48 protein-coding genes and 2 pseudogenes are annotated in these 56078 nt (G+C 70.1%); 26 read left to right on the plus strand and 24 right to left on the minus strand.

Going from position 1 to position 56078, the window contains the following annotated elements; genetic code table 11:
- Window positions 1–680 (plus strand): ThuA domain-containing protein (locus E1166_RS06640; protein ID WP_132336673.1); only part of this gene is annotated, 680 nt, incomplete at its 5' end.
- A complete protein-coding gene (locus E1166_RS06645) occupies window positions 650–1768 on the plus strand; it encodes a Gfo/Idh/MocA family oxidoreductase (RefSeq protein WP_132336675.1) in 1119 nt (372 codons plus the stop codon). The genes E1166_RS06640 and E1166_RS06645, both read left to right, overlap by 31 nt.
- A 240-nt stretch (window positions 1769–2008) precedes the next feature.
- Here E1166_RS06645 and E1166_RS06650 read toward each other — a convergent pair whose 3' ends face one another.
- Entirely contained in the window at window positions 2009–3331 is a 1323-nt protein-coding gene (locus E1166_RS06650) for an MFS transporter (RefSeq protein WP_243710220.1), read from the minus strand.
- A gap of 131 nt (window positions 3332–3462) precedes the next feature.
- Here E1166_RS06650 and E1166_RS06655 point away from each other — a divergent pair, with 131 nt between their 5' ends.
- From E1166_RS06655 to E1166_RS06680, 5 genes are all read left to right on the plus strand, one after another.
- Window positions 3463–3813: a MerR family DNA-binding protein gene (locus E1166_RS06655; protein ID WP_207914042.1), complete on the plus strand. Its 351-nt coding sequence runs from the start codon at window positions 3463–3465 to the stop codon at window positions 3811–3813.
- Window positions 3814–4130: 317 nt separating this feature from the next.
- Complete coding sequence (locus tag E1166_RS06660; RefSeq protein WP_132336751.1) at window positions 4131–4547, plus strand: NUDIX hydrolase; 417 nt, start codon at window positions 4131–4133, stop codon at window positions 4545–4547.
- Window positions 4548–4688: 141 nt separating this feature from the next.
- Window positions 4689–5141, plus strand: coding sequence for a nuclear transport factor 2 family protein (locus tag E1166_RS06665; protein ID WP_132260894.1), 453 nt, complete (start codon window positions 4689–4691; stop codon window positions 5139–5141).
- 394 nt (window positions 5142–5535) lie between these two features.
- Window positions 5536–6642 carry an MFS transporter gene (locus E1166_RS06675; RefSeq protein ID WP_243710222.1) on the plus strand — a complete coding sequence of 369 codons (1107 nt, stop codon included), beginning with the start codon at window positions 5536–5538 and terminating at the stop codon, window positions 6640–6642.
- A gap of 55 nt (window positions 6643–6697) precedes the next feature.
- Window positions 6698–6907 carry an NAD(P)H-binding protein gene (locus E1166_RS06680; RefSeq protein ID WP_243710224.1) on the plus strand — a complete coding sequence of 70 codons (210 nt, stop codon included), beginning with the start codon at window positions 6698–6700 and terminating at the stop codon, window positions 6905–6907.
- A gap of 93 nt (window positions 6908–7000) precedes the next feature.
- On the opposite strand, the gene E1166_RS06685 is transcribed toward E1166_RS06680, so the two are convergent.
- The 13 genes from E1166_RS06685 to E1166_RS06745 all read right to left on the minus strand — a co-directional run bounded on the left by E1166_RS06685 (window position 7001) and on the right by E1166_RS06745 (window position 20677).
- On the minus strand, window positions 7001–7435 hold the full coding sequence (locus tag E1166_RS06685) for a VOC family protein (protein WP_132336683.1): 435 nt from the start codon (window positions 7433–7435) through the stop codon (window positions 7001–7003).
- 716 nt (window positions 7436–8151) lie between these two features.
- A complete protein-coding gene (locus E1166_RS06690) occupies window positions 8152–8508 on the minus strand; it encodes a DoxX family protein (protein ID WP_132336685.1) in 357 nt (118 codons plus the stop codon).
- 93 nt (window positions 8509–8601) lie between these two features.
- Window positions 8602–9498: an RNA polymerase sigma factor SigJ gene (gene sigJ / locus E1166_RS06695; protein WP_132336687.1), complete on the minus strand. Its 897-nt coding sequence runs from the start codon at window positions 9496–9498 to the stop codon at window positions 8602–8604.
- 123 nt (window positions 9499–9621) lie between these two features.
- Entirely contained in the window at window positions 9622–10887 is a 1266-nt protein-coding gene (locus E1166_RS06700) for a saccharopine dehydrogenase family protein (RefSeq protein ID WP_132336689.1), read from the minus strand.
- Entirely contained in the window at window positions 10884–11942 is a 1059-nt protein-coding gene (locus tag E1166_RS06705; protein WP_132336691.1) for a saccharopine dehydrogenase, read from the minus strand. Before E1166_RS06705 ends, E1166_RS06700 begins: the two co-directional genes overlap by 4 nt.
- Window positions 11943–11968: 26 nt before the next feature.
- Entirely contained in the window at window positions 11969–13249 is a 1281-nt protein-coding gene (locus E1166_RS06710) for an MFS transporter (RefSeq protein WP_132336693.1), read from the minus strand.
- On the minus strand, window positions 13246–14502 hold the full coding sequence (locus tag E1166_RS06715) for an ATP-grasp domain-containing protein (RefSeq protein WP_165944260.1): 1257 nt from the start codon (window positions 14500–14502) through the stop codon (window positions 13246–13248). Before E1166_RS06715 ends, E1166_RS06710 begins: the two co-directional genes overlap by 4 nt.
- A complete protein-coding gene (locus tag E1166_RS06720) occupies window positions 14499–15926 on the minus strand; it encodes a 50S ribosomal protein L11 methyltransferase (protein WP_132336697.1) in 1428 nt (475 codons plus the stop codon). The genes E1166_RS06715 and E1166_RS06720 overlap by 4 nt, the downstream gene beginning before the upstream one ends.
- On the minus strand, window positions 15923–16552 hold the full coding sequence (locus E1166_RS06725) for an HAD-IA family hydrolase (protein WP_132260905.1): 630 nt from the start codon (window positions 16550–16552) through the stop codon (window positions 15923–15925). The genes E1166_RS06720 and E1166_RS06725 overlap by 4 nt, the downstream gene beginning before the upstream one ends.
- A gap of 46 nt (window positions 16553–16598) precedes the next feature.
- On the minus strand, window positions 16599–17294 hold the full coding sequence (locus tag E1166_RS06730; RefSeq protein WP_165944261.1) for an HAD family hydrolase: 696 nt from the start codon (window positions 17292–17294) through the stop codon (window positions 16599–16601).
- A gap of 4 nt (window positions 17295–17298) precedes the next feature.
- Window positions 17299–18195, minus strand: coding sequence for a dihydrodipicolinate synthase family protein (locus tag E1166_RS06735; RefSeq protein WP_132336701.1), 897 nt, complete (start codon window positions 18193–18195; stop codon window positions 17299–17301).
- The gene (locus tag E1166_RS06740; RefSeq protein ID WP_165944262.1) at window positions 18195–19550 is read right to left on the minus strand and encodes an aspartate aminotransferase family protein; all 1356 of its coding nucleotides are present in this window, start codon (window positions 19548–19550) and stop codon (window positions 18195–18197) included. Before E1166_RS06740 ends, E1166_RS06735 begins: the two co-directional genes overlap by 1 nt.
- Window positions 19551–19633: 83 nt before the next feature.
- Window positions 19634–20677: an alcohol dehydrogenase catalytic domain-containing protein gene (locus tag E1166_RS06745; protein WP_132336705.1), complete on the minus strand. Its 1044-nt coding sequence runs from the start codon at window positions 20675–20677 to the stop codon at window positions 19634–19636.
- Between the two features lie 250 nt (window positions 20678–20927).
- Between E1166_RS06745 and E1166_RS06750 the strand changes: the two genes are divergently transcribed.
- Entirely contained in the window at window positions 20928–22091 is a 1164-nt protein-coding gene (locus tag E1166_RS06750; RefSeq protein WP_165944263.1) for an aminotransferase class I/II-fold pyridoxal phosphate-dependent enzyme, read from the plus strand.
- Between the two features lie 597 nt (window positions 22092–22688).
- Here the strand turns inward: E1166_RS06750 and E1166_RS06755 are convergent.
- Window positions 22689–23300, minus strand: a complete 612-nt coding sequence (locus E1166_RS06755) for an HAD family phosphatase (protein WP_132336753.1) — start codon at window positions 23298–23300, stop codon at window positions 22689–22691.
- A gap of 82 nt (window positions 23301–23382) precedes the next feature.
- On the opposite strand from E1166_RS06755, the pseudogene E1166_RS32655 reads away from it, so the two are divergent.
- From E1166_RS32655 to E1166_RS06785, 6 genes and pseudogenes are all read left to right on the plus strand, one after another.
- Window positions 23383–23634, plus strand: a pseudogene (locus E1166_RS32655) (hypothetical protein); the annotation flags it as partial.
- A gap of 2201 nt (window positions 23635–25835) precedes the next feature.
- Window positions 25836–26420 (plus strand): RNA polymerase sigma factor, encoded by a 585-nt coding sequence (locus tag E1166_RS06765; RefSeq protein WP_132336711.1) that lies wholly within the window; start codon window positions 25836–25838, stop codon window positions 26418–26420.
- Window positions 26420–27427 (plus strand): CU044_5270 family protein, encoded by a 1008-nt coding sequence (locus E1166_RS06770; RefSeq protein WP_132336713.1) that lies wholly within the window; start codon window positions 26420–26422, stop codon window positions 27425–27427. The genes E1166_RS06765 and E1166_RS06770 overlap by 1 nt, the downstream gene beginning before the upstream one ends.
- A 551-nt stretch (window positions 27428–27978) precedes the next feature.
- Window positions 27979–28386 carry a DoxX family protein gene (locus E1166_RS06775; RefSeq protein ID WP_132336715.1) on the plus strand — a complete coding sequence of 136 codons (408 nt, stop codon included), beginning with the start codon at window positions 27979–27981 and terminating at the stop codon, window positions 28384–28386.
- Window positions 28387–28591: 205 nt separating this feature from the next.
- Entirely contained in the window at window positions 28592–29644 is a 1053-nt protein-coding gene (locus E1166_RS06780) for a DUF3500 domain-containing protein (protein WP_279433214.1), read from the plus strand.
- On the plus strand, window positions 29644–31038 hold the full coding sequence (locus E1166_RS06785; RefSeq protein ID WP_132336719.1) for a hypothetical protein: 1395 nt from the start codon (window positions 29644–29646) through the stop codon (window positions 31036–31038). The genes E1166_RS06780 and E1166_RS06785 overlap by 1 nt, the downstream gene beginning before the upstream one ends.
- Before the next feature lie 49 nt (window positions 31039–31087).
- On the opposite strand, the gene E1166_RS06790 is transcribed toward E1166_RS06785, so the two are convergent.
- The 3 genes from E1166_RS06790 to E1166_RS06805 all read right to left on the minus strand — a co-directional run bounded on the left by E1166_RS06790 (window position 31088) and on the right by E1166_RS06805 (window position 35268).
- Window positions 31088–31999 carry a LysR family transcriptional regulator gene (locus E1166_RS06790; RefSeq protein WP_165944265.1) on the minus strand — a complete coding sequence of 304 codons (912 nt, stop codon included), beginning with the start codon at window positions 31997–31999 and terminating at the stop codon, window positions 31088–31090.
- Window positions 32000–32752: 753 nt separating this feature from the next.
- Window positions 32753–34363, minus strand: coding sequence for a DUF885 domain-containing protein (locus E1166_RS06795; protein WP_132336723.1), 1611 nt, complete (start codon window positions 34361–34363; stop codon window positions 32753–32755).
- 467 nt (window positions 34364–34830) lie between these two features.
- Window positions 34831–35268 carry a helix-turn-helix domain-containing protein gene (locus E1166_RS06805; RefSeq protein WP_243710225.1) on the minus strand — a complete coding sequence of 146 codons (438 nt, stop codon included), beginning with the start codon at window positions 35266–35268 and terminating at the stop codon, window positions 34831–34833.
- On the opposite strand from E1166_RS06805, the gene E1166_RS06810 reads away from it, so the two are divergent.
- Window positions 35263–36000 carry an NAD(P)-binding domain-containing protein gene (locus E1166_RS06810; protein ID WP_279433213.1) on the plus strand — a complete coding sequence of 246 codons (738 nt, stop codon included), beginning with the start codon at window positions 35263–35265 and terminating at the stop codon, window positions 35998–36000. The genes E1166_RS06805 and E1166_RS06810 overlap by 6 nt on opposite strands.
- A gap of 614 nt (window positions 36001–36614) precedes the next feature.
- On the opposite strand, the gene E1166_RS06815 is transcribed toward E1166_RS06810, so the two are convergent.
- A complete protein-coding gene (locus tag E1166_RS06815; RefSeq protein ID WP_132336725.1) occupies window positions 36615–37304 on the minus strand; it encodes a DUF4386 domain-containing protein in 690 nt (229 codons plus the stop codon).
- 194 nt (window positions 37305–37498) lie between these two features.
- Here E1166_RS06815 and E1166_RS06820 point away from each other — a divergent pair, with 194 nt between their 5' ends.
- The 3 genes from E1166_RS06820 to E1166_RS06830 all read left to right on the plus strand — a co-directional run bounded on the left by E1166_RS06820 (window position 37499) and on the right by E1166_RS06830 (window position 40817).
- Window positions 37499–38623, plus strand: coding sequence for a sensor histidine kinase (locus E1166_RS06820; protein ID WP_132336727.1), 1125 nt, complete (start codon window positions 37499–37501; stop codon window positions 38621–38623).
- Window positions 38620–39285, plus strand: a complete 666-nt coding sequence (locus E1166_RS06825; protein ID WP_132336729.1) for a response regulator transcription factor — start codon at window positions 38620–38622, stop codon at window positions 39283–39285. The genes E1166_RS06820 and E1166_RS06825 overlap by 4 nt, the downstream gene beginning before the upstream one ends.
- Window positions 39286–39788: 503 nt before the next feature.
- Window positions 39789–40817 (plus strand): Gfo/Idh/MocA family oxidoreductase, encoded by a 1029-nt coding sequence (locus E1166_RS06830; RefSeq protein ID WP_132336759.1) that lies wholly within the window; start codon window positions 39789–39791, stop codon window positions 40815–40817.
- On the opposite strand, the pseudogene E1166_RS06835 reads toward E1166_RS06830, so the two are convergent.
- The 3 genes and pseudogenes from E1166_RS06835 to xylA all read right to left on the minus strand — a co-directional run.
- Window positions 40787–41065 (minus strand): annotated as a pseudogene (locus E1166_RS06835) (inorganic phosphate transporter); the annotation flags it as partial. The gene E1166_RS06830 and the pseudogene E1166_RS06835 sit on opposite strands and share 31 nt — an antisense overlap.
- A 291-nt stretch (window positions 41066–41356) precedes the next feature.
- Window positions 41357–42757, minus strand: coding sequence for a xylulokinase (gene xylB, locus E1166_RS06840; protein ID WP_132336731.1), 1401 nt, complete (start codon window positions 42755–42757; stop codon window positions 41357–41359).
- A gap of 2 nt (window positions 42758–42759) precedes the next feature.
- Window positions 42760–43944: a xylose isomerase gene (gene xylA, locus E1166_RS06845; RefSeq protein ID WP_132336733.1), complete on the minus strand. Its 1185-nt coding sequence runs from the start codon at window positions 43942–43944 to the stop codon at window positions 42760–42762.
- Between the two features lie 101 nt (window positions 43945–44045).
- Here xylA and E1166_RS06850 point away from each other — a divergent pair, with 101 nt between their 5' ends.
- Entirely contained in the window at window positions 44046–44321 is a 276-nt protein-coding gene (locus E1166_RS06850) for a hypothetical protein (RefSeq protein WP_207914047.1), read from the plus strand.
- A 330-nt stretch (window positions 44322–44651) separates the two neighbouring features.
- Here the strand turns inward: E1166_RS06850 and E1166_RS06855 are convergent, their stop codons facing one another.
- Window positions 44652–45401, minus strand: a complete 750-nt coding sequence (locus tag E1166_RS06855; RefSeq protein WP_132336735.1) for a sugar phosphate isomerase/epimerase — start codon at window positions 45399–45401, stop codon at window positions 44652–44654.
- Entirely contained in the window at window positions 45401–46795 is a 1395-nt protein-coding gene (locus tag E1166_RS06860) for an MFS transporter (protein ID WP_132336737.1), read from the minus strand. The genes E1166_RS06855 and E1166_RS06860 overlap by 1 nt, the downstream gene beginning before the upstream one ends.
- A gap of 290 nt (window positions 46796–47085) precedes the next feature.
- Between E1166_RS06860 and E1166_RS06865 the strand changes: the two genes are divergently transcribed.
- From E1166_RS06865 to E1166_RS06895, 7 genes are all read left to right on the plus strand, one after another.
- Window positions 47086–48291: an ROK family transcriptional regulator gene (locus E1166_RS06865; protein WP_207914048.1), complete on the plus strand. Its 1206-nt coding sequence runs from the start codon at window positions 47086–47088 to the stop codon at window positions 48289–48291.
- A gap of 41 nt (window positions 48292–48332) precedes the next feature.
- Window positions 48333–50204 carry an FAD/NAD(P)-binding protein gene (locus E1166_RS06870; protein ID WP_132336739.1) on the plus strand — a complete coding sequence of 624 codons (1872 nt, stop codon included), beginning with the start codon at window positions 48333–48335 and terminating at the stop codon, window positions 50202–50204.
- A 128-nt stretch (window positions 50205–50332) separates the two neighbouring features.
- On the plus strand, window positions 50333–51625 hold the full coding sequence (locus E1166_RS06875) for a glycosyltransferase (RefSeq protein WP_165944266.1): 1293 nt from the start codon (window positions 50333–50335) through the stop codon (window positions 51623–51625).
- An 87-nt stretch (window positions 51626–51712) separates the two neighbouring features.
- Window positions 51713–52984 carry a serine hydroxymethyltransferase gene (locus tag E1166_RS06880; protein ID WP_132336743.1) on the plus strand — a complete coding sequence of 424 codons (1272 nt, stop codon included), beginning with the start codon at window positions 51713–51715 and terminating at the stop codon, window positions 52982–52984.
- Window positions 52974–54428: a glycosyltransferase gene (locus E1166_RS06885; RefSeq protein ID WP_132336745.1), complete on the plus strand. Its 1455-nt coding sequence runs from the start codon at window positions 52974–52976 to the stop codon at window positions 54426–54428. The genes E1166_RS06880 and E1166_RS06885 overlap by 11 nt, the downstream gene beginning before the upstream one ends.
- Window positions 54422–55084 carry a hypothetical protein gene (locus tag E1166_RS06890; RefSeq protein WP_132336747.1) on the plus strand — a complete coding sequence of 221 codons (663 nt, stop codon included), beginning with the start codon at window positions 54422–54424 and terminating at the stop codon, window positions 55082–55084. The genes E1166_RS06885 and E1166_RS06890 overlap by 7 nt, the downstream gene beginning before the upstream one ends.
- On the plus strand, window positions 55081–56078 hold a 998-nt coding region (locus E1166_RS06895; protein WP_243710226.1), incomplete at its 3' end, for an FAD-dependent oxidoreductase. The genes E1166_RS06890 and E1166_RS06895, both read left to right, overlap by 4 nt.

A 56078-nucleotide genomic window follows, 5' to 3' on the forward strand; every position in this document is an offset into this window, starting at 1 on the left:
GCGGGTGGGAGGGACACCGGCCGGTCGAGGCGACGGAGTTGTTCATCCCGTTCCTCGAACGCAGCGGATACGTGGTACGGGTGGAGGGGTCGACGGAGATCTACGCCGATGCCGCCGAACTGGCCGACACCGACCTCATCGTGCAGTGCGTGACGATGTCGCAGATCACCGGGGAGCAGGTGGCGGGTCTGGCTGCGGCGGTCGTCGCCGGGACGGGTTTCACCGGCTGGCACGGCGGCATCGTCGACTCGTTCCGCGCCTCCTCGGACTACCTGCACCTGGTGGGCGGCCAGTTCGCCACCCATCCGGGCATCCAACCGTGCGAACGTAGCGGCGGAGAGGAGGACAACTTCCTGCCGCACTCGGTCAAGATCACCGACCTCGGCCGGGAGCATCCGATCACCGCCGGGATCGAGGACTTCGACCTGGTCACCGAGCAGTACTGGGTGCTGCACGACGACCTGATCGAGGTACTGGCCACCACCACCCACCCGACGCGGGCGTGGCACCCGTGGCACCGGCCGGTCACCTCGCCGGCGATCTGGACCCGAAACTGGGGCGCCGGGCGGATCGTCGTGACGACTCCGGGACACAGTCTCGACGTTCTGGAGCACGCCTGCGTCCGTACCGTCATCGAGAGGGGGATGGTGTGGGCGACCCGCACGGCGTCGGCATCGTAGGTCTCGGGGTCATCTCCCGCGCGTACCTGAACACGCTCGCCAACCATCCCACGGTGCGCGTCGTCGCGGTGGCCGACAGGGACGCGGCCCGGGCCGTCGCTGCCGCCGCCACGATTCCCGGCGCCGAGGCGGTGAGCGTCGAGCGACTGCTCCACCACCCGGACGTGGCGACGGTGCTCAACCTCACGATCCCGGCGGCGCACGCCGAGATCTCGGGCGCGGCGATCGACGCCGGCAGGAACGTCTACGTCGAGAAGCCGCTCACCGTCACGTTCCCGGAGGGCCGGTCGATCATCGACCGGGCGGCGTCGGCCGGCGTCCGCGTCGGCTGCGCGCCGGACACCGTCCTGGGCACCGGTACGCAGACCGCCCGAGCGGCGATCGACGGTGGACTGATCGGGCGCCCGCTCTCCGCGTCGGCCGTCATGGTCACCCCGGGACACGAGCGCTGGCACCCTGACCCCGACTTCTACTACGCCCCGGGCGGCGGCCCGCTGCTGGACATGGGGCCGTACTACATTTCGGCGCTGGTTCACCTGCTCGGGCCGGTCCGTGCGGTGATCGGGGCGGCCAGCCAGCTGCGTGATGCCCGGGTCATCGGCTCGGGCCCCCGCCTCGGGCAGCGGATCCCGGTCGAGGTGCCGACCCACGTGACCGGTGTGCTGGAGCATGTGGGCGGCGCCCTGACCACCCTCACGACCAGCTTCGACGGTGTCGCGACGACGGCCGCGCCGATCGAGGTGCAGGGGGAGAACGGCACCCTCGCCGTACCCGATCCCAACAACTTCGACGGCGAGGTCCGTCATCTCGCGCTCGACGGCCCCGGGTGGCGCGCCCTCGAACCGCGGGCCGGCTACGTCGCCGCCTCCCGGGGGGTCGGCCTGATCGACCTGGTCCGGGCCGACGAGATGCGTCCGCCGCGGGCCAGCGGTGAGGTGGCGCTGCACGTACTCGACGTCATGACCGCCCTGCTCGGTTCGGCCGCCGAGGGCCGACGGGTCGAGCTGACGACGGCGGTCGAACGTCCCGCACCCGTCCCGTTCACCCCGGCCGAGGACTGGCTGTCAGCCCTCGCGCCCGGGCGCTGAGGACGCCGGCACGTGGTGGTGCCCCGGCGCGGCCTGCCCGGCGGCTTCCCGCCGCTTCACCGCAGTCTGACCGCAGGCTACGGGCTGGCCGCGACCGCCTCGGCCGCGCCGGCCGACCCGCGGGGGAGGACGCTGCGCGCGATGCCGTTGGCCGATGGAACGTTCCGCAACAGCATCGGTTGTTGCCGATGTCAACTGCTTGGACAAGCACGATGTCTGAAGTGACGAGAAGGAAACTTCTCACCGCCGGCGCGGCTGGGGCTGGTGCCGTGCTGCTGCCGGCCGGTTGGACTGCGGACGCGGACGCGGACGCGGCCTACCGCTCGGTCGGCCGGGACGCGGGGGCTGATGCCAGCGTCGGTGATTTCCGTAAAGCTTCAGTGCAACGGTGCTGGTGGGAACGATGAGGATCATCAATGCACCGCATCCGACGAGAATAGCGGGGGCACTGGTCCGGTCAAGGAGGAAGCCTCCGAGCGCCGCTCCAAGGGGGGAGGCTGTCAGGAGTACGGCGTTGCGTGCAGCCAGAACCGTGGTGAGCGAGTCGGCGGGCGCGCGGTCCTGAATCAGGGTGAAGGAGAGCGCGGAGTAGGGGCCGTAGACGAGTCCGGCGAAAACGAAGCCGATCAGGGAAGGGACGGCGGTGTGCGTGATGGCGAAGGGGAGCATTCCGACGCCGTGACCCGCGATGATGCCGAGCATGGCTGGCCACAGGGGAAGCTGTCTAGCCGTGCCTAGCGCCAGAGCGCCGACGACGGCTCCGATCCCGAAGGCGGCCCAATAGGCACCGAGCAGCCCCGCGCCGGCATCGAGGTTGTCGGAGACGAACAAGGGAAGGGCGACTTTGACGGGGCCGAAAGCGAGGTTGAACACCCAGGTGACGACGAGCAGGCCGAGAAGTTCCGGCTGACGCCGCAGAATACTCAGCCCTTGCCGTGTGTCGCTGGCCACCGGCCCTGATGTTGGTGAACAGGGCAGGTTGATGCGGCCGGTCTGGAAGGCGAGCACGGCGAACGTGGCAGCGTCCAAGCCGATGATCCATACCGGGGACACCACTCCCACGAGCAGGCCCGCGAGAGCTGGACCAGCGATCATCGCGCTCCACAGACTGGTGCTGAGCACGCTGTTGGCTGTCAGACGCTGGTTGTCGGAAAGCAGGGGAGCGAACAGGGCATGCTTGCCGGCCTTGCCCCAGGCGTGTAGCAGCGAGGAGGCACCCAGGAGCCCGACGTACACGGCCGGGGTGAGCACTCCCGCCGCGTGCGCGACCGGGACCGCCCCCAGCAGCACGGCCCGTAGCGCGGAGTCAGTGACCAGGAGCGACTGCGCCGGAAGCCGCCGCATCCATCGGCCCAGGACCAGTGCGCCGAGGGCACCGGGCAGGACGTAGGCGGCGACAGCGACGCCCGCCAGCGCGCCTTGGCCGCCGTCGGGCCCCAGCGCGAACGCGAGCCACGCGATGGCGACGACGGTCATGCCGTCGCCCAGGTCAGACAACGCGAAGACCGGCATCAGCCGCCGAAAGGTGCGGTCGGCGAACAGGGAGCGGTAGGGGCCGGGCATCAGGCGTCCCGGTGCTGCTGAGAACATGCAGCTCACAGTCGTCCTTCAAGCATGCTTGAAGTCAAGGCAGGATCGGGAAAGGGACGGGCATGCGATATCTACCCATCAGTGAGATCGCGAACAAAGCCCGCGTGCGCGCTTCAGCACTGCGCTACTGGGAGGAGCGCGGTCTGCTGCCCCGTGCACACCGCGAAGGCGGACGCCGAGTGTGGCCCGCGAGCACCGTCCGCCGGGTCGCCCTGATCAAGATGGCACAGCGGGTCGGGTTCACCCTCGCCGAGATCACACAACTGCTAGCCGCCGACACCACACCATCCGCTACCCGCCAGTGGCGGGACATGGCCACGCGTAAGCTGCCCGAACTCGACCAACACATCGCACAGACCCAGGCCCTGCGGCAGGCAGTAGCGGACTGCCTGGAGTGCGGCTGCATGAAATTCGATCAGTGCGTACTACTCGACACCACGGACGCGGCACCCTGACCGACAGGCGCTCACGACAGACCGTCCGGGAACCGCGCCTGCGGCGTGGCGGGCGCGATGCGCTCCAGGCGGCGGCGATCGCGGCAAGCCACCGGTCCAGCCCTTCGATGACCGCTGTGGTCGATGCCCGACGGCGCAAGACAGGAGTCCGGCCCGGCGTCGTCCACTGCCAACAGTGCCATCGCAGCGGCGAACCCCGCAACGTCGAGCCCGACAAGTCGAAGCAGGAGAGGCAGTCATATATCACCGTGCGTCGCCACCGGCGATGAACACCGGTCCACCCGGAGCGGCAGATCCGCATGGGTCAGAATGTGCCGATGACGATCTCCGCTGACGACTCCGGTCGGGCCCGGATTGTGACGGCCGTTCTTCGCGACGGCGATCGGGTGTTGCTGTGTCATCGAAGCGCCGGACGCCGTTGGTATCCGGATGTGTGGGACCTGCCGGGCGGTCATGTTGACGAGGGGGAGGATCCGAAGGAGAGCCTTGTCCGCGAGCTTCGGGAGGAGTTGGGGATCACGGCATCGGAGCCGTCCAGCCCGCCGATGCATGAGATCCGGACCGCGACGTTCGACATGCAGATCTGGTTGATCGACAGGTGGACCGGAACACCTGTCAACGCCGCGCCGGACGAACACGACGCTGTGGCGTGGTTCGAGACGTCCGACCTTGACAGGTTGCGTCTCGCCCACGAGTCGTACCCCTCGATGCTCACCGCCGTGCTCGCCACGTGACGTCGCTCTGGGAGCCAGGGGTGCGCGCTCATCGGTACGACCGCGCGTTCAGCCGCAGCACCATCAAAGAGCGGGCTGCCACTTGTCTTGCGGCCGCCCCGTCGCCTGCCAGGAACAATCGTCTCGTCCGGAAGGGTCAGGATGTCGCACCCGGGTAACTCGTCTGATGATGCCACCGAGACGCCGACCAGCGATGCTGATCCTGCGGGTGTCGAGGCACTTCGCGACGCCGAACGCCGTCTTCAGCGAGCGCAGTTGACATCTGACGTCCAGACATTGGATCGCCTGCTCGATGACCGACTGGTCTTCACTGGCCCGGATGGCAGGCTCTACTCCAAGCAGGACGACCTACATGTGCACCGATCCGGTGAGCAGACGATAACCAGGGTTGACGAGGAGGACTTGGGGGTGCTGGTGGCTGGCGGCACCGGCTTGACCTTCTTTCTCGGCACGCTGGAGGGGGCGATGGCCGGGCAACCGTTCCTCGCCCGAGTTCGCTACACCCGCACCTGGGTCCACGAGGCCGACCGGGGATGGCGCCTCATCGCGGCACACGTCAGCGCCGCGAGTGAGGATGTCGTCGCGCCCACGTGATCGAAGAGCGGGGGGATGCGTCGACCGGAGCGGACCCTGGCCTGCGCCCTGACCTCGAACACCGTGGCGTCGGCTACCTCCTGGCGGCCGGCTGCGACCGACGAGTGGCGGTCAACGACGCCGCACCCTCATCCGCGTCGGCCACCTCGCCCAGTGGATCCCCAGCGGCGAACTCGCCTGCTACCTGTGCTGGTCACCCTGCCCGGCCCTGCTGCACACCGACCGGTTCTGCAGGTCGTCTGTTGATGGTCGCGGCTGATAGCCGCCAGCGATAACCCGTCGGTCACTGTTGGCTTGGCGGATGCCACGCTTGGTTTCACCTTCGACCGCAACCGCTCGTCGTGCCGTCAGCCGGTCCCCGCTGCTCGGTTGGTTGGCCGTTGTCTGGATCGGGATGGGCATCTTCGTCATCGTCACCGCCGAGATCCTGCCGATCGGCTTGTTGACCTGCATCGGTTCCACATTCGGTGTCTCCGACGGCACGGCTGGTCTGACGATGACCATGCCGGGCCTGCTTGCGGCCGTGTCGGCACCCATCGTCGCCGTCGCCGCCGGTCGGCTCGACCGGCGGACGCTGCTGTGCGGCCTGATGCTGCTCCTGGCCGTGGCGAACGTGCTGGCCGCCACCGCGGCATCCTATGCCGTCGTGGTGGCGTCCCGAGCACTCGTCGGCATCGTGATCGGCGGCTTCTGGTCGATCGGTGCGGGGCTTGCGGCACGGCTGGTGCGACCCGAACAGGTCGGCGTGGCAACCGCGGTAGTTTTTTCCGCCGTACCGTTGGGATCGGTCTTCGGTGTTCCAGCCGGGACCTTCATCGCCCAGTACGGTGGCTGGCGTAGCGCATTCGTCGTGCTCGGTGCGCTGAGCGTGATCGTGCTGGTGGCACTGGTCGTGGTGCTGCCGCCGCTGCCGGCCGAGCGACCGGTCAGGTTCGCCGCGTTGACGAGTCTGGCGGGTGGTTCCACCGGCCGCACCGCCCTGATCCTCACGGCCCTCGTGGTGACCGCGCACTTCGGCACCTACACCTACGTGACCCCCTTTCTGCAGCAGGTCACCGGCGTCGGCTCGGTCACCCCGTTCCTGTTGGTCTACGGTGTCGCCGGCGTCGTGGGCAACTTCGTCGCTGGCGCGGCCGTACGACTGCGACTTCGGGCCACCATGACGGCCAGCGCTGTCGCTCTCGCCTCGGCCACCGCGATGCTGCCCACGTTCGGCACCGCAACCATCGGCGCGATGGTGCTGTTGGCCGTGTGGGGCTTCGCCTACGGGGCCGTGCCCATCTGTTCGCAGTCCTGGTTCGCGGCCGCTGGCGCAACCGAGGCCGCGTCCGTGCTGTTCACATCGTCGTTCCAGGCCACCATCGCATTAGGCGCGGTCCTCGGCGGCGTGGTGGTCGACGCGACGTCGCCGTCGATTCTGATGGTCCTCGGCTCGGGCGCCGCCCTGCTCGCCGCGTTCGTTTCGGCCAGGTCGACAAACCCGCGAGGGCACCTCCTCTGAGGCGTTTCCGGATCCGACCTGGCGACCGACGGGCGAGTTCTTCTTCAACACCGTCATGGACCCGCTGTTGAACCGCAGGCTGGGCCACACCGCGCACGAGGACATGCGCCGCATGGAAACCCCCGTCCGCGAAAGCGACCTGGACTGGACGATCGCCCGCCCATCCGGGCTGTTCGACCATCCGAGCGTCACCCGGTACCGGGTTGTTCAGAACGTCGCCGGCGGGCTTCGGGGCAGGTGGCAGCGAACAGCCGTGAGGTGCTGAAAGTGGTCTGTTCGGTGCCGGGCGGGATGAGCGTGTCGACCCGGGTCCGCCAGGCGTGCCGGGCGTCCAGGTCCGTGATGGGGTCGGGTTGCCTCAGGCCGAGGCTGCGGCGACGCAGAACTCGTTGCCCTCCGGGTCGGCCATCACAACGTGATGCCCGTCGAACTCCTGCCGGACGGCCCCGCCCGCCTTCACCAGCCGCTCAGACTCCGCCTTGATTCGCGCCCACCGCTCACCCGCACTGCCGTGTCCCGGCACCCGAACATCGATATGAAGCCGGTTCTTCGCCGCCTTCGGTTCGGGAACCTTGAGGATGGAGAGGCGAGGGCCGACGCCGTCGGGGTCGCAGAGCCACGCTCCGTCGTCCTCGGAGTCGTCCTCCGGCAGGTCAAACTGCGCGAGCCACTCCTCGCGGGTCTTGAAGGGAGCAGGGGGCGGCTCGTCGATATAGCCCAGTGCCGTCTTCCAGAAATCGGCGAGGAGTTGTGCGTTCGCGCAATCGAGGGTCAGATCAATTTTGGCTGCCACGACAGGACCGTACTGCACACCTCTGACAGCTGCCGCCGTGACCAGTGTTCGTGATCCCCGGAGAACTCTGACCGACCGTCGCGGACATGTAGTCTATGAATCGTCGCAGTTCAGAGCCGGTTCACGAGCTCCTGCGGTCCATAAGACCACCATCACCTACGTCTACCGGTGTCTGCCGTCCTGCGGCCGGTCAACTCTCCCTGAGGTCGTGCTGTGCCTACTCGGTGACCTGGGGTCAGGGAAGCCGCAGCGCTCCCTGGTGCCCGAGGATGAAGGCCCATAAGGGGCTGCCCTTCGGTTGCCGCCAGGCGTTAGTCAGGGATACCAGCCAGGGTGCCCTGGTCGAGGTCGGCGCGGTCGCCTCGGGTTCGGCGAGCATTGTCGCCGAACCCGACGCGCCACGGCGACGAAGTTTGCGGACGGCCATGACCCCGGCCGTCCGGCCCGGGGGCCAACGCGCCAATCACTCTGGCGGCGACTCGACTCTCCGGGCCGGACCCAATGCCGCCGACCGCGTGACGCTGCGTCACCCTTTTCGATCAAGGCAATGTCCGGCCGTGCCGATGAACGGCAGCCATTCGCTCATCGGTGTGGCACACCGGCCGTCCGTCGGCGACGTGCCGGTGCGGACGCGAGTGCGGCGGTTCACGCTGCCAGACACGTTGGTAGGCCGACGCCGACGTGACCTCCAGCGCTGACCCCACCCACCAGTCCCATCAGGCGTCCCGGTGATAGGCGAGGTTGACGGTGAGTGCGGCCAGAGCGAGTCCGAAGAACAGTGCCCAGGCGCCGAGTCGGAAATTGCCCGCCCGCACATGTGCTACCAGCGCGCCGAGGAAGTACAAGACCAGGCCGGCCGCCGCGAGCGTACCCACGACCGGCACGACGAGCCCGGCCAGCAAGCCGAGCGCGCCTGCGCCCAGGATCATTCCCAATGGCCGTACCCAGGATCGGGGTACCCGATTGCGGTCCGCCTCCGTCTTCGGGTATTCGTGGCCGATCACGTTTGCGATGGCAGCCGAACCGTTGAGGGCTGAGGCGAGCAGGGTCACCGTGAGATAGATGGCGGACATCGGCGTCTCCGTATCCATGAGAGCGGCGGTTTACCAGTCGCTCACGGACGAGGCGGTGACCCCGACATGTGACACAGTGCTGAGTGTTCTAGGTCACAGTGCTATCGCTGTCAGCTTGTGTGGGTTGCTGACCACGTGGATGGTCTGAACCAAGCCGTCCACCATGTGCAGGGTCATCGCGAGCACCGGCGTTCCGTCACAGCGGACGACGACGCCGGGGCCGCCGTTGAGGTGGAGCACCCGGGCCGTCGAGCCCACCGGCTGTTGCCGGGAGAGCACGACGATGGCCCGGGCCACGAGGTCCGAACCGTGGATCGGCCTGCGTGGCGCGCCGGTGAGGCCGCCGCCGTCGCTGACCATCGTCACGTTCGGTGCCAGAACCTCGACCAGTGCGGTGATGTCACCACCGGCACAGGCGGCCAGGAATCGCTCGGTCACCTGCTGCCGGGTCACGGGGTCACTGTCATATCGGCGACGGCGGCTCACGACCGCCTTTCGCGCCCGGTGCGCGAGCTGCCGTACCGCCGGCTCCCCACGCCCCAGGAAGCGCGCGATCTCGGCATACGGGTACCCGAACGCCTCGCTCAGCACGAACACCGCGCGTTCCAACGGAGACAACGTCTCCAGGACCAGCAGCAGGGCAGTGGAAACAGAATCGGCAAGGACCACATCGTCGGCGATGTCCGGACGGGTGAGGATGGGCTCAGGCAGCCACGGTCCGATGTAGGACTCACGCCGCACACGCGCGCTGCGTAGCTGATCAATCGCCAGCCGGATGGTCACCCGAACCAGAAAGGCTTCGGCGTCCACCACCGTGGCCGGTTCGACGCGACTCCATCGCAACCAGGCCTCCTGCACCACGTCCTCGGCTTCCTTGACGCTGCCGAGCACCCGGTACGCGACCGCGTACAACAACCCACGGTGCTTCACGAAGGGCAGCTCATGCTGGTCACCCGACACGCTTCCGGCCACCCGACCATGATCTGCCATCGGCGCACTCCGCACCGCCGGCATCACCAACATCGCCGCCGCGAACCGGCATCACGCCTCCGACAGCCCGCCCGCTGGCACTACTCGGCATCGCCTGACGACTGTGCCGGGACCCGTCCCGGATCAGCCGGTCGTGGTACGGCCGGGCAGGGCCACACCTTCCTCCAGGCGCCAGTCGATCCCCCGCTCGCGGATGAACTCCAGCCAGCGCCGGGCGTCTGCGGCGTTCTCGGCGGCACGGTGCAGGCCGGCGGACAACCTGCCGGCCAGGATCTCGCCGACACCATAGGCCAGAGGGACGGAGACACACCGGGCCATCGCGCTCTGTGTCCGATCGCCGACGCTGTCGAGGTGGTACGCGCCCGACCACTGTGGGCCGTCGTCACCGATCACCTCCAGCGCCACCGACAGCACGACCCGGTCGACGTCGGTCGTGGTCATCGGATAGGAGGCGGCCAGCCGGCCGGCCAACTCGGCGATGCGTGCCTCGTCTCCGGCGGTCAGCTCGGCGAAGACCGGCTGCCACGCCGCTCGCCACCCGGCCAGGCGCAGCGTGCCCCGGACGAACGTGTCCGTCCGCCAGCCCGCCGGCAGGCCGTACTGGGCTTGGAAGGGCAGGCTGTCCCGGTTCGGGTAGACCTCGAAGGTCTCCTGACCGATGACGTACGGCCGGGTGTGTTCCCAGGGCGTGGCGGTGGACCGCGCCTCGCCGTCCCACACGTAGCGCGCGGGTTGCTGGAGCGCCGACAACACGGCCCGTGGGGCCCAACTGAACCGGTACCGGAAGTCGTTCGGTACCGCGGGCAGGCCGCCGCAGTACGAGGTGAAGCGGACCGTGCCGGGTCTGGTCCCGACCGCCGCGACCGCTCGCTCCACCAGGTCGTGCGCCATCAGGTGGTCGATACCCGGATCCAGGCCCGCCTCGGCCAGCAGCACCAGACCGGCGCGTTCGGCAGCTGGCAGCTCGGCCGGTAGAGCCGGAAACACATAGCTGGAGCAGGCGAAATGCGCGCCGGCTTCGAGGCAGGTACGGAGTACGGCCGGGTGTTCGGTGGCCGGCAGCATCGACACGACCACGTCCCCGGCCCCCAGCTCCACCGGCTCGGCGGACGGGGGGAGGGCCCGCGGCTCCACCCTGCCGGTGAGGCCGAGACGGTCCAGGCATGCCTGCGCCTTGCCGACCGTTCGCGCCCACAGCACCGTGCGGTCGGACCACTCGGAGAGCAACCCCAGACCGCTCCCGGTGGACAGTCCGGTACCCAGCCAGTGCACGGTGCCGCTTGCCGGGGCGGCCGACGCGGGCCCGGAGGCCGGCGTGGGCCTGGCGGCCGGGACGGCGGTGGTGGCCTGGGTGACAGAACCCGTCGCCTCAGCTGTCGTGTCTCTCATGGCGCTCCTTCGATTCCGAGGGCATCGACTGCTTCGTGGTACCGACGCAGGCACCGGTCCCACTGTGCGGCGGACCGGCCGAGTTCGGCCAGGTGCGGCATGAGATCGGCCGAGAACGCCGCACTCGACTCCCGGGGCAGCAGCGACGGCAGGTTGTCGAGGGCGATGACATCGAGCGGCGGCTCGGCCCCGCTTACCGCGGCCACCGGTTCGTGCCAGGTGGTGGTGTGCCGATAGACCGGCAGGGTGTGGTGGGGGGAGGCGACATCGCACGTCACGTCGGCGATGACGGACAGCCGGCGATGCGGCGACGCCAGGTCCTCGACGCGGACGAACGGCGGTACCGGCTGCCGGACAAGCACGGCGTTGACCAGTACCTCGTGATCGAGCAGCGCCGCCCGGTCGAGGTGGCGGGTCTGCGGGAGGTCCCAGTCGGTCGACCGGACGCCGGCGGTCGCCAACGCTTCGCGCGCACCGGTGCCACACCGTCCCAGCGCGCCGATCACCAGCGCCGTGGGCGCCGGGGATCCACCCGTCCCGGCCAGCAGCCGGTCGAGCGCCGCGCGCGAGCCCGGCCGCAGCGGTGGTCGCAGCACGCCTCGGCGGTGCAGGACGGCCAGCGCGGCCCCGACGTAACCGGCCCAGTAGCCGAACGCCGCGAGGCGCCGGCCCTCGGCGTCGGTCAGATACTCGAGGTCGAGGATGACGCCGCCCCCGTCCGCGAACCGGCGGAGCAGCTCCCGACTGCCGTGCTGGCGCTGGAACGAGTGGCTGAAGAAGATGTGCCGGTGCCGCAGCGCCCACGGCTGGCCCGGCAACTCCTTCAGCCCGAGGATATAGGTGTCCGCGGGTGCCTGCGGCCAACTGCCGGCTGGCGCGATCCGGCAGCCGACGGCGGCGTAGTCCGCGGTCGGAAAGGCTCGCTGCGGCGAGTCCTCCACGGTGATCGTCAGGCCGGCGGCCAGTAGGCGCGCGGCGTCCGCCGGCACGATCGGGGCCCGGTGCTCCGAGTCGCGTGCCTCGTGTCGCATCCAGAGCTGAGGCGCATCCGGCATGAGGGCTGCTCTCCTTTCCGTGGCGGTCAGCTGCCGGCCGCGGAGGGACCGCCGGGTACGGCGTCAACCGGTACGCCGTCGTCCGGTGCGGTCTGGTCCCCGTGCCGAACCGGCAGCATCAGGAGCACGGCGGCATAGCCGGCGGCGACGGCGACGACGAGGGCCGGGCGGACACCGCCGAGGTCGTACACGGCACCGGTGAGGGGCGCGCCCACCCCGGCGCCCACCGTGACGCCGGTGGCGAACCAGCCGAAGGCCTCGCCGCGCCTTCGAGGGATCGACGCCCTCACGACGGCGTGGTACAGGACGGCCAGCGCGGGTGCGATCGCCGTTCCGCCGATGGCCAGCGCAAGGCAGACCAGCACGGGGCCGGCCGCGCCGCGGCCCTCACCCACCAGGAGCGCCGGCAGCAGGATCACGAGACCGGAGGCGAACCAGAAGAGGCGGCGTACCGGGCCGGACGCCAGCCGGCCCGGGGCCAGCGTGCTGACCGCCCCGCCGACCAGCGAGCCGACCGCCCAGGTCGCGGCGAACCAGCCGGCGAGCGCGAGGCTTCCGCGGTCCCGGGCCCAGGCCAGCAGGGCGAGGTCCACCGCGGTGATCGCCACCATGACACAACCCATCGCGGCGACAACGGCGAGCAGGGCGGCGGGTCGGTGCCGCCCCGTCCCGTCCGCGTCGTCGTCGGTCGGCACTGTGCCGTCGGACCCGGCGGCCAACCGACGCAGTCGTACGGCGAAGCCCAGGCCACCGCCGAGCGCCAGCCCAGCGAGGGTCCACACCGCGGCCCGGCCGCCGGACGCGGCGCCGACCAGGGCGACGAGCGGCGGCGCGATCACGAAGATCAGCTCCTGGCCGGTCGCGTCCAGCCGGTACAGCCGTTCGAGTTCCCGCCCGTGAGCGAGCCGGGCGAGGATCTTCCGGCCGGTCTGGGTGACCGGCGGGTTCGCCAGCCCTACCAGGAGCGCCAACGCCGGAGCGGTCGCCCGCAGCGGACCTGGCAGCAGCGACAGCGCGACGAGGCCGCCGCTGTACGCCACCACGGTGAACCCGAGAGCGACGTGTTGCGGCCACCGGTCCACCAACCTGCCGTTCACCGGGCCGGCGATGCCCTGGCCGACGGTCAGGCCGGCCAGCACCATCCCGGCCTGACCGTACGAGTACCCCCAGTCGGTGACCAGCAGCGTCACCGCGATCGTCGTTGCCGCGAGGTGCAGCCGGGCGGCCAGGCTCCAGCCGATCGTGGCGATGGTGCCCCGGCCCGGTGCGAGGCTTGCCCGGCCCTGCGGTGGCGACGGCGCGGTCACCGCGGCGCGTAGAGGCCGTCGCGCTCGATGGCGCGGATGCGCGCGGTGTCCCGTTCGATCTCCTCGTCGGTGTCGGCGAGCAGGTACACGCAGCCGGGCGAGCTGAAGAGGTCGACCGTACGCTGCACCGGCCGTCCGGCCCGGACGTCGCCCATCACCCCGGCGAGGGTGGGGATCAACTCGGTACACAGCAGTGACGGATCACCGATCTGGCCGTCGTCCGGTGCGATCAGGGAGACGGCCCGCAGCCGGCGGGCGGCATGGTACGGCTCGTCGACGGTGGCCAGGAACGAGTCCGGGTCCGTCACGGCGTCGACCGTGCGGGTGACGTGGTTGTGACCCAACGCCGCGGTCACCGGTTCGGTGATGATCGAGCCCTGTACACGCGGGTTGAGTTCGATCAGCATCGGGCCCTCGGCGGTCCACATGACCTCGGTGTGCGCCGGCCCCTCGGTCAGCGCGAGCGCGTCAAGCACGCTCTTGACATAGCTGACAAGTTCCCGGGTCGGCCCGACGCCGTAGGGGACCAACTCCTCGATGTCGTACACCAGGCTGCGGCCCGGCAGTGCCCGCTTGCGGTCCTGCCAGATCTCGCAGACGCTGTGCCGACCGGCCCGACTGATCGTGTTGACGAAGTACTGGTCGCCGGTGACCAGGCGCTGGACGCAGACCGAGTCGTTGAGCTCCCCGATCACGTTGATCTGCCCGACGATGGCCGCCACCGCGGCCTGGGCCCGCTCCGCGTCCTGACAGAAGTACACGCTGTCGGTGCCGCAACTGCGACGCGGCTTGATCACCACAGGCCACCCCGGACCAGCCTCGGTCCAAGCCACCAGGTCCGCGGCCGTGTCGAAACTGCCGGACTCCGGCACCGGTATGCCCTTGGCGGCCAGGACGTCCATCATCAGGTACTTGTCACGTCGGTGGGCGCTCAGCGCCGTACCGTTGCCGACCAGGCACAACCGCTCGGCCAGTTCGTCGGCCAGCGCCACCCCGGTCTCGGCGCCCGGGAGCACGGACCTCACCTGGTACGTCGCCAGCCGTGCCAGGACCTCGTCGACGTCCCCGTCGGCCTGGATCACGTCCAGGAAGTCGTCGGGACACAGCTGGGAGGTGTAGAACTCCGGCAGCGTCGGCCGGCTGAGCACCGCGACGGCAGACCAGCCCCGGCGGGCGAACTCGGACGCCAGGAACTTGCCGCCGGACAGTGGATCGACGATCGCCACCGTGGCGCCGGAAGCCTGCTTGTTCACGACTCCTCCTTCTGGTACGGCGTCAGGATTCCGGCTTCGAGCAGCACGTCGGCGAGCACCCGTACGGCCAGTACCATCGCCTCCGCCCGCGCGTGGTCCTTCTCGGCCAGGGCCGCGAAGACCTCTGCCGTCACCTCGGCCACGTCCTGCGGCCGGGACCAGCCGGTCACCAGCTCGTCGAGCCGGGCCAGCGGCTCGGCCAGTTGCCCGGCGCCGCCCAACTCCCAGAATTCGTCCGGCAGGGCTCGCGCCCGTGCGTAGTACGACGCCCCGAGGGCCGCCGCGTGCTCCCGACCGACCGCTGCCGTGTCCGCGACGAGGCGGCCGGCGACGGCCTCCCCGAACCCTCCCGGCGATCCGGTCAGGTCCCGCACGACCACGTGACCACGTCCGGCGCCCCGCAGGACAAGAGAACAACTGGCGAACCCGTCCGCGCCCACCTCGATCAGGTGGCCGCGAGCGGCGGCGAACAGCTCGGGGTAGCCGCGGCCCGGGTTGTCCGGGCCGGCGTACGTGGCGGTCAGCGCCGCGCGGACGGAGGCCGGCGCCCACGCCTCGACCAGGACCAACCCGTCCCAGCCGTGGGCGGCGCAGGCTCGCCGGAGGTCCTTTGCGAAGCGCAGCTCACCGCCACGGGTCAGGCTCTGGAACCGCATCACCGCCGTCCCGTCCGGCTCCATCAGCTCGGGCAGCCGGTCGACAAGGCGGCGGATCAGCCGCAAGCCGTCCGGGCCGCCGTCACCGGCGGGGGAGTAGCGGATCCCGGGCGGCACCGGCACACCAGGCAGGTTGGCCGCCACCACGGAGTACCGTCCGGGCGGCGTGAACTCCTCCAGCGCGCACCGCAGTGGCCGGACCCGGTCCGCCACCCCGTTGAGCCGACTGGAGACGCCGGTCGCCCGTACCGCCTCGGGAACCACGTCGATGGCCGTCACCGGTCCGCAACGGACGGCCAGCGCGCAGGACGCGAGGCCGGATCCACAGCCCACCTCGAGGGCGGTGCCGTGCAGGTCCTGTGCCAGCAGGATGTCGACGAAGCGGAGCGAGTCGGGGCCGAGGTAGACGGCCGGCTGCTCCGTCGTGCGGCCCGTACGGTCGCGGCGGTCCTGCACCGCGAGCAGCCCCCGGTGGCCGGTCACGGCCCAGTCGCCGGCCGTGCCGTCGGGGCGCAGCACCCCCAGTTCACACAACTCGCCGAGGACCTCCCGGAGCACGGCAGCGCCGGGTCCGTCGCCGTCCGGGCCCGGGTAGGCCGCGGTGAGGCCGCGGACCAGCGCATCGTGCGAGACGTCGTAGGGTGCCGGCACACCCTCGCCCGGCCACACCTGGTAGCCGAAGGGTTCCCGTCGGCGGTCCGCGTCGAACCGCGCGGCGATCCCGGCGACCCGCAGGTGGCGCGCCAGGCGCGTCCGGGATGACGTCATGACGCTCCCTTCCCGGCCGGAACGGTCAACAGTCCCGCCTCGGCCAGCCGTGCCTCGGCACCGGCGGCGTCGTGGTACACGCTGGCCTGCCAGCCGGCCCGGCGGGCCGCGGCGACGTTCTCGGCCAGGTCGTCGAAGAACAGCAGCCGGTCGGGTGACGTGTCCAAGTGGCGTACGGCGGCGGTGAAGACCTCGTCGGCCGGCTTCAGCGCGCCCATCCCGCAGGAGAACAGGATCGGCCGGAACCGCCCCGCCACCTCGGGCAGCAGCTCCGGCAGGGCCTCCAGCAGTACCGGCCCGTTGTCGCTGAGGATGGCACGCCCGACACCGGGCCGGATGCGGTCGACGACGGCCAGCAGGTCCCGGTCCGGCGCGAAGCCGTCCACCCAGGCGCGGCGGAAAGCCGGGTAGTCGCCCCGGTAGCCGAACCGCCGCTGGAACAGTGCGAAGATCTCTCCGGCCGAGTAGCGCCCCCGGTCGAAGTCGTCATCCAGTCCCGACTGCCAGACCTCGGCGTCGAGCCGCTCCGCCGGTACGTCGCTGGCGGCGGCGAGGGCCGCCAGCCGTCGTTCGTGCCGCATCCGGCACACCACCCCGGAGAGGTCGAACACCACCGTATCGATCACCGCGGGTTTCCCCTCGGCTTCCCCCGTCGGGCCACCCCAGCTGTGCTCACCGTGCCTCCACCATCACCATTCCGGTCCGCTGGCGCCACCGTGCCAACGCGGTCTGCAACTGGAGGGGGTCGGCGGCCACCACGTCGGCGCCCGCAGACCGTAGCTCCTCCTCGGTCCCGATTCCCCACAGACAGCCGACAGTGCCCGCCCCCGCCGCGCGACCGGCCTGCATGTCCAGTGCGGAGTCGCCGACGACCACGGTATCGACCGGATCCGCCGCGAGGGTGCGGCAGAGTTGATACACGCCGTCGGGCGCCGGCTTGCCGGCCTGCGGGTCGTCGCCGACTGCGATGCCGTCGCACAGGCGCCAGAGTCCGAACCGGTCCAGGATTTCCACCGTCCGTTCCCGGTCCTTGCCGGTGTAGATGGCGGTGCGGCACCCGGCGTCACGGACGGCCTCGCACACTGTGAGCACGTCTTCGTGCGCCCTGATGTGCTCGATGCCCGCCCGGGACGCGGCCCGGAACGGCTCGTACATCTGGTGGGGCAGGCCCAGTCGGGCGAGTATCTCCGGAAACGGTGCGCCCAGCAGGCGCAGGAAACTGTCCACGGGCGCCTCACTGCGGCCCACCACCTCGGCGTAGGCCGTCCGAAACGCGTGCACCATGACCGGCTTGGAGTCGATCAACGTACCGTCGAGGTCGAAGACTACGAGCCGGTGTGAGCCGTAGTACGCCGGACGGCTTGGCACGCCGTCAGTGAACATTGACCGCCTCCATGGTGGCCAGGAGGTCCTCGCGTGCCCGGGCGCTGATCGGGGACAGGGGCGGTCGGACCGTCGCCGACTGGATCACGCCGAGGGCGGTGAGCACCTCCTTGAACCGCGCGATGAACTCGCTCTTCGGGTTGCCGGTGGCCAGGACCGTCGCCGCCAGGCGGCCGGCGAACAGCGCGGTCGCCCCGGCGAGGTCACCGCTGGCATGCGCGGCGTGCAGCTTGCTCAGGTCCGCCGACTGGATGTTCGCGGTCGCGATGGCGCTGCCGACCGCGCCGGCCCGCAGTGCCTCCACGAGGGTGACGTCGTCCCCGGCGAACGCCACGAGGTGCGGCACCCGCGCCACCACCTCGGCAACCTTGTCCGGCTTCGGCAGGGCCAGCTTGACGTACCGGACGTTGGGCGCGGCCTCGGCGACGCTGGCGATGGTGGCGGTCTCGACCTCGATCCCGTCGGCGCCGTCGTAGATCATGACCGGCAGGTCGACGGCACTGGCCACGGTGGTGAAGTGCAGCCGTTGCGCCGCGGCGGACCGGGCGAAGTAGAACGGCGGCGGGACCATCACGCAGTCCGCGCCGGCCTCGCGCGCCTGCCGGGCGAGGGCCACGGCGCTGGCGGTGCTGTCGGCGCCGACGCCGACCGTAACCGGCACCCGTCCGGCCACGGCGTCGATCACCGTCTCCATCACCTCGACCCGCTCGTCGGGGCGCATCGTGAAGAACTCTCCGGTGGTGCCGAGCGCGACAACGCCTTGGGCGCCGGTGGCCAGGACGAAGTCGACCAGTGAACGCATCGACCGCTGGTCCAGGGCGTGCTCGTCGGTGAATGGGGTAACCAGCAACGCGTGGGTCGCGTGCACGGGTAGTTCACGGGCCATCAGTTCTCCTCCGACCGGGCCGACTTCTCGTATTCGCGGATGACGGTGCAGTACTCCTCGACGAGTTGTCCGGACAGTCCGTCGTCGATGGTCAGCGGCGGCATCAGCGGCAGCACGTCGCCGGCTCCGACGGGCCGTACCAACACGCCGCGGTCGCGCAGCCGGTGGCACAGCCGGCCGGCGATCCCGGAGGGGTCCGGATCGGCCGGGTGGGCCCGCAGGTGTACGCCGATGGCGAGTCCCTGGCCACGGACCTCGCGGACCACCGCGCAGTCCTTCAGCCCGGCCCTCAGCCCGTGCAGGATTTTGGCGCCCACCGTGGCGGCTCGGGCACACAGCCCTTCCCGCTCGATGATGTCCAGGGTGGCGAGTGCCGCCGCGCAGGAGGCGGGATGCCCACCCCAGGTGTAGCCGTGGGAGAGGCTCCGCCCCGGCTCGGCGAACGGCGCGTACACGGTGTCGCTGACCACCGTGGCCGACAGCGGCAGGTAGCCGCCGGTAATGCCCTTGGCGCACGTCACGACGTCGGGCCGCAGATCGTAGTGGGCGGCGGAGAACATGGCTCCGGTCCGACCGAAACCCATCGCCACCTCGTCGGCGATCAGCAGCACCCCGTGCCGTCGGCACACCTGGGCGATGGCGGACCAGAACTCGCGCGACGGTACGACCATGCCGCCGAGCCCCTGGATCGGCTCGCCGATGAAGGCGGCGACGGTGTCGGCGCCCTCCTGCTCGATGAGCGCCTCCAACGCCTCGGCGGCCGGGTGCGCCGCCCCCGTTGGTTCCGACGCGATCATCGCCGAGTAGGGAACAGTCAGGCTGGCGAACCCGCCGGCCACCGGCTCGAATCCGGTTCTCTCCTCGGCGATGCCGCTGGCGGCGAGCGCGCCGAGGCTGCATCCGTGCCAGCCGTTGGTCAGCCCGATCACCGTGGTCCGTCGGGGTTGGCCCTGGTGCAGCCAGTACGCCCGTACGATCTTGATCGCCGTCTCCACCGCCTCGGCGCCGCCCGTCGCGAAGAACACCCGGTTGAGCGGGTCGGGCAGTACGGACGCCAGCCGAGCGGCCAGCCGCGCCGCGCTCGGGTGCGAGCGGCCGTTGAGTGGCTGGTACGCCATGGTTCGCAGTTGGTCGGCAACGGCGTCGACAATTTCCTGCCTGCCGTGTCCGACATTGACGTTCCACAGGCCGGAAATGGCGTCGATATAGGACCGTCCGGCGGTGTCGTAGACGTGGACCCCGCTGCCCCGCTCGATGAAAAGCGGCGACTTGGCGTAGGCCGCCATGTCCGTGTACGGGTGCCAGTGATGCCGCAGGTCAGCGGCGGTGAGTTCGGCCGCGGTAGCACTGTCCATGGTTCTCCCCATCAGAAACGAACTTCCGCTGGGCGGCCGGTGGACGAGTTGGGGTCCACCGGCGGCTCCACCCAGGACCTTCGTCAGTCGAAGCAGACCACCTGTTTGAGCACGTCCCACTTGGTGAACAACACCTCGGGGGCGTCGAGGTCCTGGAACCGGTGCACTGTGCCGATCGCGGCGGCGAGGTCGATCGGACTGTGCGCCACCACGTCCACCGCGACCCGGAAGTCGGCGTCGCGGGTCTCCGACACGCCCGCGACCCGGATGTCGCGCTGGCAGATTTCGGCGACCGGCACCTCGCCGGGCCCGGCGTCGGCGAAGTTGCCCATCTCGATCACGGTGCCGCCCGGCCGCACCGCCCGGACCGCGCCGGCGAACGCGGCCGGCACGCCTGCGCACTCGACGGCCAGGTCGTACGAGCCCGGCTCGACCTGCGACGGCGTCGCCACCGGGAAGCCCAGCCGCTCGGCCACCTGCTGACGGAGGCCGTCCAGTTCACAGATCTCGACGTGGGCGCCCGCGTACGCGGCGACCGTGGCCACCGCGAGCCCGATCCCGCCGAATCCCACGATCAGGGCACGACGTCCCGACAGCGGTCCCACGGTGAGCGAGGCGGTGTGCATCGCCCGTACCCCGCAGGCGACCGGTTCGATGAAGACGGCCCTCTGCGCGGGCAGTCGGTCGGGCACCCGGAACAGTCGAGTGTCCGGCAGCAACTCCACCGTGTCGCTGAGGCCGCCGTGGATCCCATGGCCGGCCGACCCCAGGCCGTAGAGCTTGCGACGCTGGCAGTACATGCCGTAGCGCAGGCAGTGCGGGCAACGCTGGCAGGAGATGCCAGGCGCGACAACGACCCGATCGCCGACCCGGACGTCCCAGTCCGCCACCAGAGGAAACTCCGGAGGTAGCGTTTCCACGTGGCCGACAATCTCGTGACCGATAACGGTTCCCGCCGGAGCTGACAGCCGGCCCTCAAAGAGATGTCGATCTGTTCCGCAGACGCCTACGATTTCTGGTTGTATTGAAGCGAATGCGGAATTTCTTGTTCGTGTGGTCCGTACAACGCCGTTGTTCTCGATGAGGGAAATCACTGTGACCGGATTTCCGTCTGCCACGTGCATCATCCTCGCATGGTTCGGCAAACATTCACCGCCATGCTACCGACGCCTTGATCGCCATTGACCGTAGTCGAAGGTTGCTTAGCGGAGGCCGACTCTAGCGACCGTTCTCGGAAACCGTCAAGGCGATGATACGCCGGAATTGCCGAAACTCGGAGGTGTCATTACTGGTCGCCGCAGTCTGGATCTAGCTCTCACTGGCGGTGTGGGGAAGATCACATTGTGTGGCCGTCAGCGCACACGGTACATGGTGGCTGTGCCGAAGCCATCCCCATACGCCGCGCAGCTGGCCGGTTCCGGCATCCGCGCCATCATGGAGCGCGCGCGCCGCGCCCCGGGCCCGGTCGTGAGCCTGCACATCGGGGAGCCCGGCTTCCCCACCCCACCGCACGTCGGGGACGCGATCGCCGAGGCGCAGGCGCGAGGGGAGACGGGGTACGCGCCGAGCGCCGGGCTGCCGGCGCTGCGCGACGCGATCAGTGCCAAGTTGGCCAGTGCGAACGACCTCGCCCTGCGGTCCGAGCGGGTCGTGGTCACCGCCGGCGGCACCCAGGCGCTGCACCTGGGCCTCACAGTCGTCCTGCGCCCCGGTGATGACGTGCTCGTCCCCGACCCGGGCTGGCCGAACGCCGGCGGCATCGTCCGCCTGCTGGCCGCGCGACCCCGCGGCTATCCACTGCGGAAGGCCAACGGCTTCCTCCCGGACGTCGACGAACTGGCTCGGTTGGTGGGCCCGCGCACGCGCGCGATCCTCGTCAACTCGCCGGCCAATCCGGTCGCCACCGTGCTGGACGGCCCCCTGCTGGAGCGGCTCGTGCGCCTCGCCCACGAGCGGGACCTGTGGATCCTGTCGGACGAGTGCTATGAGGCGTTCACCTTCGACGGTCCCCACGTGAGCACGGCTCGGGCGGATCCTGACGGACGTGTGCTCACCTGTTTCAGCTTCTCCAAGACCCATGGGATGACCGGCCTTCGGGTGGGCTATCTCGTTCTGCCGGAGGTGCTCGCCCCGCTGGCGGTGCGGGCACAGGAGGCGATGCTCGCTTGTGTGGGAACACCGGTCCAGTACGGCGCCCTGGCGGCGCTGACCGGTCCACAGGACCACGTCGATCGCGCCCGAACAGCCTACCTGAGGCGGCGGGACGAGGCCCTCGAACTGCTGCGAGCCACCGCGGTCCCGTACGCCCACCCGGCCGGTGCCTACTACCTCTGGCTACGGGTCCACACCAGCGACACCACGTCCTTCGCGGTACGCCTGCTGGACGAGCAGCGGGTGGCCGTGGCTCCCGGCAGGGCGTTCGGCGACCACGGCGAGGGCTGGGTGCGCCTGTCGCTCGCGGCCCCGGCCGCCGACCTCGTCACCGGCATCGAGCGGCTGGTCGCATTCGGCGCGGAGGCGGGTTCTTCTCGGCACGCGTAATGCACGACGAGGTCTTTAGGCACAACCACTCGGGCTGTCTCTATGACGCCGCAGGCCCAGCCGTCGCGATCCTGGTCGCGGTCACTCCACCCAGGGCTGGGCGCGCAGGGACGGCGTTGGAGGTGCTCATCGACGTGTCGTCGCATGCTGGTCGCCGATACCGGGTTATCGGCCGCGCTGTGATCGACTGATCATTTCTCGTACCGGCCTGCCGACACCACCCAACGCCAACCCCGTCCGGCGTGGAGACATTCGCACGAATGACACATCGTCGCCTTCTGAACCGCAGACACGCCCCGACTGCCTGCAAATTCATGTTCATCATCCGGGCCTCGACATTCATCGACAGGTGATGTCAGGTCTGAGACCCGCTCGGCCCCGAGCCCGTACTCGGCCAGCCGCAAGTCGCGCGTCACCCAGCGGCGATACGCGAGGAACGCCACAACGGCGGTGGTCAGGGCTTGAGCCCGCGGCCCGCGACGAACTCAAGGAAGTCCTGGGCAACGAGCTCGTCATCGCCAGCGTTGTGAACGTGAAACCAGACCTGCTCACTGCAGTGACGGTCGATTCTCTACCTGAGTCAGGCTGGCTCGGAGGTCAGGTAAGCAGCCGTAGGGGACGCACGTCAATGGCGTCCATGCCGGCATCTGCCGCCGCGGCCAGTCCCTCGTCGCTGTCCTCATAGACCAGACACTGCCCAGCAGCGACGCCTAGACGCTCGGCGGCCAGGAGGAAGAGGTCCGGGGCCGGTTTGCCTCGTTCGACGTCCTCGCGTGTTACCACGACATCGAAGAGATCGAACAAGCGGAGAGCCGCAGCCGTCGCGGTCACGGTCTGCCGCGCGCCGCCGGTGGCCAGAGCGGTCTTCCGATGGCTGCGGTGGTTCCGCAGGACCGACGTCACCACCGCGATCTCACCAACCTCGTGAGCGCGCTGCAGGTAAGCGGCATCACGCCGGTCGGCGACTACCTCGGTGTCGACCATCACATCCTGTGCCGCTGCGAGCAGAGCAACCATCTCCCTGGTTGACATCCCCGTGCGCGCATCGAACCAAGGCTGCTCCAGCACCACGCCGGTCGGCTCGAGCGCCGCTCGTAGAACCTGGAAATTCACCGACTGGCTGTCGGCCAGCGTGCCGTCCCAATCGAACAGCAGCGCCTCGTGCCGAGACGCTGGCTCAAGATCGGCTGCACTCGTGGCTTTGATCATCACATACGCATGATCGCACTCGGTCTCCTCCGTCTCGGCGGCACCTGACGACCCCGACGGCGGTGGCACGGCTCACGGCGCGCTGGTGCTGCTCGGGTGGGTGTTCGCCATCGGCCTCGAGGGCTGGGCGGACCGGCACAGTGACCAGGGCGCCGGTGCCGACGAACTGGCGCGTGAGGCAAACGTGGCACTGCTGCTCCTGGCCGCCGAGGTGGTGGCCGGCCCGGCGGTGATCGCCGTCGTGGTCGTCTGCGGGCTGCTACGCCGGACCGCCTCTGTCTACCTGGTCATCGCGCTCGACCTCGGCGTCCTCGCAGTGGTGAGCGCTGAGGCGGAACCGCCCAGACGGGTCGGGAGCACAGACGGACGGAACACCATCGCGATCACCTCCTCGTCGCTACGGGATCCGGCAACACCTTGGAGCGAACACTTGGTGGGTTGTCGGGCAAAGACAAGCATGTTGACACAACGATGGGTGGCGGCCGCCGTGGTGGGCGCCACGCTGGTGGGTACCACGATTACCTGGACCGCACGCAGCGGCGAAGCGACCGCGAAGATCGCCGCCCCACGGCCGGCGCGCGAACAGACCGTGACGCTCCTGACCGGCGACCGGATCATCGTCCACGGTGACAGCCGGCGCCTCGAGGTCGACCGGGCGCCGGGCCGCGAGAAGGCGAGTTTCCTGACCCGGTGGGAGCGCGGTGCCCTGCACGTGGTGCCGACGGACGCGGCGGCGCTGCTGGGCAGCGGCCGGCTGGACCCCCGGTTGTTCGACGTCACCCGCCTGCTCCGCGCGGGCGACAACCCGCCGCTGGTCGTGGCGGGCGACGCGCGGCGGGTACGTCCGGAGGGGCGCGCCGCGCTCTGGCGGGACCTCGCCGCCGGCCGGCTCTCGACGGTCCGGTTGGACGAGCCGGCTCCGGTGGCCGCGATGCCGGACGCCGAGACGTACGAGCTCACGATTCGCTACCTGCACCGAAACGGCCGGCCCGCGACGGACTACACCAGCTTCGCTCACGCGCTGGACGGGTCCGGCACCGAGACGCTGTACGACTCCAGCGGCACCGTCACGGTCCAGCTGCCGCGCGGTCGCTACCAGCTCGGCACGTTCATCCCCCACGCTGCGGACGATCCCTTCGCCGGCACCATGCTGGTGCAGCCGGTGGTGGAGCTGACCGGTCCGCGGACGGTCGTCATGGACGCCCGGCTCGGCAAACCGGTGTCGGTCTCGGTGCCGGAGCCGGATGCGGTGCCGGGCGACGCGGTCATCGGGTACAGCACGAACGTGGCCGGGGAGGCCGTGGGCGGAGGCTTGATCGCCGGCAGCACCGAACGCCAGTACACCGCCCAGGTCGGTGCGCCCGCCGACGGGTTCACCGCGCTGGTCGCCGCCGGGTGGCGGCAGGCCGCCGAGGGCGACAGCGCGTACGCGTACCACCTGGCCTACTACCAGCACGGGCGGATGTGGACGGGCCTCGACCGCCACCCGACCCACCGGGAGCTGGCTACCGTACGGACCCGACAGGCGCAGACCGCCGCCGGGACCACGGGGCTCGTCGGCGCGTACTACGAGCTCCCCGGCGTACCGTGGGGCATGCGGTGGGCTCAGCCCGGCGCGGCCGGCCCCCTCCCGCGCGTCGCCACCGAGTACTACAACACCGACGCCGGCGTGCACTGGGAGGTCTTCGTCAGCGAGCAGCTAACCGGCGAGGACTACCCGACGACGCTGCAGTGGCACCACGCGGCACCGGTGGCGTACCGGCCGGGCCGCGTCTACCAGGAGGACTGGAACAAGGGCGTCTTCGCCCCGGTCTTCCCGCCGCGTGAGCATCCGACACTGTGGGTGACCCGGAGCGCCGACCTGATCATGGCCACGCCCTCGTGGTACGGGGATGCCGCCGGCCGGGACGGCTACGGCCCCGAGGACGCCACCTATTCGATGCGCCTCTACCAGGACGGCGAGCTGGTCGGCGAGTCGGACCGTCACTTCGGCGACTTCCCGGTGCCCGCCGAGCCTCGCCGGTACCGGCTGGAGATCGCCGCCACCCGGGGCCAGCCGCAGACGCTGTCCACCGAGATCGCGACTGCGTGGACGTTCGGCTCCGCGCACGTCGGAGGGGATACGCCGGTGGCGTTGCCGCTGTCGGCGGTGCGGTTCACGCCGGTGCTGGACGACCGCAACGCGGCGCCGGGTGGCCGGGCGTACCCGGTGCCGGTGGTGGTGTCGCCGCAGCCGGGTTCCGCGGCGGGCGCGCTGACGGAGCTGAGCGTCGACGTGTCGTACGACGACGGTGCCACCTGGCGCCGGGTCGAGGTGCGGCGCACCGGAACCGGTGGCACCGCCTGGCTGCGCCACCCGGCCGGTCCGGGCTACGTCTCGCTGCGCGCCACCGCAACCGACAGCGAAGGCAACTCCGTCACCCAGACTGTCGTGCGCGCCTACCGGCTGCGCGCGGCGTGACGGTCCGCGAACACCCCGCGGGTGATCGGCGAAAGCCCGACAGCAGGCCACGGCGAGAGATGGGGGAGGCGGGCATGTCGGTGCTCACCGAGGCATCGGACGCGGAGGTGATCGGTCGGGCGCGGCGGCAGCCGGAGGCGTTCGCCGCGCTGTTCGACCGGCACTACCGGAAGATCTACGCCTACGCCGCCCGGCGACTTGGTGCCGGCCTCGCCGACGACATCGCGGCGGAGACGTTCCTGATCGCCTTCGACCGGCGGGACGGCTACGACGGTACCCGGGCGGACGCCGGACCGTGGCTGTACGGCATCGCGGCCAACCTCATCGCCCGCCACGCCCGGGCTGAGGCCCGACACCTGCGCGCGTTGGCCCGCACCGGCGCCATCGGCGTGGTCGAGTGGGACGGCGACGCGGTCGCCGGCCGGCTCGACGCGGCGGCGGTGCGCGACCGGCTGGCGGAGGCGCTGGCCGCGCTGCCCGCACCCGAACGGGAGGTGCTGCTGCTGGTGGCGTGGGCCGGGCTGAGCTGCCAGGACGCCGCCACCGCCATGGACGTACCAGCCGGGACCGCCCGTTCCCGACTGCACCGGGCCCGTACCCAGATGCGGTCCGCCCTGGGCATGACCAACCCGAACCTCGACCCGGAGGTGAACGAATAGTGGACGACCTGCAGATCCTGCGTGCGTTGGGCGGCCCTGACCCGGTACCCGAGCTGGATAGCGAGGCGCGGGCCCGCACCGCGCTCCTCGCCCTGGCCCAAGCCGCGCCGGCCATGCCGGCGCGCGCCGCCCGGCGTACCCGATGGGCGCGCCTGGGCTGGCGGATCGCGGTGCCGGCGGTCGCGGCGGCGGTCGCGGTCGGCGGCCTGGTGGTGGTGGAGACTTCCGGCCCGGTCACCCGGGACGGCCAGGTGGGCCCGGTGCTGCCGGGGCTGCCGGCTGCCAGGCCGGCCAACGCCGCGGAGGCCCTCGGGTACGCCGCGGACGCAGCCGCCAAGCGGCGTTTCACCAGGCCGCGGCCAGACCAGTGGTTGTACCTCGAGACACGAACGACGTCCGGCAAGGGGCCGGGCGGGTTCGTCGAAAGCGGTCCCTACGAGAGCCACACCGGCCGGGTGTGGCGCAGTATCGACGGCAAGCAGGTGGCCATCTACAAGGACGGCAAGCTCGTCACCCATCCCAGCGCCATGATGAGTTTCGGGTTCGACTACGCGACGCTCGCCAACCTGCCCCCCGATCCGGACGCGGTGCTGGCCTGGGTTCGTGACCAGGTCGGCGGCGTCGGCGGCGGCACCCGCGACGGCGAGGACGGGATCGCCTTCACCACGATCAATGCCATCGTGCGGGACAACCTGCTGCCGCCGGCCGTTGAGTCCGCGCTGTTCCGCGCGCTGGGCAAGCTCTCCGGCGTCACGCTGGTGCCCGACGCGGTCAACCTCGACGGCCGGCCGGCCATCGCGGTCGCCCGGGTGCAGGACGGCTGGCTGCGGGACGAGATGCTGCTCGACCCGGAGACGTACCGGCTGATCGGCGAGCGGGCGGTGGCGATCGCCGACCACACCACCAACGCGCTCGACGGGAGCCGCCGGATCAGGAAGGGCACCATCCAGCGCCTCCTGGTGCGAAACGCCGCCGTGATAGTGGATGCCCCCGGCCAGACCAGCTGACCCTGGCGCTCCCATGGTCAGGGTTTCCTGACCATGGGAGCAGCGTATTCCCAGGGTTTTGCGGGGTTGGCTGTCGAGAGTGGCAGCGATGAGGTCGAGGTCGTTGACGCTGTGTCGGGATAGTTCGGTGGTGCCACGGGCGCCGGCTTGGCACTCTCTCGCCGAGTCGCAGCAGGCCGTGGCCGACTGCCGCCGTCAGCGACACCCGCAACCGCGCCGTGAGCTCCGGCACCGCCACATCCTGGGCGAACCCCCCAACCGCCTGCCGCCGTACCGCTTTCCGCTTCGCCCGCCCCGCGCGGACAACTCACCTCCGTCGGGACACCTCATCCGACCCGACCTACCCCACCACACCCGACAAACCAGCGACACACCGCTACACAGTGGACAAACCTGGATTTTCAGGATCTGTATGCGGCGGGCGCATACCGCACAGCCACTTTCTGCGTTGGTGGTCGGTCTCGCTGAATGCCAGATTGATGGCCTGCTCCGACCGCTCGGGCGGAGTTCCTCACCGTCGTTTCCGACGCCAATCTGACTGGGAGCCATGAATGAATGCTCAGCGACTTACCGGACCGTTCCTGTCGGTCTTCCGCATCGTCATCGGACTGCTGTTCAGCTTCCATGGGCTGGGCGCGATCTTCGGCATCATGGGCCGCACCGAACCGGTCCCCTTCGGCGAGTGGCCCGGTTGGTGGGCAGGTCTCATCGAAATGGTCTGCGGCGCGCTCGTCCTGCTCGGCGCCGTTACCCGACCGGCCGCGATACTGGCCTCGGGAGCGATGGCGTACGCGTACTTCGTGGTGCACCAGCCGCAGGCGCTGTTCCCGACGCAGAACGGCGGCGTGGAGGCGGCCCTGTATGCGTGGGCATTTTTGGCGGTCGCAGTGCTCGGTGCGGGGCCGTGGTCGATCGACGCGCTGTGGCACCGACGGTCGGCGGAGGTGGTTCCCGCCTGATGGTGACAGCGCCGGTTTCAACTGACCGCTGTTCCCCTTGCCCCTGCAGCCGACTCAACAATGCATTCCGTGCCCGGCCCGAGCCGGCGCCCACCAGAATGAGGAATTTTCGACGATGCAGTTGCCAGATCGGCCCCGAAAGCACGTTGATGGAGCGATGAAGGCTCTCCCGCGGCCATCGCGGGCGTCAGGCGGTCACGGACCGATGTTTCGCGTCGGGTCGGCGGTCGCTGCCGGCCTGCTGGTGCTCGGGTTGACGTCCGGCGCGGCTGCCACAACGCGGCCGGATGCCCGGACCACGTCGAGTTCGTCCGGCTCCGCCACCGCGAGGATCGTGGCGGCGGCGAACGCGTTCCTCCGCGTCCTCGATGACGCGGAGAGAGACGCTGTCCTTTTCGAACGTGGCGACACAGCGCAGCGGCAGCGGTGGTCCAACCTGCCGTCGCCGCTGTTCCAGCGCGCCGGGCTGATGGTCCGAGACCTTGACGAGCAGAAGGTCCTTGCCTTCCTGGCGGTTATGCGGGCGACGCTTAGCACCGAGGGCTACAGCCGCGTGATGGCAGCGCGGGCCGCCGACGACGTGCTGGCCGCCGGCAACACGACCGGGCTGGACTTCGGCAGCCAGTTCTTCTGGATTGCGATCATCGGGGAGCCGTCGGCAACCAAACCGTGGCAGTGGCAGTTCGGCGGTCACCATCTGACGGTCAACGCCACCATCGAGGGCGACAAACTGTCCTTGACCCCCACCGTCCTAGGCGTCCAGCCGGGGACCTACACCGCCTCCGACGGCACCACCGTCCGTCCGCTTGGCGACATCACCGACAAGGCGTTCGCGCTGGTCAATCTCCTGCATGGCAGCGCAAGGGGCAGGGCCGTGCTCGGCGACACATACATCGATGTGGTGCTGGGCCCCGGACAGGACTGCCGTACCCTCTCGCCGGAAGGGCTACCGGGCTCGGCGATGACCGCCGCCCAGCGCGCCACGTTTCTCACACTGATCGACGAGTACAGCGGACTGGCGCACAACCAGGCCGCCGCCGCCCGCCGCAAGCAGCTGAAGAAAGACCTGGCCGACACCTACTTCGCCTGGTACGGGCCGACGACACCGGGTAGCGCGGCTTACTTCCGGATCACCGGTCCGCATGTCGTCATCGAGTACGCCCCGAACAGCCTGGGCGGCGGCAATGGCAACCCGGCGAATCATACCCACGGTATGTACCGCGACCCCACCAACGACTACGGTGGCACGGTCTGCTGATGAGGCGGCTCGGCGCGATCCTGTCCCTCATCACGGTCACCGCGCTCGCCGGTGTGCTGCTGCCGGCCGGTCCGGCGGCAGCACACCCGCTCGACGCCTACCTGCAGGTGGCTTATCTGGCCCCGGCGCCCCACACGATCGGCGTCGAACTCGCCATCTACCCCGGCGTACTCGTCGCACCCGCCGCCCTCGCCGCCCTCGATCCCGACGCTGATCAGCAGATCACCGACCTCGAAGCCCGTGCCTATGGCGAACGCATCCTGGGATTCCTTGAGCTTCGCGCCGATGGACAGCCGCTGCGAGCCGTGCTGTCCAGGGTGGACGTGCCGCCATACCTGACCATCCAGGCCGGCTACGGCACGATCCGCCTCCACGCCGAGGCCCGTGGCGCACCGTCCGCCGCGGGCACGCACGAGATCCTCTTCCGCAACGACCACGCCCCGGAAGGCGCCGCCTACCAGGTCAACGCGACCGTCGGCAAAGACGGACCGGTCGTGCTGGGCGCCCAGCACCGTGACGCGACGCAGCAGCAGAGCCGCATCGCCTACCGCATCGATACCGCGGCGGCATCCTCCTCGGTAGCTGCCACCGGCTCCCCGCACACCGCCGAGCAGGCCGGCCGCCTGCTCAGCATCCTTGAGTCACCAACGCTCTCGCTGACCGTGGTGCTGCTGGCGTTCGGCTTCGCCGCTCTCCTCGGCGCACTGCACGCCTTGACCCCCGGACATGCCAAGACCCTCATGGCGGCATACCTCGTCGGCAGCGGCGGCACCACCCGCAACGCGTTGACGCTCGGTGCCGTCGTCACCTTCACCCACACGGCGTCGGTCATCGGCATCGGCCTCGTCGCCCTGTTCGCGAGCCGCTTCCTCGTGCCCGGGATCCTCGTACCCATCCTGGAAACAGTCTCCGGCGCGCTCGTGCTCGCGATCGGACTGATACTCGTCAAGCAGCGCTGGTCCAGCATCAGGAACCGGACACACGGTCACGGTCACGCAGGCACCGGTGGTCCCCACACGCACAGCCACGGCGGACGGCCGCACACGCACGCTCTGCCGGCTGGCGGGGTCACCGCGCGCGGCCTCGTCGCCATGGGAGTCTCCGGCGGACTCATCCCCTGCCCCGAGGCACTCGGCGTCATGGTCCTGGCCGTCGGCGTCAACCGAACCGTTCTCGGCCTCGGCCTGATCTTCTCCTTCAGCCTCGGCCTTGCGGCGGTTCTGATGGGCCTCGGCATCATGTTGGTCCGATCCCGTCGGCTGATCGGCCGCTTCGAACACATCGGCAACCGCTGGACACATACCCTTCCTCTGGTCAGCGCTGTCGTGGTCACCGGGCTCGGTATCGGACTGCTCCTCCGCGCGTTCGACGCCGGTGTCCCGCCTCTGGCCTGACCGCCCTTGGCCGGAAACGGTACCTCGCAGCGGTGGACCCTGAAGGGCGTCAGGGGCGGGAAGAAGTCATCTCCTTGGCCGCTTCGCGGACCATCTCGCGTAGCCACTGGTGCGCCGGGTCGGTATCGAGACGCGGATGCCAGATCATTCCGTACGGGAAGGCATCGAACTCTTCCGGCGCTTCGACCAGCCGCAGCCGCGGATCCGTCACCTGGACCTCCGCCAGTCGGCGAGGAACTGTCGCCACGAGGGACGTGCCGGGCGTCGCGGTGATCGCCGCGCTGAAGAATGTCACCCGCAGCGCGGCTGTCCGGCTGCGGCCGTGGTTCTGCAACCACCGCTCGATCATCGGCTGCTCGTTCGAGATCAGCGTGATGACCACGTGGCGGGCGTCTAGGTAGTCGGACAGCGAGAAACGATCCTGGACAGGATGGTCGCGGTCCACCACACAGACGAGGTCGTCGGTGAAAAGTTGCTGCCAGCGCAGCGGGGCCGCCGGGTGGAGCACCGACAGGGCGAGTTCGGCACGGCCGCGTTCGAGGTCCGGGTAGCTGTTCTGATCCCGTGGCTCGATGCGGATCTCGAGGTTGGGTGCGGCCGTGTAGAGCCGGGGCAGCAGGTGCGGTCCCAGGGTCGCGGTGGTGTAGTCGGTGCCGACGATGCGCATGACGCCGGTGGCCGTGGCCGGGTCGAAGCCGCGTCCGGCGACGAGGTTCTCCAGGCGCGGCAGCAGGAGCCCCAGCTCGTGCCGCATCTCTCGCGCCCGCGGCGTCAGCTCGTAGTCGCCGCCGGACCGCACCAGGAGTTCGTCGCCGAATAGCACCCGCAACCGCTGCAGGGTGCGGCTCATCGACGACTGGCTCAGGTGGAACCGCACGGCGGCTCGGGACACGTGCCGCTCCTCGAGCAGCACGGCCAAGGCGCGCAGTTCCTGCAACAAGCCGAGGTGACTATGCTTCACGCGCATAGTATGCATGTGATCCTCGCGTCGGCGCTCGATCGCACGGGTCGGCATATCGGCGGGCAAGTGCGTCGGGCTGTGACGAAGGCGCAGATTCGTGACACTTCGATGCGGGTCGATTTCGGGGCCCGCCGGCTCGGACCTTGACCGGGTAGAGCAAGGTTCTAGTTTCGCCTCTGCCGTCGACTATCCGGGCTTCCTGCCGGCAGGATTCCCGGCCGAGCTACGGGGTGACCTCAAGATTCGAAGGGTCACGGGACGTTCCCCCGGTGGACCACTCTGGGCTCAGCCCGAGCGTGTCGGTCACCAGGCCAGGCATGCTGTGGTGAGGGCGAACCCGCCGGTCTGATCCAGCAGCCCGGCGTCGGTCATCGCATCATCGACCTGATCGACCGGCTGCGGCAAAGCTGGACCAGCGAGCAACCCCGCTGACGGTGGACTGGAACTCCTACCCCGCGTCCGAGGTCGTTCGCATCTCATGCCGCAGCCAACGCGCGTCGCGCCTCCCACGGCTTATCACCATGCGTAGGTGGATCCCTCTGCCTCGACGGGCGAAGCTGGCCAAGCCATGACGGCGCCGAAACTCGCGAACAAAACCAGCCGGGTAACGTGTCAGTAACCCCGCTCCTGGGAGTGCCCTGACCCGCATACCCGCTGCTGGCCGCTACGATCGGCGTCGCACCGCCGGAGACCGCAACTCTGACGGGCGGGGTGCCTGACCCTGCTTCAGCGTCATGCATGAGTGACCCGTGGTCATCCGGTCAGCGCTGCCCTCAGCTGGTCCAGTCCCAGCGAGCCGAGTTCCAGCGCCCGACGGTGAAATGCTCGACGGTTGCCGCGGAAGGATGAGCGGCCTGCCAGCCATACCCGTTCACCTACCTTGTAGGTCAGCGCCTGCCCTGGCCTGCCCAGATAACGCGCGAGCTCCATGGATGCGTACGGCCCTTGATGACAACGGTCCCGCAGTAGCTGTAGCGCGGCATCGGGCGTCCACGATGTGCCGTCACCGAACGGCACCGGCAGCCGTAGGTGCAGGCCGATGTCGAGCACGACCCGCGCCGCCCGCAGCAGCTGCATGAACAGGTACCCCAAGCGTGCACCCGGCTGCTCGTAGCGCCCGAGTTCGTCCATGAACCGCTCGGCGTACAAGGCCCAGCCCTCTTGGCAGCCGGAGAGCCCGCCGAGCAGGTTGAGCCGTTGCCCAAGGCCGCCCTGGCAGGCCTCGTAGCCGATCTGGAGGTGGTGGCCGGGAACGCCCTCGTGGTACGCGGTGCTGTAGGCGAACCAGGTGGGGAAGCTCGCCTGGCCCTCGGGAAGAAACCACCAGACACGGCCTGGCCGCGTCAGGTCCTGCGACGGCCCGGTGTAGCCGGTGCCGGCCGACACGGTCACCCGGGACTCGATGCGCCGCAGTGGCGCAGGGATGTCGAAGTGCACGCCGTGCAACTGCTCGGTGGTGGCCTCCAGTAACTCCTGCAGCCACGCACCGAACGCGGCCCGGCTATGCAGGGTGCCCGGCGCGTCGGGCCTGTCGAGCCGATCGATCACCTCGGGCACGCTCCCGCCCAAGGCCTTCGCCTCCGCGACTAGGTCCGCCTCGATCGCGGTGAACTCGTCCCAGCCCCAGTCGTAAAGTTCACGCAGATCCGGCTCGATGCCGAGGAAGGCTCGCACCCATAGTGCGTACCGATGCGGCCCGAAAGCCTCCTCACTGCGCGCCTGCGGTGCCAGGTCTGCGGTCAGCATCACGGCCAGTCTCTGGTACGCCTCTCGCGCGCTGCGCGCCGCCGCCTGCAGCGACGCTCGCTGCCGCCCATCGCCGTAGCGCTTCGCCAGGGCGATGTCATCGTCGACCCAATTGCGGCAGCGCTGCGTCACGAGCTCCACTTGGCGCCGCGTCGGCAGGTGACCACGCTCGGCGGCGAGCAGGAGGCTGCGGGCATACCCGTCCAAGGCCGCGGGGATCGCGGCCTGGCGCGCGGCGACACGGGCCCAGCCATCCTCGTAAGCTGCGCCCTCGGTTTCGCGGCCGGGCACCGCCGCCTCGACGGACTGGCGGATGAGCTGAAGCGGGCCGGTGGCCGCCGCATGCAGTTCGCGCAGATCCTCCCCGGCATCGTGTAAGGCGATGCGGGTGCGCAGCCGTTCGGCGAGGTGAGCGTGCAGCGGGCTCGCCGCGGGCAGCGCCCCGTGCACGGTCTCGAGCTCGCGCAGGGCGCGGGCAGCGAGATCGGCGCGGGCCTGGTGGCCGTCGGGACTGTAGTCGGTGAGCCCGTCGACCTCCTCCTCGCCGGAGACCACTGCCGCGCAGGGGTCGAGGCGGGCCACGTCGCGCAGAAGCCGGCTGGCGAGGTCATCGATCACGGAGGCGATGCTAATGCCAGCCCTGCTTGGCTCGTACTGGCCTGCATCAATGCAGTTGGAAGTGGTTGACAACTTGGTCCGCCAACATTGGTTGCGGCCCAGCGGAGGAGTCGGCGGACAAACCTTCGACGTTCGGTTGCCCGGTTGGGCGGAGAGCACCCGGAGGACGGTGCGGAGTTGTCCGAGGGCTTCTGTCAGAAACCGGGGCCGGTCGTCGTTGATCGCGGGATCGAGGTCGTCGGGCTCGACCCTGCCGAGGCATCCATTGATGTGGCCCGGGCAAACCGGACAGTGAACGGGTGCGCTGGATCTGTGGTGATTCGAGGCAGCGTGTGACGGGCGTGCGGTGGCCATCTGCGCCCGCTCGTGCCGAGTCGAGCGTGCCGGCAGCGAACGAGAAGGTGTGCGCTCGGGCGTCTGCACCGTGGCTGCCACCTCGGGCTCTTTGGTGGCAGGCTGGGATGCGTTCAGCGGCGACGCCGAGCGGATCCGGGCCGGAAGGACGTCTTCCGCGCCTCGAACCGCTCCTGAGCGTCAAGGACCGCATCCGCGTACCGGGTGGCCCAGGCACCCATCGCCTGCATCGGCTCCAGCAGCGCGGTGCCTGCTTCCGTGAGCGCGTAGTCCACGCGCGGTGGCACTTCCGGGAACGGCCGGCGCTCCACCAGGCCGTTGTACTCCAGCCGGCGCAAGGCGTCGTTGAGTACCTTGGGGCTGATCCCTCCGATCCGGGTAAGGAGCGCTGCCGGCCGCATCGGACCGTCCACAGCGATTGTGAAGATCACGACGCTGTCCCAGCGGTTGGCGAGGACCTCGAATGCCACGCGGGCCCGGCAGTCGGAGGTGTAGTCGTCGAGCGGGGCAGCGGGATTACCCATGCGTCCATCCTGCCCGGTGTATTGCACACCGTTCGGTGTGCATCGACCTGCTTATCGTCCTGCACGGCGGTCGGTACCGAGCCGCCGCAGAGCGAGGAACGGAGCAGGCGGATGAAAATCGGCATACTCGGCACGGGCGGTATGGCGGCGGCACTCGGCGGCGCGTGGACTACGGCCGGGCACGACGTGGTGATCGGCGGCCGGAATCAGGGGAGGGCGAAGCAGACCGCCGGAAGAATCGGCGCCGCCGGGTATGGCAGCCTCGCGGACGCGGCGGGCCACGGCGACGTCATCCTCGTCGCTGTCCCGGCGGCAGAGGCGCCGCAGCTGGTGGACGGCCTCGCCGGGAATCTCGCCGGTCGGACAGTCATCGACTGCACCAACCCCGTCGTACCCACCAGCGACGGGTTGATGCTCAACACTGGTGGCACCATGTCTATGGCGCGGCAACTGGCAACTGCCGCACCCGACGCGCACGTGGTCAAGGCGTTCAACCTCTGCCACGTGAGCATCTGGACACTGCGTCCGCCGACCTTCGAAGGCATAGCGCTGGCCGTGCCCTACTGCGCCGACCAGGCCGAGGCAGCAGCGGCGACGGAGAACCTCATCAGCTCCCTGGGCTGCACTCCTGCGCCGTGCGGCGGGCTGGCGCGGGCGGCGTACCTGGAGGCGACAGCGGCGCTTGCGATCGGGCTGTGGTGGACGGGCCAGCAGCCGCGCGCGGCGTTCCCCTCCTTGGCAGAGGTGCCGCATAGCTGAGTTTGTCGAGTACAGCGGATCCACGGAAGCGGGGACCCGGGCTCAGCCCGAATCGGGTCCCCGCAAATGAACCATTCGCCCCAGGGGGCCGCGCCGAACATCCGCACATGCCGCCTACCGGGTGTCACCGTACGTGACCGAGGACGGCAGGGCCCAGCGCGCTCTGCTTCAGGTCAACTGCTGTGGCAACGAACCGAGACGGCTCCTTGGGTTTCTGCGAACAGTCGCTGCGGCCCTCGACCGGGGATCCTCGTCGAGGTCAGCAACCTCGCAGCGGCATCTTCCCGCTACGTTCCAGCCGTTACCTGGGCGTACGGTTGATCGCTCGGCGGTCTATCACACAAAGCGCCGCCGAACACGAGGCGGTCAGCGACCTGCGCGAGCGGTACCGCCTTACCGCAGTACGCCGCTTCCTGGCCGACGATGACCTGGACCTGCCTCGATGCATACTGCCATGCCTCACGCGCCATCCGGACCTGCCGCGAAGCGCTCGTCATGGAAGGTAACCGGATCGCGGGCACCGGCATCCGGACGTAGCCGATGACAGTGCGTCGGCAGATTCGCGATCATCGTGATGTGGGGATGACCGGCGTTGTGACATGCACTCATCGGCTTCACCGGTTGGGACTTCGGTCGGAGGATGGGGTCCGTGCACCCCTAATGGTCATCCAGAGAATCGCCGTGAGCTCCGCAATACCAGCGGGTGCGATGAGAAACGGGCTCAACGCCGCGCCGAGACTCGGGGAAAGCAGCCGAACGAAGGTGTCCGCGACCCAGCCGACGCATGCGACGCCGAGAAAGACACCCAGCGCGCGGGGGAACATGCCCGAGACATAGGCGAGATAGCCCATCGGTAGCAGCCACAGACCGAAGAAGATCTGCGCGATGAGGGAGCCGTGGTGGCGGAGGTCGAACAGGAGCAGTAGCAGCGCGTCGGCGAACGCGCCAGTGTCGGAGCCGTTGGTGGCCACGACGAGCGCCGCGACCTCGTGCGCCATGTTGAGGAGTTCCATCGTGGCACCGGCCGCCGTGAAGATCACCATCGCGGCGGCCCAGTTGGCGCTGACGTGCTTGAACAGTAGGTACAGTGCCATCGCCGTAAACAACCAGCACATGGATGCTGCAAGGTTGGTCGCTACGGCGACGCGGAACAGGCCGGCGTCGGCCGTGAGATTGTCCGCCGTGATTGCGGCATCGCCGGGCTCGTAGAACTTGGTACGGACGAACATGGCGGAGCCGCCGAAAACGGCGACGGCCAGGTACAACAGTCCGGCGATCCTGGCGAGGCGCTGGGGTGACTGCATGACTTCTCCCGGTCCTGTGGGACGTGTGGACGCGGGAAAGCTTGTCGGCCGCACGGGGCACCTCACGTCGGGTCAGCGGCGGCGATGCGGCTGTTCCCGCGGTAGTACATCGTGTCTGGCCTACTCCGGGGAAGTAGTTGGGCCGCCTCGGCCGGGCCTATTCCGATCTGGGCGCGGTCGCCTAGAGTGCCGGCATGACCCCGTTCGGTTCGGGCGCGGCTGAGCGTTCCGCGCCCGGCTTGGCGCTGCTGACGGCGCTGGCGCAGACCGCCGGTACCGCGATCGCCACCCGCGGGCAGCCGGCGGGTGTGGGGATCCTCGGGTACGCGCTGCTGGTCGTGAGCGGCCTCGCGCTGGCTGACCGGCACCGGTTTCCCCGGAGAAACTTCGTCATTGTCGCTGGCGCGGTCCTGGCATATCACGTCCTGGGTTATCCGCCCGGACCGACGTTCATCGCGCCGATGATCGCGGCGTCGGCCGCGATCATCGCCGGATACCGCTGGCTGGTCTGGGCGGTCGCGGCTGGCGGGTACACCCTCTGGCTTGGGTTCAGCGGTGCCACGCCTAACCGTGCCCTGACCGCTGCGGCGCTCATAGCCGGCGCGGGCGTGTTGACCGAACTCGCCATTCCGGCCGCTCGGTGGGTCCAGCAGGTCGCGCGGGAGCAGCGACGGCTGCACGCAGAGCGGCAACGCCGGCAGGCCAGCGAGGAGCGGCTGCGGATCGCCGCCGAGCTCCACGACGTCGTCGGCCATCACCTGTCGCTGATCAACGTGCGGGCGGGTGTGGGCCTGCATCTGATGGGGCGAGAGCCGGACCAGGCGCGGGTCGCGCTCGACACGATCCAGAAGACCAGCGCCGAGGCCCTGCGTGAGGTGCAGTCGGTGCTCAACACGTTGTACCCGGCGCGTGCGGCTCCACGTGCGCCGGCGCCGGCGCTGGATCGCCTCGACGAGCTGACCAACGACGCGGGTTTGCCGGTCCGGACGGTGGTCAGCGGTGAAGCCCGGTCACTACCGGCCGGGATCGAGCGCGCGTCCTACCGGATCATTCAGGAGGCGCTGACCAATGTCCGCCGCCACGCCGGTCCGGGGGCCACCGCCACCGTCACCATCGAGTATCAGCCAGAGGCGTTGGTGGTCCTCGTCGAGGACCACGGCGGGGCAGGGGAGCCGGCCATCGCACCGGCGGGCAACGGGATCACTGGTATGCGTGAACGCGCCACCACCCTGGGCGGTTCACTGACCGCCGGACCGTCGCAAGCCGGCGGCTGGCGGGTTCGCGCCAGCCTGCCCCTCGACTGGGACCCCGCACCGTGATCCGGGTGATTCTCGCCGACGATCAGGCGCTGGTCCGCGCCGGTTTCCGCGCGCTGCTCGACGCCGAGCCCGGCGTCGAGGTGGTCGGCGAGGCCAGCGACGGCGCGCACGCGGTCCGGCTGGCCCGACAGGCCCGACCCGACGTCGTCCTGATGGACATCCGGATGCCCGGCGTCGACGGCCTGGCCGCCACCCGACAGATCGCCGCCGACCCGGCCCTGTCCGGGGTCCGGATTGTCGTGCTCACCACGTTCGAGCTGGACGAGTACGTCGGCGAGGCGCTGCGGGCCGGTGCCGCCGGTTTCCTGGTGAAAAGCGCCATGCCGGCCGAGCTCATCCATGGCGTGCGGGTCGTGGCGGCCGGTGAAGGTTTGCTGTCACCGAGCATCACCCGCCGGGTCATCGAGCAGTTCGCGGCCCGGACCGCCACACCGGCGCCGTCCCGCAAGCTCGCTGAGCTGACCGACCGGGAACGGGAAGTCGTCGCGTTGGCTGGTACCGGTCTGTCCAACGACGAGATCGCCTCCCGGCTGGTGATCAGCCGGACCACCGCCAAGACCCACGTGTCCCGCGCGATGGTCAAGCTCGGTGCCCGGGACCGCGCGCAGCTCGTCGTGTTCGCCTACGAGGCCGGCCTGGTCCGCCCCGGCTGGCTCCCGTGAGCTGTTCGAGGCGCGATCAAAGCCACGGCTGAGCACCGGTACGGCCAACCGGACGTGCTCACGCTGCAGGACGTCGATGTGCCGGCCGTGGGTGACGGGGGTGTCTCGTCCGGTCCGCGCGGCTTCGGTCAACCCGTACGACCGGCACCCCGTACATGCTGCGCGCGGCGGCCGGTCTGGGTCGGCCGAAGGCCGCCGTGCCTGGCATGGACCTGGCCGGGCAGGTGGAGGCGGCCCGCCGCGACGTCACGCTGTTCCGCCCCGGAGACGAGGTGTTCGGGCTGCGGCGGGCCGCCTTCGCCGAGTACGTCAGCGCACCGGTCGACGCGTTGGTGGCCAAGCCGTCCAACCTCACCTTCGAGGCGGCGGCCGCCACCGGTGGCGCGTTGATGGCATTGCTTGGGTCTGCGCGAGAGGGTCGGATCCGGCCCAGGCGCCGGGTGCTCATCAACGGCGTATCGGGTGGCGTCGGCACCGTTGCCCGGAGCGATACGGTGGCAATCATGACGCAGTCAGTTCCGCGGCCGGTCCGGTGGGGAATCCTCGGCACCGGCGGCATCGCCGCCACGTTCGCCTCCGATCTGAAGCTGGTCGAGGGCGCCGTGCTCGCCGCCGTCGGATCGCGGACCGCCGAGGCCGCGACCACATTCGCCGCACGGCACGGATTCGCCCGCGCCCATGGCTCCTGGGCCGACCTGGCCGCGGACGACGAGGTCGACGTGATCTACGTGGCCACGCCGCACGCGTTTCACCAGGCGGCCGCCGCGGTTTGCATCGCCGGCGGCAAGCACGTGCTCTGCGAGAAGCCGATGACGCTGGACCGGCCGTCGTCGGCGACGCTGGTGGAGCAGGCCCGGTCGCGCGGCCTCTTCCTGATGGAAGCCATGTGGATGCGCTGCAACCCGGTCATCCGGCGCATTGCTGCCCTGGTCGCGGACGGTGCCATCGGCGAGGTGACCGCGGTGCACGCGGATCTCGGACTGCAGGGACCGTTCCCGGCCACGCACCGGCTGATGGACCCGGCGCTCGGCGGCGGCGCGCTACTGGACCTCGGCGTCTACCCGATCAACCTGGCCCACCTGATCCTGGGCATGCCAGCGTCCGTGCAGGCGTGGGCGCATCTGTCACCCGAGGGTGTCGACCAGAACACCGGCCTGCTGCTCGGCTACCCGTCCGGTGCGGTGGCCGCGCTGTCGTGCAGCCTGGTCGCCGCGACCGGCAACGCGGCGACGATCACCGGCACCACCGGCCGGATCCAACTGCCGCCGGCCTTCTTCATGCCACGGACGTTCACGCTGCACCGTGGTGGCGACACCGAGGTCTTCGACCTGGACTTCCCCGGCAAGGGCTTTCAGTTCGAGGCCGAAGAGGTGCAGCGCTGCCTGGCCGCGGGCGAGGTGGAGAGCCCGCTGATGCCGCAGGCCACGACGCTGGAGATCATGGGTTTGCTGGATGCGATCCGCGAGCAGATCGGTGTCCGCTACCAGCCGCCCCGGAGCGGTCAGCCGAACAGCGGACGGACCACCAGGTAGACCAGGCAGGCGAAGGCTGCGGCGGCCGGGAACGTTCTGATCCAGGCGAGCACGATGTTGCGGGGCACGCCCCACCGCACGGCGGCAAGCCGCTTCGTCGCGCCCACGCCCATGATCGCCGAGGCGATCGTGTGGGTGATGGACATTGGCGCGTTCAGCACGAGGGCGTCGAAGTAGAGGACGCCGCTGGCGACGGTCTCGGTGGCGAAGCCCTCCGGCGGGCGCAAGTCGATGATCTTGCGGCCCAGCACGGGACACGAATCGCGTTCCTCGTGGAGCCGTGCCATCGAAGCGCAGCCAGCCCCCAGTGTGGATCTGTTCGGTCATGCGTTGGGCAGTGTCCTGCCGGCGGGCGGGAACGGCTGCAGCCGGGCGGCGACCTTGCCGCGCCGCCGGCCAGGACGGGGCACGCTACCGGAATTCGGTCCACTTCGAAAGTGGGAAAGTCGGCGGTGCTCCGGCCGGCGGCTCCCTGGCTGGCGCTGAGCGTGGTCATGAGGGCACGAATGACCACGCTCAGCGCCAGTTGAGGCGTGCGGTCAGCGGGTCCGGTCCAGCACGGCGTGCTGGGCGGCCGCGTACTGCTCGCGGATCAACGGAACCGGGTCGTCCTCGTAGACCGCGGGGGTCTCCGCGGACCAGGCCGGGGGGGTGTCGCCGCCGGCAGTGACCCAGGCGGCCTGCCGGGCCGCGCCGTCGGCGACGTACTCCCCGGGCGGCGGGACCAGCACCGGCTTGCCGAACAGCGCGGGAGCGATACGGCGGACCGCCTCGCTCTTCGCCCCGCCGCCGACCAGGACGATCCGGTTGGCCTGGGCACCCTGGCCGACCAGCGCGTCCAGACCGTCGGCCAGCGCACACAGCATGCCCTCGACGGCGGCCCGGGCCAGGTGAGCCGGGTCGGACGTCTTCAGGGTCAGCCCGTGGATCGCGCCGGTGGCATCCGGCCGGTTCGGGGTCCGCTCACCTTCCAGGTACGGCACCAGGACCAGGCCGTCCGCACCGGCCGGCGCGGTCAGTGCGAACCGGGACAGCTCGTCGTGCGAGACGCCGAGCAGTTTGGCGGCCGCGTCCAGGACCCGGGCAGCGTTGAGGGTGACCACGATCGGCAGGAACCGGCCGGTGGTGTCGGCGAACCCGGCCACCGTGCCGCTCGGGTCGACCGGCGCCGCGTCGGACGAGACGAAGACCGTGCCAGACGTGCCGATCGAGACGATCACGTCGCCGGGCAGCGCGCCGGTCCCGAGGGCGGCGGCCGCGTTGTCCCCGGCTCCCGGGCCGAGCGGGGCGCCGTTGGGCAGGTGCCCGGCGATGCCCGTCGGACCGAGCACATCGGGCGTTCTCAGGGCTCGGCCGAAACCGAGCTCCAGCAGGTCGGGGCGATACTCGTTGGTCCTGGCGGACCAGTACAGTGTGCCGCTGGCATCGCTCCGGTCGGTCTTGATGTCCGCGATATCGGTGGATCCGGACAGCTTCCAGGTCAGCCAGTCGTGCGGCAGGCAGACCGCGGCGATCCGGGCCGCGTTCGACGGCTCGTTGCGAGCCAGCCAGCGCAGCTTGGTCAGCGTGAAGCTGGCGACCGGCACGATGCCGACCGCTTCCGCCCACTTGTCCCCGCCGCCCAGCTCCTGGATCAGGTCGGCGGCCGCGCCGGCGCTGCGGGTGTCGTTCCACAGCAGCGCCGGGCGGACCACGTCACCGTTCTCGTCCAGCACGACCATGCCGTGTTGCTGGCCGGCCACCGAGGCGGCGGCCACGTCGTCCAGGCCGCCGGCCTCCTCGATCGCCTGCTGGAGCGCGGCCCACCAGGCGTCCGGGTGCACCTCGGTGCCGTCCGGATGGCTCGCCCGCCCCTGCCGGACCAGCTTCCCGGTCTCGGCGTCGCGGATCACGACCTTGCACGACTGGGTCGAGCTGTCAATCCCGGCAACCAGCGCCATGGTCAGCGGGCCCCGAGGACGTGCTCGATGGCGAGCTGGTTGAGCTTGACGAACCCGTAGCCCTGAGCGCCTGCGGCGTCGGCGTCGAAGTCCTCGAACGCGCTGCGGTCGGCGAGCAGGTCGGTGTACGACTCGCCCGGGCTCAGGGTGGGGGTGGACAGCTGGCCGACCTTGGCCGCGGCCAGCGCCTCCTGCACCTCCGGGTCGGCCCGGAACGCCTTGGCCCGCTCCTTGAGCAGCAGGTACACCCGCATGTTCGCCTTCACCGACTCCCAGACGCCGTCGACGTCCTCGGTGCGCGACGGCTTGTAGTCGAAGTGGCGCGGGCCGTCGTAGACGATGCCGCCGTCCAGCCCGTTTTCCAGCAGGTCGACCGTGGAGAACGCGTTGAGCAGGTCGCCGTGGCCGAAGACCAGGTCCTGGTCGTACTTCGGGCCGTGCTGGCCGTTCAGGTCGATGTGGAAGAGCTTGTTGTGCCACAGCGCCTGGGCGATGCCGTGCGTGAAGTTGAGGTTCGACATCTGTTCGTGGCCGACCTCGGGGTTGATGCCGAACAGTTCGGGCCGCTCCAGTTCCTGTATGAAGGCGATGGCGTGGCCGGCGGTCGGGAGCAGGATGTCGCCGCGGGGCTCGTTCGGCTTCGGCTCGATGGCGAAGCGGAAGCCGTAGCCGCGGTCCTCCGAGTACTGCGCGAGGAGGTTGAGGGCCTCGCGGTAGCGGTCGAGGGCGGCCCGGACGTCCTTCGCCGAGTCGTACTCCGAGCCCTCGCGGCCGCCCCACAGCACCAGGATCTTGGAGCCCAACTCGGCGCCGAGGTCCATCTGGCGCAGCACCTTGCGCAGCGCGTAGCGCCGGACGCTGCGGTCGTTGCTGGTAAAGCCGCCGTCCTTGAACACCGGGTGGTTGAACAGGTTGGTGGTCACCGACGGGACGACCAGACCGGTCTCGTCGAGCGCCTTCTTGAACTTGGCGATGATGCCGTCCCGGGTCGCGGCGTCGGCGCCGAACGGCACCAGGTCGTCGTCGTGGAACCCGACACCATACGCCCCGAGCTCGGCGAGCTTGTACACGGTCTCGATCGGGTCGAGCGCGGGACGGGTGGCCTCACCGAACGGGTCGCGCGCCTGCCAGCCGACGGTCCAGAGACCGAAGGAGAACTTGTCATCACGTGTGGGCTGCACAGCCACGCTTACCTCCGGGTAACACGTTGGATTTGTTTGTTCGTTGAATTATTTGGCGGGGGTGTGGCATTGTCAAGCCGTGACGGCTCGACTGACCTCCTCCTCGAGTGCCCCGTCGCTGCCTGGTTCAGGACGCCGGTCAGGAGGCGCTCGCCGCCGACGAGCCCCGGGCCGCGGCCGCGCCGGGCAGCGCGCTGTCCGCGGTGGTCAACCTGCTGGACGTTGAGGCCGAGCTGCGGCACCGGGTGCTGACCGCAGGGCTCGCGCCGGTCACGCTGGAGGCAGCACGGCGGGGAACGAACGCCGCGGTGCACGCGGCGGCGGTCGCGGTGGTACGGGAGGTGCGGGACGATCCGGCGTCCTGGCTGCGGCGGGTGGACTGAGGGCGTACGCGGGCATCGCGGCCTGGCGCACACCCGACCGGACCCGGAACAGCGACGCGAAGGAAACACCCGCCATCCCGCCGGTGTTGTCGCTCTTGCCGTGGGTGAGCAGGCTGATCCCGGTACTGCCCGGCACCCTAGCCCGCCCGGAACACCGCCGGACGCGGCCGGGCCGGGTTGACGATGCCGAACCGGGGCCCGGCCCGCCGACCTGATCGACCTGAGCGGGGAGGCCCGGCAGACCTTCTTGCCCTGCAGACGCGCACCGGCTGCGGACGACGGCCCTGGCGGTGCGGGGGGCAGCACAGGCCCGGCACCGGGTGACGTCTGTCAGAGCCGGGCCGCGGACGAGCTCAGGTACGCACGGCTCTCCGCGAGCGCCGCGAAGACATCGCCGTCGCTGGTCTGGAGCTCGACGATGTGCAGCGCGCCGGCCGGGGCGGCGGCCAGGATCCGCGCCGTCGGCATCGCGCCTCGCCCGAGGGCGACGTGCGGGGCGCCCTCGGTGATCGGGCCGTCCTTCAGGTGCAGGGCCGGCACCCGCTCGCCGAGCCGGTCGATGACGGCGGGCACGTCGGCGCCACCGAGGGCCGCCCAGTAGCAGTCGATCTCGAAGAAGACCTTCGGGTCCAGGAGGTCGGCCAGGACCTCCAGGGCGTGCCGGCCGTCGATCTCGGATGCGAACTCGGACCAGTAGTTGTGGTAGCCGATCCGCAGGCCGTACCCGGCTGCCCGGTCGGCGAGGGCGTTCAGCGAGTCGGCGGTGCGGGCCAGCGCCCCCCGACTGGTGAAAGCGTCGTCGGGGAGGCCGGTTCCCACGATCGCCAGGTCGGTGCCGAGGGTGGCCACGGCCTCGAGAGCCCTGTCGCGGTCGGCGCTGAAGAATCGGTGCGAGTGGGCGCTGCAGATGGCGAGGCCGAGGTCCTCGGCTGTCGCGCGCAGGCCGGCCGGGTCGTCGAGGGCTTCGAACGGCTCGACGCCGCGGTATCCGAGGTCGGCTAGGCGGTGCAGAGCGGCCCGGCGGTCGGCCGCCAGCGCGTCACGGATGGTCCACAGGTTGACCGCCGGAGAGCTCGACATCAGTCAGTGCCTTTCCCGGTTGCTGTCGGGGGGATGTTCGGAAGCGCGAAGGACGAGACCCACGTCACCACCAGCAGGGCGGCGCACAGCCAATAGGCCAGCTCGCTCGCGGCGAACGGCGACGCGCCCCGGCCGATCTGGTCGAAGATCACCGTCGAGAAGATCGCCGCCGCCACCGCGCCGCCCAACTGCTGGAGGGCGTTGACGGCGCCGGTGGCCGACCCGAGCTCGCGGTCGTCGACCCGGGACAGGACCAGATTCAGGAACTGCCCGAAGAACAGGCCGGTGCCGACGCCGGCGATGAGCAGCGCGGGGGCCAGGTTGAAGCTGGTCAGGCCGGTGTCGAACAGCAGACCGTCCGGACCCTGGCGGGTGGTCGTGCGGGCATTGCTCGCCACGGTCACCGCAGCGAGACCCATGCCCACGGCCTGGGCCAGGATTCCGGCCTGGAGCACCAGACGCGGGCTCCGCCTCGCGAGCAGCTGCCCGATGCCCATCGCGGCGATCGTGCCCACCGGCCACCAGGTGCCGGTCAGTCCGCTGCGTATCGGCGACCAGCCGACGTACAGCTGGACCAGTACGGGGTAGATGATGAAGGCTCCCGAACAGGCGCCGAAGAACAGGAAGACGACCACCGCGCCGCCGGTGAAGGACCGTTTGCGGAACAGGCTCGTCTCGATGAACGCGTCAAGCCTCCGCCGGTGCCGGGTCCGGGCATGGAGCGCGAAGAGCGCGAGAACCAGCACCGAGGAGATCATCATCGCCTGGGTCCACCAGGCCCACTGGTGCTCACGGCCCTGGATGACCGGATAGACGAACAGCCCGACGGCGACCGAGCACAGGATCATGCCGATGCCGTCGAGCTTCGGCCGGTTGTCGGGCCGGTGCCCGGCGGGCAGCGTACGGAGGGCGACGAGGTACACGATGAGGCACGCCGGGATGTTGATGATGAACACCCAGCGCCACGACGCGTAGGTGATCAGCGCGCCACCCAGGATCGGGCCGGCGGCGGAGGAGAGGCTCATGAAGGGCCCGAAGATGGCGAACGCCTTCGCGCTGTGCTCCTGGCCGAAGCTCTCGCGGATCATGCTGACGCACTGCGGGATCATCATCGCCGCGGCGCCGCCCTGCAGCAGCCGCGCGACGATCAGCTGGACCGGGGTCTGCGCCACCGCGCACGCCGCCGACGTGAGCGTGAACCCGGCGAGGCCGATGAGGAACATCCGGCGGCGACCGACGATGTCACCGAGACGGCCGCCGGCGAGCAGCAGCACCGCGAACGTCAACAGGTAGCCGATGCTGATCCACTGGAACTGCGCGTCGGACGCGCCGAGATCGTTCCGGATCGCCGGGGCGGCGACGTTCATCGCCGTGGCGTCCAGCAGGTCCATCATCGCCGCGCCCAACACCGTGAACAGGACCGCCCAAGCGCCCCGAGGCGGTGCTGAGGGGCCGGCCTGACGGCCGGGTCGCGATATCACGGACACGGGAGCCTCGGCAGCGCCCGGATCGGCGGTCGCCAATGGGCCATGGCCACCCTTCGGGTATTTCGGCAACGATCTGGACCAAACTAATGGGCCGGACCGCGAACTGCCAAGGCCCTCTCCATCGACGCAGGTCGGGCCGGGGGTTCGCCGTGGGCTCCGGCATCCTGCCGCGAAGGCCGACCTGTAGCGTCCCACCCATGCCGATCGACATCGGCGCACCCATGCGCCACGCCACCATGCGGGAGCGGAATCTGGCCGTCCTGCTCGGCGTCATCGCGGAACATCAGCCGGCCACCAGGGCACAGCTCGCCGCGCTGACCGGCTTCACCAAGACTACGGTGTCGAACCTGATCGCGGTGCTCGCCGACGCCGGCCTCGTGCACAACGGCGGCATGGTGCACGACGGCGACCGCGGCCGCCCGGGAACCGGCGTCCTGGTCGACGGCGCGGGTGCCGCCGGGCTCGGCCTCGAGGTGACCGTCGACTACCTGGCGGCCTGTGTCCTCGACCTCGGCCGCCGGGTGCGCTACCGGCACCTGGTGACGGCCGACAACCGGAACCGCCGGCCCGAGGAGATCGCCGCGGCGCTGTCCCTGCTGGCCGGGAAGGCCATCGGTTCCGCGCAGGAGCAGGGTCTGACGGTGGCTGGGGCGGTCGTGGCGGTGCCCGGTCTGCTCGACCGCTCCGGGATGCTGCGCGCACCCAGCTTCCGCTGGCGCGACGTGCCGGCCGCGACGTTGCTCGACCGCGTCCTTCGCGAGCTGCGGCTGCCGACCAAACTGGAGAACGAGGCGAACCTGGCGGCGCTCGGCGAACTGTGGTTCGGCGCGGGACGCCCGCTGGGCGACTTCCTGCACGTCTCCGGTGAGATCGGTATCGGCGCCGGCATCATCCTGAACGGCCGGATCTTCCGAGGCTTCCACGGGTTCGCCGGCGAGCTGGGCCACATCCAGGTCGATCCGGACGGGCCGCAGTGCGCCTGCGGTGCGTGTGGGTGCCTGGAACTCGTCGCCGGCCGGGAGGCGATGCTCCGCGCGGTGGGGCTCGAGCCGTTGACCGCATGGTCCGGCCTGGACGAACAGATCTCCGCCCTCATCGAACTACTCGAGGCGGGCGACCGCGGTGCCATGGAGGTGGTGCGGCGCGCCGGTGACGCTCTCGGACGCGCGCTGACCTGCATCGTCAAGGGACTGGACCCGGGCGCGATCGTGCTGGGCGGCACCTTCTCCCGGCTCGCCGCATGGATACTGCAGCCGACCGAGGCGGCACTGCGGGCCGGGGCGCTGTACGAGCAGACGCCCACCGTCGTCATCTCGCCCCTGGGTGGGGACGCGGTGATGCTCGGCGCGGCTGGGCAGGTTATCGAGGACATCTACGCCGATCCGGCAGTCCTGCTCCGCTGACGCGTCACCCGATCGGCACCATTGTGGATTAACGTGCGTCCATGCCTCGCATCGCAGTCCTCGGCGCCGGTCCGGTAGGTGTGGGTGTGGTGGAGCGGCTGCTGGCCAACGCCGGTCTCCTGATGCCGGACCGGGCCATCGAGATCGTCCTGGTCGATCCGCACCCGGCCGGTCCCGGCCGGATCTGGCGGGACGGGCAGTCGCCGCTGATGCGGATGAACTCGCTCGCCAAGGACGTCACCCTCTACCCCGGCGAATCCGTACGCTGCGCCGGCCCGGCGCGTCCGGGACCGTCGCTGGCCGAATGGGCGGCGGCCACGGCCGCCGGGACTCTTCCGCCCGTCGATCCCCGGCTGGCCGATGATGTACGCGAGACCGGCCCGGCCTCGTTCGCGACCCGGCGGCTGCAAGGCGCCTACCTGTCCTGGTTCCTCGGCGAGGTGATCCGACAGGCGCCGCCCGGCACCCGGGTGACCGTGCATGAGGGCCGCGCCGTGGCACTCACCAGGGCGCCGGACGGCACCGAGCGGGTGCACCTCGCGGACGGTTCCCGGATCGACGCCCACGCGGTGGTCCTCGCACTCGGCCACCTCGACGCCCGGCCGCAGGGCGAGCAGGCGGAGGCGGCCGGGTTCGCGGAGCGGCACGGACTCGTGTACCTGCCGCCCGGCTTCGTCGCAGACGCCGATCTCTCGGTGCTGCCGGCCGGCGCCGACGTCCTGGTCCGGGGCATGGGACTGGCCTTTTTCGACCTGATGGCCCTGGTCACCGAGGGACGCGGCGGCCGGTACGTCCGCGATGCCGGCGGCGAGCTTCGCTATGTGCGTTCCGGACGCGAGCCACGGCTGCTGGTTGGTTCCCGCCGGGGCATGCCGTACCGGTGCAAGCCGAGCCACCGGCTGGTCCATGGGCCGGTGCGGGACCTGCGCTATTTTCCCCAAGCTCTCGGGCAGTCGCTCGCCGGAGACGCGATGCTCGACTTCCATCGCGACATCTGGCCGCTCATCCTGAAGGACCTGAGCTACGCGTACTACCGCGAGCTGTTCGCCGCCGCTCCGCAGCACACCGCCATGCCGTGGCAGGACTTCGAACGCCTGCATGCTGCCGCCGCCGTGGATGAACTCGACGCGCTCGCCGAGAAGGCGGTTCCCCAACCGGCCCATCGGTGGAACGTGGACGATCTCCGTGCGCCGCTGCGGCACACCGAGCCGCAAACCGTCGACGACTTTCGCGTACGGTTCATCACGCTGTTGCAGCAGGAACTGCAGCGCAGCGCCGATCCGGCCCGGTCCGCCGATTCCGCCGTCTACGGTGCCCAGCTGCTGTTCTTCGAGCACCTTCCGCGCCTGCGGCCCCGCCTGGCCCCCCGGGCCCAGGCCGAGGAGCTGGACGGAGCCTGGTTCGCCCTGTTCAACCTGGTGGCGAGCGGTCCGCCCGCCTTCCGGATGGAGGAGCTGCTGGCGCTGTGCCGTGCGGGCGTGGTCCAGCCGCTCGGCTCGGGGATGCGGGTGCGACTCGACGAATCGACCGGCCGCTACCGGGCCGGCGGCGCCAACATCTGCGAGGAACGCCCGGCCGCCGTGCTGATCGACGCCCGGCTGCCCGAGCCGACGGTCGCCAGCACAGTCGACGAGCTGCTGGGAGCGCTGCACTCCTCCGGAGCCGCTTCGGAGGAGTGCCTGACCGATCCGGCGACCGGCTACCGCAGGCCGACCGGACGGATCGCCGTCGACGAACGGGGCCGCCTGGTGGCCGCCGACGGAACCGTGCATCCGGCACGTTATGCGCTGGGCTGGAACACCTCGCTGCGCGGGGCGCGGGCGTTCGCCATACCCGGCACCGATGCGGTCACGTTCCGGCACGGGGACCAGGTCGCGCGGGCCGTGCTGACTGGGCTGCCACCCGTGGCGTGAAAGGAAGGCAGGGCATCGACGTTGACAACTCTGATGATGCGTGCTCCCATTAGTCCACCATTTGGACTTAATTACGGGGGCACGCTGTGGGCGACAGCGGGAAAGATCCAGGGGAGATCGTGCTCAGCGTGGTCATCCCCAGTTACTACAATGTGCAGTGCCTCGAACTCGTGCTTCAGTCGCTGGCCGTGCAGACGATGCCGGCGGAAAAATTCGAGGTCATCGTGGTCTACAACGGCTGCGAGCCGCCGGCCCGGCTCGCCGAGCTGCGCGCGAACACGCCTTATCTGCTGCGGGAGCTGACCTCGCCGAAGGGCTGGTCCGCTGCGCGCAACGCCGGCATCCTGGCCGCCAACTGTGAGCGGCTGCTGCTGCTCGACAACGACTCGCTCTGTCCGCCCGACCTCCTCGAACGTCACTGGAACCTGGCGGAAAAGGATCCGTCCAGCGTCGTGATGGGCGGTCGCGGCGAGCTGGGCGTCCAGGGCTGGGCCGCGCTGCACACCGTGATGACCGGCAAGGGCGTCGTCGACACCATCCCCGTGGAACACGATGTGCGGGCCCGGTCCGCACCCTCCGAGCCGTGGATGTACGGCTTCACCAACAACTTCGGTCTGAGTCGGGCGGACGCCCTGGCGGTGGGCATGTTCGATGTGGACTTCGACGCCCGATGGGGCGGCGAGGACCTGGACATCGCGTACCGGCTGTACCGCCACTTCGACCGTGATCGCTCGCGGTTTCACTACGAGCCCACACTGCGTGTCTGGCACGTGCCGCACTATCGCAACCTGCGGAAGGCCTTCGGCGACCATTTCGCGAGCCTGGCGTTGCTGCGCGACAAGCACCGGCACTACGAGGTCGAGCTGATCGCCGGACTGCCCGAGGTCCTGGCCGGCTCGCTCGCCGACATCGCGGAACGGGTCACCGAGTACCGCAGGGTCATGGCGGTGTGCGCCGAAGCGGGCCTGTGCTCGATCAAACCCTGGCGAGCCGCCGTCGATCCGCTGCGTGAGCAGGATCCGCAACGCCCCGACCTGGTCATCGCCTACGACACCGAGCAGCTCGGCACGCAGCGCCTCGTCACCTTCGACTACGGACGCGGCACGGACGCGACCAACCTGCATCTGCTCGGGGCCGATGTGCCGTTCTCCGAGGGCACCTTCCGGGCCGCGTTCTCCGTCGACTTCTGGCGTCTGCTGCGGATGCCGGATCTCCTCGCCTTCGTCACCACAGCACTGATCGTCGCCGACGAGTTGTTCCTGGCCGCCTCCGAGGACCTGATTGCCCGCGGGCCTGCGCTGGGCCTGGACCCGCTGGTGGACCTCCGGTACTTCGCCGAGCTGGTCGAGCCGGTCTACCACGTCACGAGCCAGCAGGTCGCCGGCGTTGGGACCCTGTTGCGCGTCGTACCCGCCACCTGATCCGCGTCCTGGTCCTGGCCCGGGGCCGGCGTCACGCGCCGCCCTTCTCAGTCTTTCATCCGCTGGACACCTTGAGGTGACTCGCATATGCATGACCTGGAACTCGAACGGCTGCTGAGCCGCGAGAACCGGCACTATCTGAACAGCATCGACCTGATCGCCGCCTCGAACGCACCGATCGCCGTGGTCCGTGACAACCACGCGTGGGGCGTGGCCCAGTTCCGCTCCGCCGAGGGGCGCCTGGGGAACAAGCCCTACGCCGGCACCTCGATCTTCGACGAGGTGGAGCGACTGGCGGTGGAGCGGGCCCGCGCGGTGTTCGGCGGCGAGCACGCCAACGTGCAGCCCGTCTCCGGCTCCCTGGCGAACCTGGCCGCCTACCGGGCGCTGATGAAGCCCGGCGACACCATGATGGCCATGGCGGTGACCTCCGGCGGGCACCTCTCGCACGGCCATCCCAAACACATCGTCTCCGAGCTGTACCGGGTCGTGCCGTACACCGTCGATCCCGGAACCGGCCTGCTGCCGTACGACGACATCCGGCGGATCGCGGAACGGGAACGCCCGCGCGTCATCGTCGCCGGGTATTCCGCGTATCCCCGGGCGGTCGACTTCGCCCAGCTCAGCGAGATCGCGCAGGGGGTGGGTGCGACCCTGATCGCCGACATCTCGCACATCGCCGGCCTGGTGGCGGCCGGGCTGCACGACAACCCGAGCGCCTACCCGGACACCGTCGTGACCACCTCGGTGGAGAAGACGTTGCGCGGTACCCGCGGCGGGATCGTCCTGTGCCCCGCGTCGCTGCAGGCGCGGATCGACTCGGCGGTCTTCCCCGGCCTGCAGTCCTCGGTGGGGATGGCCGGGCTGGTCTCCCTCGCGGCCACCCTGCACGATGCGGCCGGCCCCGCCTTCCAGGCATATCAGGAGCGGGTGGTGAGCAACGCGCGGCGGATGGCCGGGCTGCTGCTCGACGGCGGGCTTGACCTGCTGACCGGTGGCACCGACACCCACCTGCTGGTCATCGACCTCACCCGCACCGCGCTGACCGGGCGGGACGCCGAAGGCCGGCTGCAGGAACTGGGAATCCTGTCGAACCGGAACATGCTGCCCGGCGACCCGAGGCCGCCGTTCGTCGCCAGCGGGCTGCGACTCGGCACGCCGACGATCACCTCGCGCGGGTACGACGACGAGGACGTCGCCGAACTCGCCGACATCGTGCTGGCGGCGCTGCGCGCGCAGGACTGGGACACGTCGAAGGCCACCCTGCTGCGCAAGCGCGCGGACGTGCTGCGCGCCCGGGTGCGCCCGGACGACGCACTGAGCGACCTGGCTGCGTCGGCCGCCGGCGATGAGCTCTGAGGCCAAGCCCGGACCGGCGAGCGGCGGTACGCTCCGGCGACACGGGCCGGTCGCGGGCTTCCACACCTTCCGCAGCTACGCGGGCCATCCGGGCAAGGACGGCGCGAACTTCGCCTACACGGAGGTCGCCCGGCTGCTGGGTGACAGCGTCGAGGTCCGGCCCAAACCGCACGACGTGGTGGACCTGTTCCGCAGCGACGAGGCGGCGCGGGCGGCTCTGTCCGGCTGCGACGTCGTGGTGGCGACGGTGGGCCCGCACGCCTACCTGTACTTCCACCTGCGGGAACGGCTCGGGCTCAACTTCCGGATCATCCGTGACGCGCGTACCGCGCTGTGGAACGGCTATCTGCAGCAGGAGGTGCTCTCGGCTCCCTACCTGCGCCCCGACGACGTGCTCTACCACTCGTCGCGGTACTCGCTCGTGCTCTACAGCATGCTGTTCCCCGGCCTCGCGCACTCCCGGCAGGCCGTCTGCTATCCGCTGTTGCGCTGGTTTCCCGCGCAGCTGGCCGGATCGTGGACCGGCTCGGGAGGCGGCGGCACGCGCATCGGTTTCGTCGGCCGGCTCACCGATGACAAGAACCACTCGCAGGCGGTCGACCTGCAGCGGGAGCTGAACCGGCGCGCTCCCGGCGCCTTCCGGACGGTGGCGATCGGCGAGGGCGGGCAGGGCACGGCGGCCGGCGCACCAGCGGTCCCGGGCTACACGTGCCGGCCACCGGTGGATCGGGCCCGCCTGTGGCAGGACTACCGGGAGATGGACGTGTTGTTCTTCCCCAGCACGTCGTCGCTGGAGACCTTCGGACGCGTGCTGGTCGAGGCGTCCTTCATCGGGACACCGGTGCTGGCCTCCACGCACGCGGCCGCCTCCGAGTTGCTGCCGAGTGAGTCGTTGTTGCCCACCACCCTGCGCGAGGACATCGATTTCACTACCCACCTGGCCGCACGACTGGGCGATGTCGACATCGCGCACGCGGCCGACCTGCTTGTCTCCGGCGCGATCCCACCCGCCGGACGGGGACACACCCATTACGCCGAGCACGACCGGCTCCTGCTCGACATGATCCGCGGGGACGCCCCGGACCGGTCCGCCGCCCAACCGACTCCGACCGCGGTCCAGCAGGCGTTCCTCGACCGGCTCCGGATGCGCGGGCTGGACCTGCCCCCGGATCCCGCGGCGGCGGACCGGATGATCAGTAAGCTGCGCCGGTCGTTCACCGCGCTGCACCGCACTGGCACTCCGCGACACCTGGGCACGCTCGCCATGCTGCTGGCGCGCTCCGGCTACCGCCGCAAGACCGCGTCCTTCGTCCGCAAGAGCCTGTTCCACGGCGAGGACTTCACCAACATCGGTGGCATCGATCTTCAGCTGAGTCACCTGATCGGCTTCGAGCCGCGCTTCACGATCACCTCCCACCGCGACGAAAGCGGAAGCCCGTGCTAAACAAACTGATCGTTCCGTATGACAAGCAGCGGTTCGACTTCGCCGCCGTGATGAGCGCGGCGACCGGTGTGCCGGACCTCGCTCAGTGGCATCACCACCACGCACCCGCCGAGGCGGAGGAGCCGCCGGGCTTCGGCGATCAGGCATCCGCGATGCATCAGAAGCTCTACGGCATCGAGGAGATCTCCTCGCTGTACCGGGAGTTCGTTCTGACGGTGATCACCGAACTGGTCGGCGAGGACGTCCGCTACCAGCATGTGCCGAACTGGCGTATCCAACTGCCGGGACGCCACGGCGTCGGCAGCTATCACCGCGACCGCAGCGGCGGCCACAACCCCTGCGAGATCACGTTCTGGGTACCGCTCACCGACGTGACCTCGGAGAACTGTCTGTGGGTCGAGTCGAGCGAGGGCGCTGAGGACTTCCGGCCGTATCCCATGCGCTATGGGCAGATGCTCGCGTTCGACAGCGCGAACCTCATGCACGGCAACGTCCGCAACGCCTCCGACCGGACCCGGGTCAGCTTCGACTTCCGGGTGATCCCCGCATCCGTCTTCCACGACGGACTCGTCACGCCGCACCACACCGGTGTCGACGGTCCCATCCAATGGCACGCGTCGCGCTCCGCGCAGCGCACCGGAGGAGCGAGGACGTGACCGAGGTCGGTGCCGAAACCGGTCCGGTGTACGACGCGATCGTCGTCGGTTCCGGGTTCGCCGGCTCCTGGGCGGCCAAGGAGTTGGCGGAAGCCGGATTCCGCACCCTGGTCCTCGAGGCCGGGCCGGTGCGCCGCGCCGCGGAGATCCCGGACCGCGCCGCCTCGTATGCCGCCGCCGGCCATCACGACAAGCGCACCTGGGCGCGGCAGCCGGTGCAACGCAGCCACTTCAACTTCGCTCTACGCGGGCCCCACCTGTTCGTCGACGACCTGGAGCACGCCTACGAGACGCCACCCGGGAAGCCGTACACCTGGATCCGCGGCATGCAGGTCGGCGGGCGGTCGTTGCTCTGGGGCGGGTCGGCACTGCGCCTGTCCCCGTTCGAGATGACGGTCGGCGAGGTCGACGGCTGCTCGCTGAGCTGGCCGATCGGGTACGACGACCTGGCCGCTGCCTACGACGTCGTGGAGGAACTGGTCGACCTGCGGGGCACCGCCGAGGATCTCGCGCAGCTCCCCGATGGGCGCTTCCGAGGCAAGCCGCCGGCGCTCACCCCCGCCGAGGTGGATTTCCAGCACACCTACCGTCGGCGGAACACTCGCCCGATCCCGGTGCGCTTCGTCTCGGCCGACCAGGGCGAGGACCGCTGGCCAGGGTTCACCATGCAGGCCACCGCCCTCGCCAGGGCCGAACGGACCGGCCGGGTGACGCTGCGATCGGACGCCCGCGTCACCTCGGTGACCGTCGATCCGGACAACGGCCGGGCGACCGGCGTCAGCTACGTGGACGTCCCCTCGGGCTCCCGCCACCACGCCCGCGCCCGGGTCGTGTTCCTCTGCGGTGGCACCATCGAGACCGCCCGGCTCATGCTGAACTCGCACAGCCCTCGTCATCCCGACGGGCTCGGCAACAGCAGCGGCTGGCTCGGCCGCGGGCTGATGGACCACCCGCTGGTCACCTCATCCGGGGTCCTCGACGGTCACCCGCCGAT

This window comes from Micromonospora sp. KC213 (assembly GCF_004348325.1).
Classification (GTDB): Bacteria; Actinomycetota; Actinomycetes; order Mycobacteriales; family Micromonosporaceae; genus Micromonospora.

What these genes read in the sequence shown, in the direction of transcription:
- E1166_RS06755 (WP_132336753.1), bottom strand. Translation starts at nt 23,300, where the DNA reads ATGATCAAAGCCACGAGTGCAGCCGATCTTGAGCCAGCGTCTCGGCAC.
- E1166_RS06775 (WP_132336715.1), top strand. Translation starts at nt 27,979, where the DNA reads ATGAATGCTCAGCGACTTACCGGACCGTTCCTGTCGGTCTTCCGCATC.
- E1166_RS06745 (WP_132336705.1), bottom strand. Translation starts at nt 20,677, where the DNA reads ATGATGCACGTGGCAGACGGAAATCCGGTCACAGTGATTTCCCTCATC.
- E1166_RS06830 (WP_132336759.1), top strand. Translation starts at nt 39,789, where the DNA reads ATGACGCAGTCAGTTCCGCGGCCGGTCCGGTGGGGAATCCTCGGCACC.
- E1166_RS06665 (WP_132260894.1), top strand. Translation starts at nt 4,689, where the DNA reads ATGTCGCACCCGGGTAACTCGTCTGATGATGCCACCGAGACGCCGACC.
- E1166_RS06765 (WP_132336711.1), top strand. Translation starts at nt 25,836, where the DNA reads ATGTCGGTGCTCACCGAGGCATCGGACGCGGAGGTGATCGGTCGGGCG.
- E1166_RS06720 (WP_132336697.1), bottom strand. Translation starts at nt 15,926, where the DNA reads ATGACGTCATCCCGGACGCGCCTGGCGCGCCACCTGCGGGTCGCCGGG.
- E1166_RS06860 (WP_132336737.1), bottom strand. Translation starts at nt 46,795, where the DNA reads ATGATGGACCTGCTGGACGCCACGGCGATGAACGTCGCCGCCCCGGCG.
- E1166_RS06650 (WP_243710220.1), bottom strand. Translation starts at nt 3,331, where the DNA reads ATGCCCGGCCCCTACCGCTCCCTGTTCGCCGACCGCACCTTTCGGCGG.
- E1166_RS06735 (WP_132336701.1), bottom strand. Translation starts at nt 18,195, where the DNA reads ATGGCCCGTGAACTACCCGTGCACGCGACCCACGCGTTGCTGGTTACC.
- E1166_RS06700 (WP_132336689.1), bottom strand. Translation starts at nt 10,887, where the DNA reads ATGAGAGACACGACAGCTGAGGCGACGGGTTCTGTCACCCAGGCCACC.
- xylB (WP_132336731.1), bottom strand. Translation starts at nt 42,757, where the DNA reads ATGGCGCTGGTTGCCGGGATTGACAGCTCGACCCAGTCGTGCAAGGTC.
- E1166_RS06880 (WP_132336743.1), top strand. Translation starts at nt 51,713, where the DNA reads ATGCATGACCTGGAACTCGAACGGCTGCTGAGCCGCGAGAACCGGCAC.
- E1166_RS06690 (WP_132336685.1), bottom strand. Translation starts at nt 8,508, where the DNA reads ATGTCCGCCATCTATCTCACGGTGACCCTGCTCGCCTCAGCCCTCAAC.
- E1166_RS06740 (WP_165944262.1), bottom strand. Translation starts at nt 19,550, where the DNA reads ATGGACAGTGCTACCGCGGCCGAACTCACCGCCGCTGACCTGCGGCAT.
- E1166_RS06855 (WP_132336735.1), bottom strand. Translation starts at nt 45,401, where the DNA reads ATGTCGAGCTCTCCGGCGGTCAACCTGTGGACCATCCGTGACGCGCTG.
- E1166_RS06785 (WP_132336719.1), top strand. Translation starts at nt 29,644, where the DNA reads ATGAGGCGGCTCGGCGCGATCCTGTCCCTCATCACGGTCACCGCGCTC.
- E1166_RS06815 (WP_132336725.1), bottom strand. Translation starts at nt 37,304, where the DNA reads ATGCAGTCACCCCAGCGCCTCGCCAGGATCGCCGGACTGTTGTACCTG.
- E1166_RS06705 (WP_132336691.1), bottom strand. Translation starts at nt 11,942, where the DNA reads ATGCCGGATGCGCCTCAGCTCTGGATGCGACACGAGGCACGCGACTCG.
- E1166_RS06780 (WP_279433214.1), top strand. Translation starts at nt 28,592, where the DNA reads ATGTTTCGCGTCGGGTCGGCGGTCGCTGCCGGCCTGCTGGTGCTCGGG.
- E1166_RS06870 (WP_132336739.1), top strand. Translation starts at nt 48,333, where the DNA reads ATGCCTCGCATCGCAGTCCTCGGCGCCGGTCCGGTAGGTGTGGGTGTG.
- sigJ (WP_132336687.1), bottom strand. Translation starts at nt 9,498, where the DNA reads ATGGCAGATCATGGTCGGGTGGCCGGAAGCGTGTCGGGTGACCAGCAT.
- E1166_RS06680 (WP_243710224.1), top strand. Translation starts at nt 6,698, where the DNA reads ATGGACCCGCTGTTGAACCGCAGGCTGGGCCACACCGCGCACGAGGAC.
- E1166_RS06660 (WP_132336751.1), top strand. Translation starts at nt 4,131, where the DNA reads ATGACGATCTCCGCTGACGACTCCGGTCGGGCCCGGATTGTGACGGCC.
- E1166_RS06865 (WP_207914048.1), top strand. Translation starts at nt 47,086, where the DNA reads ATGCCGATCGACATCGGCGCACCCATGCGCCACGCCACCATGCGGGAG.
- E1166_RS06675 (WP_243710222.1), top strand. Translation starts at nt 5,536, where the DNA reads ATGGGCATCTTCGTCATCGTCACCGCCGAGATCCTGCCGATCGGCTTG.
- E1166_RS06820 (WP_132336727.1), top strand. Translation starts at nt 37,499, where the DNA reads ATGACCCCGTTCGGTTCGGGCGCGGCTGAGCGTTCCGCGCCCGGCTTG.
- E1166_RS06885 (WP_132336745.1), top strand. Translation starts at nt 52,974, where the DNA reads ATGAGCTCTGAGGCCAAGCCCGGACCGGCGAGCGGCGGTACGCTCCGG.